The 57,671-nt window shown below is 40.3% G+C and carries 50 protein-coding genes and 1 riboswitch (2 of these 51 running past the window's edge); of the genes, 23 read left to right on the top strand and 27 right to left on the bottom strand.

Annotation, left to right across the window (positions count from 1 at the left end):
• Positions 1-1,458, bottom strand: the 5' portion of a protein-coding gene (locus tag ACFRAK_RS07510; protein ID WP_394571500.1) for a phospho-sugar mutase. 273 nt of this gene lie to the left of the window's left edge; only the first 1,458 of its 1,731 coding nucleotides appear in the window; its start codon is at positions 1,456-1,458; its stop codon lies off the left edge, out of view.
• Positions 1,459-1,611: 153 nt separating this feature from the next.
• On the bottom strand, positions 1,612-3,159 hold the full coding sequence (locus tag ACFRAK_RS07505; RefSeq protein ID WP_192203477.1) for a carbon-nitrogen hydrolase family protein: 1,548 nt from the start codon (positions 3,157-3,159) through the stop codon (positions 1,612-1,614).
• A 612-nt stretch (positions 3,160-3,771) separates the two neighbouring features.
• Here ACFRAK_RS07505 and ACFRAK_RS07500 point away from each other — a divergent pair.
• On the top strand, positions 3,772-4,242 hold the full coding sequence (locus ACFRAK_RS07500) for a thioredoxin family protein (protein WP_192203476.1): 471 nt from the start codon (positions 3,772-3,774) through the stop codon (positions 4,240-4,242).
• A 68-nt stretch (positions 4,243-4,310) separates the two neighbouring features.
• Here the strand turns inward: ACFRAK_RS07500 and ACFRAK_RS07495 are convergent, their stop codons facing one another.
• Complete coding sequence (locus ACFRAK_RS07495; RefSeq protein ID WP_260284401.1) at positions 4,311-4,730, bottom strand: YhcU family protein; 420 nt, start codon at positions 4,728-4,730, stop codon at positions 4,311-4,313.
• Positions 4,731-4,962: 232 nt separating this feature from the next.
• On the opposite strand from ACFRAK_RS07495, the gene ACFRAK_RS07490 reads away from it, so the two are divergent.
• A complete protein-coding gene (locus ACFRAK_RS07490) occupies positions 4,963-5,874 on the top strand; it encodes an RluA family pseudouridine synthase (protein ID WP_394571499.1) in 912 nt (303 codons plus the stop codon).
• A gap of 199 nt (positions 5,875-6,073) precedes the next feature.
• Here the strand turns inward: ACFRAK_RS07490 and ACFRAK_RS07485 are convergent, their stop codons facing one another.
• Positions 6,074-6,328: a GlsB/YeaQ/YmgE family stress response membrane protein gene (locus tag ACFRAK_RS07485; RefSeq protein ID WP_179086047.1), complete on the bottom strand. Its 255-nt coding sequence runs from the start codon at positions 6,326-6,328 to the stop codon at positions 6,074-6,076.
• 466 nt (positions 6,329-6,794) lie between these two features.
• Positions 6,795-7,625, bottom strand: a complete 831-nt coding sequence (locus ACFRAK_RS07480) for an aldo/keto reductase (protein WP_394571498.1) — start codon at positions 7,623-7,625, stop codon at positions 6,795-6,797.
• Positions 7,626-8,019: 394 nt separating this feature from the next.
• Between ACFRAK_RS07480 and ACFRAK_RS07475 the strand changes: the two genes are divergently transcribed.
• From ACFRAK_RS07475 to ald, 6 genes are all read left to right on the top strand, one after another.
• On the top strand, positions 8,020-9,018 hold the full coding sequence (locus ACFRAK_RS07475; protein WP_394571497.1) for an inorganic phosphate transporter: 999 nt from the start codon (positions 8,020-8,022) through the stop codon (positions 9,016-9,018).
• Between the two features lie 238 nt (positions 9,019-9,256).
• On the top strand, positions 9,257-9,877 hold the full coding sequence (locus tag ACFRAK_RS07470; protein ID WP_063235631.1) for a DUF47 domain-containing protein: 621 nt from the start codon (positions 9,257-9,259) through the stop codon (positions 9,875-9,877).
• 15 nt (positions 9,878-9,892) lie between these two features.
• Positions 9,893-10,891 (top strand): inorganic phosphate transporter, encoded by a 999-nt coding sequence (locus tag ACFRAK_RS07465; RefSeq protein ID WP_394571496.1) that lies wholly within the window; start codon positions 9,893-9,895, stop codon positions 10,889-10,891.
• 128 nt (positions 10,892-11,019) lie between these two features.
• Complete coding sequence (locus tag ACFRAK_RS07460; protein WP_260284396.1) at positions 11,020-12,276, top strand: PucR family transcriptional regulator; 1,257 nt, start codon at positions 11,020-11,022, stop codon at positions 12,274-12,276.
• Between the two features lie 49 nt (positions 12,277-12,325).
• Positions 12,326-13,147 (top strand): EcsC family protein, encoded by an 822-nt coding sequence (locus ACFRAK_RS07455; protein ID WP_394571495.1) that lies wholly within the window; start codon positions 12,326-12,328, stop codon positions 13,145-13,147.
• A gap of 172 nt (positions 13,148-13,319) precedes the next feature.
• Positions 13,320-14,453 carry an alanine dehydrogenase gene (ald, locus tag ACFRAK_RS07450; protein ID WP_260284394.1) on the top strand — a complete coding sequence of 378 codons (1,134 nt, stop codon included), beginning with the start codon at positions 13,320-13,322 and terminating at the stop codon, positions 14,451-14,453.
• 314 nt (positions 14,454-14,767) lie between these two features.
• Here the strand turns inward: ald and ACFRAK_RS07445 are convergent, their stop codons facing one another.
• Together ACFRAK_RS07445 and proC are read right to left on the bottom strand one after the other, a co-directional pair.
• Positions 14,768-16,135 (bottom strand): FAD-binding oxidoreductase, encoded by a 1,368-nt coding sequence (locus ACFRAK_RS07445; protein WP_394571494.1) that lies wholly within the window; start codon positions 16,133-16,135, stop codon positions 14,768-14,770.
• 86 nt (positions 16,136-16,221) lie between these two features.
• Positions 16,222-17,028: a pyrroline-5-carboxylate reductase gene (gene proC, locus ACFRAK_RS07440; RefSeq protein ID WP_394571492.1), complete on the bottom strand. Its 807-nt coding sequence runs from the start codon at positions 17,026-17,028 to the stop codon at positions 16,222-16,224.
• Positions 17,029-17,295: 267 nt separating this feature from the next.
• On the opposite strand from proC, the gene ACFRAK_RS07435 reads away from it, so the two are divergent.
• The 5 genes from ACFRAK_RS07435 to ACFRAK_RS07415 all read left to right on the top strand — a co-directional run bounded on the left by ACFRAK_RS07435 (position 17,296) and on the right by ACFRAK_RS07415 (position 23,134).
• The gene (locus ACFRAK_RS07435) at positions 17,296-18,861 is read left to right on the top strand and encodes an MDR family MFS transporter (RefSeq protein ID WP_394571491.1); all 1,566 of its coding nucleotides are present in this window, start codon (positions 17,296-17,298) and stop codon (positions 18,859-18,861) included.
• A gap of 110 nt (positions 18,862-18,971) precedes the next feature.
• Positions 18,972-19,598, top strand: a complete 627-nt coding sequence (locus ACFRAK_RS07430) for a DNA-3-methyladenine glycosylase (protein WP_394571490.1) — start codon at positions 18,972-18,974, stop codon at positions 19,596-19,598.
• A gap of 335 nt (positions 19,599-19,933) precedes the next feature.
• Positions 19,934-20,815 carry a permease gene (locus tag ACFRAK_RS07425; RefSeq protein ID WP_394571489.1) on the top strand — a complete coding sequence of 294 codons (882 nt, stop codon included), beginning with the start codon at positions 19,934-19,936 and terminating at the stop codon, positions 20,813-20,815.
• Between the two features lie 14 nt (positions 20,816-20,829).
• Entirely contained in the window at positions 20,830-21,666 is an 837-nt protein-coding gene (locus tag ACFRAK_RS07420) for a TIGR03943 family putative permease subunit (RefSeq protein WP_394571488.1), read from the top strand.
• Positions 21,667-21,952: 286 nt separating this feature from the next.
• A complete protein-coding gene (locus tag ACFRAK_RS07415) occupies positions 21,953-23,134 on the top strand; it encodes a C40 family peptidase (RefSeq protein ID WP_387596840.1) in 1,182 nt (393 codons plus the stop codon).
• Positions 23,135-23,777: 643 nt separating this feature from the next.
• Here ACFRAK_RS07415 and ACFRAK_RS07410 read toward each other — a convergent pair.
• Positions 23,778-25,445 carry an alpha-keto acid decarboxylase family protein gene (locus ACFRAK_RS07410; RefSeq protein WP_394571487.1) on the bottom strand — a complete coding sequence of 556 codons (1,668 nt, stop codon included), beginning with the start codon at positions 25,443-25,445 and terminating at the stop codon, positions 23,778-23,780.
• A gap of 268 nt (positions 25,446-25,713) precedes the next feature.
• Here ACFRAK_RS07410 and ACFRAK_RS07405 point away from each other — a divergent pair, with 268 nt between their 5' ends.
• The gene (locus ACFRAK_RS07405) at positions 25,714-27,117 is read left to right on the top strand and encodes a sigma-54 interaction domain-containing protein (RefSeq protein WP_394571486.1); all 1,404 of its coding nucleotides are present in this window, start codon (positions 25,714-25,716) and stop codon (positions 27,115-27,117) included.
• Positions 27,118-27,177: 60 nt separating this feature from the next.
• Here ACFRAK_RS07405 and cobT read toward each other — a convergent pair whose 3' ends face one another.
• The 4 genes from cobT to ACFRAK_RS07385 form a co-directional block, all read right to left on the bottom strand.
• Positions 27,178-28,224 (bottom strand): nicotinate-nucleotide--dimethylbenzimidazole phosphoribosyltransferase, encoded by a 1,047-nt coding sequence (gene cobT, locus ACFRAK_RS07400; protein WP_394571485.1) that lies wholly within the window; start codon positions 28,222-28,224, stop codon positions 27,178-27,180.
• 115 nt (positions 28,225-28,339) lie between these two features.
• Positions 28,340-28,885, bottom strand: coding sequence for a signal peptidase I (lepB, locus tag ACFRAK_RS07395; RefSeq protein ID WP_387596850.1), 546 nt, complete (start codon positions 28,883-28,885; stop codon positions 28,340-28,342).
• A gap of 288 nt (positions 28,886-29,173) precedes the next feature.
• Complete coding sequence (locus ACFRAK_RS07390) at positions 29,174-29,881, bottom strand: nitroreductase family protein (protein WP_192203458.1); 708 nt, start codon at positions 29,879-29,881, stop codon at positions 29,174-29,176.
• A 115-nt stretch (positions 29,882-29,996) separates the two neighbouring features.
• Entirely contained in the window at positions 29,997-30,413 is a 417-nt protein-coding gene (locus ACFRAK_RS07385; RefSeq protein ID WP_387596853.1) for an RrF2 family transcriptional regulator, read from the bottom strand.
• A gap of 243 nt (positions 30,414-30,656) precedes the next feature.
• On the opposite strand from ACFRAK_RS07385, the gene ACFRAK_RS07380 reads away from it, so the two are divergent.
• The gene (locus tag ACFRAK_RS07380; protein ID WP_394571484.1) at positions 30,657-31,625 is read left to right on the top strand and encodes a bile acid:sodium symporter family protein; all 969 of its coding nucleotides are present in this window, start codon (positions 30,657-30,659) and stop codon (positions 31,623-31,625) included.
• Positions 31,626-31,731: 106 nt separating this feature from the next.
• Positions 31,732-32,277: an NADPH-dependent FMN reductase gene (locus ACFRAK_RS07375; protein ID WP_192203455.1), complete on the top strand. Its 546-nt coding sequence runs from the start codon at positions 31,732-31,734 to the stop codon at positions 32,275-32,277.
• A gap of 70 nt (positions 32,278-32,347) precedes the next feature.
• Here the strand turns inward: ACFRAK_RS07375 and ACFRAK_RS07370 are convergent, their stop codons facing one another.
• From ACFRAK_RS07370 to ACFRAK_RS07320, 11 genes are all read right to left on the bottom strand, one after another.
• On the bottom strand, positions 32,348-33,133 hold the full coding sequence (locus tag ACFRAK_RS07370) for a glucose 1-dehydrogenase (RefSeq protein ID WP_387596858.1): 786 nt from the start codon (positions 33,131-33,133) through the stop codon (positions 32,348-32,350).
• 19 nt (positions 33,134-33,152) lie between these two features.
• Positions 33,153-34,007, bottom strand: a complete 855-nt coding sequence (locus ACFRAK_RS07365; RefSeq protein ID WP_387596861.1) for a RhaT/GlcU family sugar-proton symporter — start codon at positions 34,005-34,007, stop codon at positions 33,153-33,155.
• A gap of 170 nt (positions 34,008-34,177) precedes the next feature.
• Positions 34,178-34,759, bottom strand: coding sequence for a hypothetical protein (locus ACFRAK_RS07360; RefSeq protein WP_394571483.1), 582 nt, complete (start codon positions 34,757-34,759; stop codon positions 34,178-34,180).
• A 36-nt stretch (positions 34,760-34,795) separates the two neighbouring features.
• On the bottom strand, positions 34,796-36,748 hold the full coding sequence (locus tag ACFRAK_RS07355) for a primary-amine oxidase (RefSeq protein WP_387596866.1): 1,953 nt from the start codon (positions 36,746-36,748) through the stop codon (positions 34,796-34,798).
• 85 nt (positions 36,749-36,833) lie between these two features.
• Complete coding sequence (locus tag ACFRAK_RS07350; protein WP_387596869.1) at positions 36,834-37,784, bottom strand: DMT family transporter; 951 nt, start codon at positions 37,782-37,784, stop codon at positions 36,834-36,836.
• Positions 37,785-37,860: 76 nt separating this feature from the next.
• Entirely contained in the window at positions 37,861-39,333 is a 1,473-nt protein-coding gene (locus ACFRAK_RS07345; protein ID WP_260284373.1) for an aldehyde dehydrogenase family protein, read from the bottom strand.
• A gap of 170 nt (positions 39,334-39,503) precedes the next feature.
• Complete coding sequence (locus ACFRAK_RS07340; protein ID WP_387596874.1) at positions 39,504-40,349, bottom strand: helix-turn-helix domain-containing protein; 846 nt, start codon at positions 40,347-40,349, stop codon at positions 39,504-39,506.
• An 820-nt stretch (positions 40,350-41,169) separates the two neighbouring features.
• Positions 41,170-42,996: an APC family permease gene (locus ACFRAK_RS07335; protein ID WP_394571482.1), complete on the bottom strand. Its 1,827-nt coding sequence runs from the start codon at positions 42,994-42,996 to the stop codon at positions 41,170-41,172.
• A 130-nt stretch (positions 42,997-43,126) separates the two neighbouring features.
• Positions 43,127-43,271, bottom strand: a riboswitch (cyclic di-AMP (ydaO/yuaA leader).
• 366 nt (positions 43,272-43,637) lie between these two features.
• Entirely contained in the window at positions 43,638-44,093 is a 456-nt protein-coding gene (locus tag ACFRAK_RS07330; protein WP_387596880.1) for a GtrA family protein, read from the bottom strand.
• Entirely contained in the window at positions 44,053-45,075 is a 1,023-nt protein-coding gene (locus ACFRAK_RS07325) for a glycosyltransferase family 2 protein (RefSeq protein WP_387596882.1), read from the bottom strand. The genes ACFRAK_RS07330 and ACFRAK_RS07325 overlap by 41 nt, the downstream gene beginning before the upstream one ends.
• 15 nt (positions 45,076-45,090) lie before the next feature.
• On the bottom strand, positions 45,091-46,755 hold the full coding sequence (locus ACFRAK_RS07320; protein WP_394571592.1) for a DUF6044 family protein: 1,665 nt from the start codon (positions 46,753-46,755) through the stop codon (positions 45,091-45,093).
• 177 nt (positions 46,756-46,932) lie between these two features.
• Here ACFRAK_RS07320 and galU point away from each other — a divergent pair, with 177 nt between their 5' ends.
• The 3 genes from galU (at position 46,933) to ACFRAK_RS07305 (ending at position 48,962) form a co-directional block, all read left to right on the top strand.
• Entirely contained in the window at positions 46,933-47,793 is an 861-nt protein-coding gene (gene galU, locus ACFRAK_RS07315; protein WP_387596885.1) for a UTP--glucose-1-phosphate uridylyltransferase GalU, read from the top strand.
• A 278-nt stretch (positions 47,794-48,071) separates the two neighbouring features.
• Positions 48,072-48,212 carry a hypothetical protein gene (locus ACFRAK_RS07310; RefSeq protein WP_387596888.1) on the top strand — a complete coding sequence of 47 codons (141 nt, stop codon included), beginning with the start codon at positions 48,072-48,074 and terminating at the stop codon, positions 48,210-48,212.
• A 576-nt stretch (positions 48,213-48,788) separates the two neighbouring features.
• Complete coding sequence (locus ACFRAK_RS07305) at positions 48,789-48,962, top strand: hypothetical protein (protein ID WP_387596891.1); 174 nt, start codon at positions 48,789-48,791, stop codon at positions 48,960-48,962.
• A 198-nt stretch (positions 48,963-49,160) separates the two neighbouring features.
• On the opposite strand, the gene ACFRAK_RS07300 is transcribed toward ACFRAK_RS07305, so the two are convergent.
• Positions 49,161-49,382, bottom strand: coding sequence for a dihydrofolate reductase family protein (locus ACFRAK_RS07300; protein ID WP_387596894.1), 222 nt, complete (start codon positions 49,380-49,382; stop codon positions 49,161-49,163).
• Between the two features lie 608 nt (positions 49,383-49,990).
• Between ACFRAK_RS07300 and ACFRAK_RS07295 the strand changes: the two genes are divergently transcribed.
• The 3 genes from ACFRAK_RS07295 (at position 49,991) to ACFRAK_RS07285 (ending at position 53,853) form a co-directional block, all read left to right on the top strand.
• The gene (locus ACFRAK_RS07295) at positions 49,991-51,322 is read left to right on the top strand and encodes an amino acid permease (RefSeq protein WP_387596897.1); all 1,332 of its coding nucleotides are present in this window, start codon (positions 49,991-49,993) and stop codon (positions 51,320-51,322) included.
• A gap of 612 nt (positions 51,323-51,934) precedes the next feature.
• Positions 51,935-52,612 (top strand): FadR/GntR family transcriptional regulator, encoded by a 678-nt coding sequence (locus ACFRAK_RS07290; RefSeq protein WP_394571481.1) that lies wholly within the window; start codon positions 51,935-51,937, stop codon positions 52,610-52,612.
• Between the two features lie 14 nt (positions 52,613-52,626).
• A complete protein-coding gene (locus ACFRAK_RS07285; RefSeq protein ID WP_394571480.1) occupies positions 52,627-53,853 on the top strand; it encodes a CynX/NimT family MFS transporter in 1,227 nt (408 codons plus the stop codon).
• Between the two features lie 304 nt (positions 53,854-54,157).
• Here the strand turns inward: ACFRAK_RS07285 and yhbH are convergent, their stop codons facing one another.
• Together yhbH and ACFRAK_RS07275 are read right to left on the bottom strand one after the other, a co-directional pair.
• The gene (gene yhbH, locus ACFRAK_RS07280) at positions 54,158-55,327 is read right to left on the bottom strand and encodes a sporulation protein YhbH (protein WP_387596906.1); all 1,170 of its coding nucleotides are present in this window, start codon (positions 55,325-55,327) and stop codon (positions 54,158-54,160) included.
• Positions 55,328-55,836: 509 nt separating this feature from the next.
• Positions 55,837-56,016 (bottom strand): hypothetical protein, encoded by a 180-nt coding sequence (locus tag ACFRAK_RS07275; protein ID WP_063235975.1) that lies wholly within the window; start codon positions 56,014-56,016, stop codon positions 55,837-55,839.
• A 118-nt stretch (positions 56,017-56,134) separates the two neighbouring features.
• Here ACFRAK_RS07275 and ACFRAK_RS07270 point away from each other — a divergent pair, with 118 nt between their 5' ends.
• Entirely contained in the window at positions 56,135-56,344 is a 210-nt protein-coding gene (locus ACFRAK_RS07270) for a hypothetical protein (protein ID WP_063235974.1), read from the top strand.
• Positions 56,345-56,554: 210 nt separating this feature from the next.
• On the opposite strand, the gene ACFRAK_RS07265 is transcribed toward ACFRAK_RS07270, so the two are convergent.
• Positions 56,555-57,671, bottom strand: partial view of a PrkA family serine protein kinase gene (locus ACFRAK_RS07265; RefSeq protein ID WP_034315159.1) — the 3' portion only. The gene runs 779 nt beyond the window's last position; the window shows 1,117 of its 1,896 coding nt (coding positions 780-1,896); its start codon lies beyond the right edge, outside the window; it ends in the stop codon at positions 56,555-56,557.

The raw sequence follows: 57,671 nt of genomic DNA, 5'->3' as shown, positions 1-57,671 counted from the left end.
TCGGGAAGGGGGATTTTGACGGAATTGATTCAATATTCCAGAAATCTGTTTCGCTCCCTCTATGCCCTTTAAAGTCAATGAACGCAATCCTTCCAAGTAATAGCCGTATTTTTCAAACACATTCAGTAACCCTTCATATAGTGTCAATCCCTGCTTTTTATAATGAGCACAGACTTCAACAGCCAGCACTGCGGCTTGAATGGCATCCTTATCACGTGCAAAGTCTTTAATCAGGTAACCGTAGCTTTCTTCGTATCCGAACAAAAAGCTATTTTCCCCGCTTACATGATATTGATTTATTTTCTCGGCGATGAACTTAAACCCGGTAAGTACATCAACCGTCTTCAAGCCATATGACTCGGCAATCGCCCGACCGATTTCTGAAGTGACGATGGTTTTTAAGACGACTCCATTTTGAGGAATCTTCCCTTTTTCATTTTTCTGGGACAGTAAATAGTCCAGGAAAAGTGCACCTGTTTGATTTCCAGTCAGGACAACATATTGACCTACTTCGTTTTTCACGGCAATTCCAAGCCGGTCGGCATCTGGGTCCGTTGCGATCAATAAATCCGCTTCCACTTTGTTTCCAAGTTCGATGGCCATTTCAAATGCAGCTGGTTCCTCAGGATTTGGTGACTTAACTGTCGAAAAATCCGGATCTGGCAATTCCTGCTCCTTGACGATATGCAAATTTTGATACCCTAAGCTTTGCAGTGCGCGCCTGACGGATTTATTGGCCGTTCCATGAAGCGGTGTAAAGACGATTGACACATCTATTTCCTCGGCAAGCTGCGGATTCTCGGGAACTGTGAGCAACTCACGGTTATATGCCGCATCCAATTCCTCCCCGACCATTTCGATGAGGCCCTTCCTTTTAAGGATACCAGCTTCTTCAATCTGAATTTCAAGCTCATTTTCAATGGCATTCACGTAGCTGATCACTTGATCGGCTGCTTCCGGGGGTAATTGTGCCCCATCCTGCCCATAAACCTTGTAACCATTATATTCAGGCGGATTGTGGCTTGCCGTGATGACGATTCCAGCAAAAGCATTCAACTCGCGAACCGCAAATGACAATTCCGGAGTCGGACGCAATTCATCGAATAAATAAGCCTTCACACCAAATGTAGCCAAGGTCTTAGCTGCTTCGAGTGCAAATTCCGGGGACTTATGCCTCGAATCATAAGCGATCACAGCCCCTCTTCCTTTTGCTTCTTCCCCAAACGAAGAGATATATTGAGCCAACCCAACCGTAGCCTTCCTTACAGTGTAAAGATTCATCCGGTTCGTTCCCGCTCCGATTTCCCCACGCATCCCGCCTGTTCCAAATTCTAAATTTTTATAAAAGGCATCTTCGAGTTTTGCTTCATCCCGCTGCATTTCCTCAAGGAGGACACGTAATTCCCCATTTAAATTCTGGTACCCTGCCCATGTGGTATATAAAGATTTCCAATCCATCTCCAACATCTCCTCCCAACGCCTTATTAGTAATGATTATGTATCTTCCTTACATATACAAAATTATCATATTTATTCCAATAAATGAAGTAAAGGCTCGTAATGAAAAGAACCACCTCTAGCGTTCTTCACATCACGAGCTCTTTTACCTCTTTATTTTTCGCCATCTTTGTAATGCAGATTGTATATATCATGGCGGCGATCTTTCAATTGCCTTACAGTACCGGACTGTCGCTCCCGCCTTAAGATCTCCAAATCAACATCGCCAATCAGGACCATCTCAAGGTTCGGGCTGGTTTCCCCGACTATGCCATCACGCGCAAATTCGAAATCCGATGGAGCGAAGATTCCCGATTGGGCATACTGAATATCCATATTTTCCGTTTGCGGAAGATTCCCGACCGTTCCGGAAATGACGGTATAAATTTGGTTTTCCACGGCACGGGCCTGAGCACAATAACGAACTCGCAGGTAGCCTTGCCTGTCTTCCGTACAAAATGGAGTGAATATGATTTTGGCTCCCATGTCGGTAGCAATCCGGGCGAGTTCCGGAAACTCAATATCATAACAAATCTGTATGGCGATTTTTCCACAGTCCGTATCAAAGACTCGAACGCGGTCACCAGCGTTAATTCCCCACCATTTTCTTTCATTTGGTGTGATATGAATTTTATATTGCTTTTCAATCGTTCCATCGCGACGGAATAAATAAGCGATATTATAGATATTATCATCATCTTCTTTTACGAAATGGGAGCCGCCGATGATATTGACGTTATACCTTACAGCTAAAGTGGTAAACAATTCAATGTACTGCTCCGTGAAATCCGACAGTTTCCGTACAGCCAAGCTTGGTGATCTTTCATTCAAGAAAGACATCAGCTGGGTGGTGAATAATTCCGGGAACACGGCGAAATCCGCATTGGCATCCGAAGCAACGTCGGTAAAATACTCGACTTGGTTAGCGAAGTCTTCGAATGAATCGATTTTACGCAGCATGTACTGCACGACGCAAACCCTTACCGGTTCTGATGTTTTATAATAACGTTTTGTTTTCGGTTGATAATCGACGTTATTCCACTCCATGAGCGTAGCATACTTATTCGATTGCAGATCATCCGGTAAATAATTCGGATTGATCCTCATAAGCGTGAACCCATTTAAAAGCTGGAACGAAAGAACCGGATCATATATTTTATGCAATTGCACTTCTTTCACATATTCCCTTGGTAACAGTTCATCCGCATGTTTATGGTAATTGGGGATCCTGCCGCCGATAATGATGCTTTTTAAATTCAAATGGGCAACAAGTTCTTTTCGTGAATCATATAGTCTTTGACCTATTTTCATCCTGCGGAATTTAGGATGGACCATGACCTCGATCCCATATAAATTATAACCGTCCGGATTATGATTCGTGATGTATCCATTATCTGTTACATCATCCCATGTATGTCGGTCATCATATTCGTCAAAATTAATAATGAGACTGGAACATGAGCCAATCACTTTTCCATCATATTCAGCCACAAACTGTCCTTCCGGAAAAATTGCCAGATGACTCTCAAGCTGATCTCGCTTCCAGGGAACCATTCCAGGAAAGCAACTCGACTGCAAAGCAATTATTTCATCTATGTCTCCTAGCCTCATATTACGTATTTCCATTATTTTTTCATATTTATGCAGGTCCAAATTGGGCATTTTCCTCATACTCCTTTAATCTCTTCCATAAGAATTATACCCCTTATTCAAAAATTAAAACAACTGAACCTACCCATGTATTTCAAAATTGCATGGATAAAAACCATACTCAATCCCCGATAAAAAGAATATATATTTTACAGACCCCGTCCATACATACTATACTTTTCATGAGAGCAAAAAGAGATGGGGAAGAGGAACCATGAACAAGACTATTTGCAATGGGGAAAACCTATTAACTTTGGCCTTGGCTGCTCCATCATTGCTATGTTTGGAAGCTTTTATTTCTCTGAAATTAAGCAAATTGAACCGTTTGCGCTCTGTTGGTATCAGCGACGTATCCTTTTACGATCATTTTAGGAATTGCAATCATTCGATAAGATCATTGGATTTGCTTACCAGGATAGTAACAGCATCGGTGGATACATTTTCACGTATCATTATTTTGCAAAGGTTTCATTCTTTCCCGAACACACCCTTGCATGAGGAAGGGTTCCATGTACAGGACAATATATAAACGTATTGGTTTCATCACCATCACGTTCTAGCCTTGACTGCATTCGTCATTATTATTTACATCGTATGGACAAGATCCAAGGAGGTTGCAGGTTAATGAAGAAAATGGCTATATTTTTAGTGATAATCGTCGCCCTTTTTGTCCTGCTGGGCGTTTTTACAAACATGAAAAAAGAAGAAAAATCAAAAGGAAATCCATACGGCAAGGATAAGCTTAAACCTGCCACTGTCGATCAGCTGGATGACCCCAATTATCAAAATTTGATCCTTCCTGTAGAGTTGGAGAAGGACCTCCAAGATAGTAAAGACGTGACCGTTTATTTCTATAGTCCTACGAATTCAACCAGTCAAAAAACCACACCAGTCGTAGCACCTTTGGCCGAGAAGTTGGGTATTGATCTTGTTCAATTCAATCTTTTGGAGTTTGAACAAGGATGGAGCGATTATGGCATCAAAAAGACCCCGACCATCGTTCACTATAAAAATGGTGAGGAACAAGAGCGAATCGTCGGTTTTAATGATGAAGTAACGTTCGAGAAATGGTTCGAGGACCATGATATTAATTAAGAATGGAAAAAATGAGCCGGCCCTAACGGAAATGCTTCTCCCGTTATAGCCGGCTCGTTTTTTTTACCCTATACTAAATATTGATTCGCCACCTGGATGTCCATCATCTGCATATCATTATTCGCTTCTTGGTTTATACTTGAAAAATGGTCATAATAAAAGGGGAAGAATATTCCGCATTCATTCAATAGTGTGATGTTATGTTGGAACAATTCTTCAGATTTAGATTCCATCATTATAAAATCTTCTCTCTTTTGTTTGTCTAATATCGACATAAGAACTTGAAGGCATGTCATTACTTGAAATGCGTCTCTTAATGTTGCCAAGTAAGTAACAGAACTTTGATTGGGTTCTAAAACGCCAATCTCGCGAAAATGAAGAATTTCACTTTCCGTAAAGTATTTTGGAAATACAGATTCGTAGAAACGAGAAACGAGACTCGCTATTTCTTGCTCTTGTTCTTCAGTTGAAGAAAAGACCGTCTTCACTAAAAAAACCACCTTTTTTCAGATCCGTTAGACCTATCTATTATATGTATATTCTAGGACAAGCGATTTCTTTCCCCATAGAATAACATAAATTTTGTAAAAAATATGTGGTAATTTCCACCACGAAAATTTCAGCAATAGGTCCAAGGTTACTTTTTTCACGATTTATCTTTAATTATTATATATTTTTTTCATTTAAATAAAACCAAAGTAGTCGAAAGTAGGAGTCTAATTGGAAAATTTTAAATTAACTAACCAACATTTAAAAATAGATGTTCTTCAAAGTTGGAATGGATTAACATTGGAAAAGCTTTTTAGGGAGCGGTGGAAGGCCCCAAAGAAATTAGTCCATGAATGGAGGATGAGTAAAGAAGTGACAGTGAACGGAAATTCCGTCGCATGGTCAACTGTTCTTAATGAAGGGGATACGATTAGCATCCCTTTATTGGATCACGCTGAAAATGAAACAGTTCAAGCGACAGACTTAGGAATTTCCATCATATATGAAGATGATGTGTTGTTGATAGCCAATAAACCGGCTGGAATGGATACCCACCCTTCTCAACAGGGTGAGTCACACTCCCTCATCAATGGAGTGGCGCACCATCTTCAAAAAACTGGCCAGTCCTGTATGATCAAGCATATTCATAGGCTTGATCAGGATACCACCGGTGCGGTCCTTTTTGCCAAAAACCGCCTCACAGGGTCCATGCTGGATAGAATGTTGGAAGAAAGGGAGATCAAACGGACATATCTAGCTTTAGTCGAAGGAAACATTAAAAAGAACGAAGGCGAAATCAAAGAAAAAATTGGCCGCGACCGACACCATGCCACGAGACGAAGGGTTTCCCCTACAGGCCAGACTGCGGTCACCCATTTTCAGGTACTCAATCGCGATCCCAAGAAAAACTTGACGCTTGTCAGCTGTACACTGGAAAGCGGCCGAACCCATCAAATCAGGGTGCATTTCAGTCATTTGAATCACCCCTTGGCCGGAGATACCTTGTATGGCGGAAAAAAGACATTTCCGCGTCAAGCCCTGCATGCAAGGAAAATCGAATTCATCCACCCCATTTCAGAAAAAAAAATGAGCATTGAAGCTCCTTTCATGGATAGACCTGAAATATTCGATGTCACCATTTAAACTGAATAAACACCGTTCCATTGGGAACGGTGTTCTTATTACTTCCATTGGTATGAAATTGTTGCCCATATTTTTTTTGTGCACCACCTGCAGGACTTTCCACGATTGGGGCGAATTGGTTTAAAGGCATGCCAGGACGAAATCTGTCCATTTTTGCAAAAAAAATAGCTGGCCACTTGGGCCAGCTTAATCTTTGCATTTATGAAGCTTTTCTCATGCCTTTTAAGATAAGGCTTAAGACGAAAACAAACACGATAGCACCAATCAATGCTGGAATTATAGCGAAATCTGCTACTGAAGGGCCCCAGTTCCCAAGAATTAATGAACCTAACCATGCACCAACAAAACCAGCGATAATGTTACCGATAATTCCAAATGGTACGTCACGTCCAACGATCATACCTGCTAACCAACCAATGATACCTCCGATAATTAATGACCATAAAAATCCCATAATATATTTCCTCCTTAGTATTAGTTATTTTTCAATTTCTGCAGCAGACTCCAAGAAATCAAATCACTTCCATATTGTCATGCCTTTTTTCAGTAATTTTAACTTTTACATTCAAATGGTATGATGCCGATAATGCACAATATCTAATGAATGTGAATGTTTTAGTTATTGGGTAGATTTAGCTAGCTATAGCCCTTGAGTAACTGATTGGACAATCCTCATGTTAGTGAATTTTTTCTTTTTGTTTGCCGCTGTACTCATTATTTTCCCCGTTTAATTAATCTAAAACCTAATTTTTTTAAAAAATATTTGGCAACGAAAACAGGATTATTAGACATATTAAACGGGTATACCATAGGCTTAACTTTGTCACATAGTTAGTATAAGCAATAACTGTCTCAATTATGTTCATGAGGAAAAATAAAAAAAGGATGCCCCATTCGGGACACCCTTCTATCAGTATTTTTTAGAACAAAAGTTCATCGGGATTGCTGCCGAACCGTTCATTTTTGTTCAAGGCATCTATTTGATTCATTTCATTCAGGCTTAATGAAAAGTCAAATACCTCTGCATTTTCCTCGATACGGGACGGCGTAATCGATTTAGGTATTACAACTAGATCATGTTGCAAATGCCACCTAATCAACACTTGGGCTGAGCTTTTCCCGTGCTTCTTCGCTATATGATTAATTGTCGGCTCTTCCAATAGGTTCCCTCTGCCCAGCGGGCTCCAAGATTCTACCTTTATTTCATGTTCTGCACAGTAGTCACGAATTTCGACTTGAGTCAAAAGTGGATGCAATTCAATTTGATTGACGACCGGTTTCACTTCACTGTTTGCAAGTAACTTCTCCAAATGTTGAACATGGAAATTACTTACACCGATTGATTTCACCTTTCCATCCTTATAAAGCTTTTCCAATGCCCTCCAGGTTTCCAGATATTTATCTTTTCCCGGCCAGTGGATCAGGTATAAATCCAGGTATTCCAAACCAAGGCGATGTAAACTATCATCAAATGCCTGGAGCGTCGTTTCGTATCCTTGCTCTGTATTCCACACTTTAGACGTAATGAACAATTCTTCACGTGGCACTCCGCATTCCCGAATCGCCTGGCCAACACCTTCTTCATTTTCATAAATGGCCGCCGTATCTATCGCACGATAACCAACTTCGATCGCTTTCTTGACGGATTCAACCGTTTCATTGCCATTTTTCACTTTAAATACACCGAAACCCAACTGTGGCATTTTAACTCCATTATGTAAGGTGATCGTTTCCCCAATATTTGAAATCATTCCATCATTCCCCCTTACTTTTATTTACCAATTATACATCCCTCCACCCCCTATTTCTAACCATAAGCCTCGGAATTTATAGAGCCTTCTTAAGCGAAAACTCCCCCTTACATACCATTTATATATATTAAAGGGATCATTTTATCTTTTAAATCATTCACTAAGTTAAATATTTTGTAAAAAAATGACGAAACATCTATCCTTATAGGTATGAACTTCGTTACAATTGAATAGTTCGGCTTAAAACCAAGTAAAAAAGAAGGTGCCAAATTTTAAGAATAATCAAATGTAAAACTCCCATTCTAATATTGAGGAGTTGCAAACTGTCCTGCCCATTCATTGGCGACAATCCATATACACTTTACATACTTGAAATCAAGGGAGTCCTCCATGTATGAATAGCCTACTCATCTTAACCGCGCTAATTATTATTTTTGCTTTGGTCTTTGACTTTATCAATGGCTTCCATGATACGGCTAACGCCATCGCTACAGCAGTATCAACCAAGGCGCTTAAACCACGTCATGCAATCATCATGGCTGCGGTCATGAATTTATTAGGAGCACTGACCTTCACCGGTGTAGCGCATACCATTACGAAGGATATCGTTGATCCTTTCACATTGAACAATGGTTCTTATGTAATCCTTGCCGCCCTGCTTTCGGCAATAATATGGAATTTAATCACTTGGTATTTTGGCATTCCAAGCAGTTCCTCCCATGCAATCATTGGTTCAATAGCGGGAGCTGCCATCGTGGCTAGTGGATTCGATACGATTAAATGGAATGGATTCACTAAAATTGTACAAGCATTGATTCTATCCCCTATCCTTGCCTTCACGCTTGGATTCATTGTATACAGTATCTTCAAGGTAGTATTCAAAAATAATAATTTAGGAAAAACCAATAAGCGATTCAGGAGAATACAAATTCTCACGGCGGCCATCCAGTCTTATACACATGGAACGAATGATGCTCAAAAATCCATGGGGATCATCACGATGGCTTTAATCGCAAACGGTTATGCCTCTACCTCTGAAGTTCCTTTCTGGGTACAACTATCATGCGCAATAGCCATGGCGCTTGGTACATCAATCGGAGGCTGGAAGATCATCAAAACCGTTGGCGGTAAAATCATGAAAATCCGCCCGGTTAACGGTGTGGCTGCCGATATGACTGGAGCATCCATCATTTTCGGTGCAACCTTCCTGCATATGCCGGTCAGCACGACACATGTCATTTCTTCTTCAATACTTGGGGTCGGTTCTGCACACCGCATCAAAGGGGTAAAATGGGGAACCGCAAAAAACATGTTGATCACTTGGTTCATTACATTGCCAATTTCCGCTTCCTTAGCTGGAATCATTTACTATTTAATTGCTTTATTTTTATAGAAATTTTTGCCTTTCCATTTTGGAAAGGCTTTTTTTCTACAGATTACCCCTTATAATTGTAGGGTTTTTCCCAATTTTTAATTTTCATTGTGTTTTTATATAAAGTTTTATTAAGATTTTGTAAATTTTCGTCGAAAAACCTTCCCGGATACTACATGAATTCGTTACAATCAATTTGTTAATACTAAGCGTACGACTAAAGTGCGTAAATTTGCATGACTAATTGGGAGGATTTAAAATGGCTTTTAAATCAAAAAAAGACAAATTCGCAGTAATGCTTTTTAACATCGCTCAAAACCTTAAAGAAGGTGCTGACTATTTCGCGGATTATAAACTCAAAAACATCTCCGATCTCAAAGTATTTTCAGATACGATGAAAGACTATGAGCATAAAGGCGATTCAATGGTTCATAATGTGATTAAAGAGCTGAACAATGCCTTCATCACTCCTATCGAACGCGAAGATATACTTGAATTGACCATGAGAATGGATGATGTCATAGACGGTTTGGAACACTGTGCAGCATTATTCGAGATGTACTCAATTGTCAATGCAGATGAGTATATGCTTAAGTTTGTGGATGCAATCAAACAGTGTACGTATGAGATTGAAAATGCTGTCGATACACTATCCACTAAGAAATTACCAATGATTCGAGAAAATGCAATCAAGATTAAAGATCTTGAATCAGTTTGTGACGGAATCCAACGTCAATCAATCAAAAACTTGTTTACAGTTGAAAAAGATCCAATCAGGATCATTCAATATAAAGAAATTTACGAAAGCCTTGAAGAGATCGCCGATCACTGTCAAGCAGTGGCCAATACACTTGAAACAATCATAATGAAAAACGCCTAAGGAGTACCCCAATAAATGGATACTTTATTAATTTTAACAATATTAATCGTTTTCTTTGCTTTAGCATTTGACTTCATCAATGGTTTTCATGATACAGCCAATGCAATTGCGACTGCCGTTTCAACAAAGGCCATGAAGCCTAGGCATGCCATCATCATGGCAGCCATCATGAACTTCGTCGGAGCTATGACATTCACTGGAGTAGCGAAGACCATAACGAAGGATATCGTGGATCCGTTCACGCTTCCGAATGGTTCGTATGTAATCATGGCTGCTCTGCTTGCCGCTATCATATGGAACCTTCTTACCTGGTATTACGGAATACCAAGCAGTTCCTCCCATGCATTGATTGGTTCGATTGCAGGTGCCGCCATTGCTGCAGCAGGCTTCTCCGGCATTAAATGGGAAGGATTCATGAAAATTCTTCAAGCTTTGATCTTCTCCCCGCTAATTGCTTTTGCAATCGGGTTTATCGTATACAGCATCTTTAAAGTAGTATTTAAAAATAATAACCTGACAAAAACAAACCAAAAATTCCGTACTATACAGATTGCTACTGCGGCACTTCAATCGTATACCCACGGAACGAACGACGCACAAAAAGCGATGGGTATCATCACGATGGCCCTCATTGCGAATGGTTATGCATCAAGTACCGATATCCCCTTCTGGGTTCAATTCTCCTGTGCGCTAGCAATGGGGCTTGGAACTTCCGTCGGCGGATGGAAAATCATTAAAACCGTTGGCGGTAAAATCATGAAAATCCGTCCGGTCAATGGTGTTGCAGCGGATTTAACCGGGGCTTTCATCATTTTCGGCGCAACAGTCATACACATGCCAGTCAGTACAACCCATGTTATTTCGTCTTCAATCCTTGGTGTTGGATCTGCGCATCGTGTCAAGGGCGTTAAATGGGGAACGGCAAAAAGGATGATCATCACTTGGTTCATTACCATTCCCATCTCGGCAACATTAGCTGGTTTGCTTTATCTTTTAATTAACTTCTTATTCTAAAATAAAATCCCTTCCGGTTTCCACGGTAGGGATTTTCTGTTTTTAACAAAGGATTTATCTATGCTTATTAATAGGAAACGTTTAAAATTCAAGAAGAAGGAATTTTTTTTAGCGAGGGGCAAATAAAAATGAAGGAATTCGAAAAAAATAGAGATATTTTTAAAGACCTTTATGGAGATATGATGGAATTTGCCGATAGAATCAGTTCTGTTTTGGGTTGCCCCATTACGATCGAGGACGGTAACCACCGCTTACTTGCTTATAGCACACACGATGATACTACGGATCAGGCTCGTATCATGACTATAATCGGAAGACGTGTCCCTGAAAAGGTCATCAACAGTTTATGGAAAGATGGCTTCATCCCCGCATTATTGAAAGAAGATGCCCCCATTAAAATCGGGGCCATCAGTGATGTCGGTCTCGGTAACAGGGTTGCGGTTTCCATCCGGAAAAATAATGAAGTACTTGGATTCATTTGGGCTTTGGAAGTAAATGAACCTTTCTCCGGAGAAGATATGAAATTTCTGCAATTCGCTGCCAAGGAGGCGAAGAACCAGTTACAGCAATTGCAATTGAAAAAGAAAAGGAAAGAAGCAGGTCATCAAGAGTTCCTTTGGCGCATGTTGACCGGGCACTACCAAGAAGAATCGGAAATAATTGAACATTTCAAGAAATTTTCCATCCACGTTCCAGTGGTTTTTTCCATATTGGTATTCGAATTTCCTAAAGAGATCAATCGCGAAGTGGAGCGCTACATTTCATACATGTTAACGACCACTCAGAAGATAAACAGTTCCTTATTTGCCATTGACCATAACAAGCTCATTCTTTTCGCGGGAGGCAACCAGGAAAACAGCCCATCTTTCACTTCATCGATTTATGAGTTCATTCCTTTTTTCATTCTGGAGATGAAGCAGCGTTTCGGTGTTGAGCATATCCTTGGAACGGCTGGCAATATGTATAAAAATTTAATGGATGTTAAATCAAGTTACGAAGAAGCTCAATACACCCTTAAAATGAAGAGTATTTTCCCAGATGACATGAAACTCATTTTACATTATGAAGAACTTGGCATGTTTCAAATGATTGAATCACTCGCAAGCAACAAACAGCGTCGTGTTCATCCATCCATCCTTAAGCTAAAAGCATATGACATGAAAAACCAGACGGAATTGCTGCGAACGCTCACTGTCTATCTAGAGAAAGACTGCAATCCAAATGAATCTTCAAGTAATCTTCATATCCATGTGAATACATTGAATTACCGATTAAAAAGAATCTCTGAAGTGGGAAATATTCGACTAAAAGACCCGATTCAAAAAATGTCCCTCTTCCTTAACATTAAACTTAATCAATATGATGAATTTCACAAGAAAAATTAATGATATATTCCCTGATATGGAATACTAGAAGTGTGGAAAGGTTGATCATATGAAACTTGAAACAAAAGAAGAGCTTGAAAACGAATTAACAATCATTGAAAAATGGGAAAAAGATCAGAAAGGACTATGGTTTTGGGAACGGATCGGACGGATTCCCTTCAAGCTATTGGATAAGTTGACACCGGATTTCATTCAGAAAAAATTGGGTGTCATGCTTGATGAAATCGGCAGCTACATTCAGAATGGCGGAAAATATTTAACGAAAGAAACTCATATTTTAAGTCAGCTGCAAGCCAAGGTTCCAGAGTTGGAAATTAAAGCCCTGAAAGATGTTTCAGTCATCCCCCTCAAAATCATGGATAGCGTGAGTCAGGATATTAAAAATTCAGGCAGCAAATTGGCAACGGTTCAAGGTGCCACTACAGGGATTGGCGGAATTTTCACTTTGGCCATCGACATCCCCCTTCTTCTCGGCATGTCGATCAAAACGCTTCAGGATATCGCCATCACATATGGCTTCAATCCTAGAGATCGCCAAGAACGTATTTTCATCGTCAAATGTCTGCAATTCACAACATCGGATGTTGTCGGCAAAAAGGCTCTATTAAATGAATTGTCGAAAATGGACCAGACCGATTCCCAATCAAAAAGGGAAATAGCATCCGAACTGCAAGGTTGGCGGGAAGTCGTTTATACATACCGTGATCAGTTTGGCTGGAAAAAACTTATGCAAATGGTTCCTGTTGCCGGGATAATCTTTGGCGCCCTTACAAATCGTTCCATGATCGCCGATATAGCCGATACGGGAATCATGCTATATAAGAAAAGAAGAATTTTAGAGCGTATTCAAGAACCTATTGTAAAGAATTGAATTCAGCTTTTTAAAAGGTCTTGTTCCTGGCTAGCCCATATTTTTGACACTGCGTTTGTGGAATTCCACAAATACACCTTTTTCAATTTTCTGATTTCCACATACTAACTATTTCTTTTTCCAACTATACTTGTTATACAAATAGTAAAAACATATTATTGGAGGGATTAAGATGAGAATAGGAATTCCAAAAGAGATTAAAAACAATGAAAACCGTGTAGCTATCACTCCAGCCGGGGTTGTGGCATTGGTCAATGCAGGTCACGAAGTATTAATCGAAATGAACGCAGGTCTAGGAAGCAGCTTTACAAATGAATCATATCAAGAAGCTGGTGCTGTTATAGTCGAGGACGCTGCTAGCGTTTGGTCAAGCACAGAAATGATCATGAAAGTAAAAGAGCCTATCTCATCTGAATATAAATATTTCCGAAAAGATTTAATCCTTTTCACATATTTACATCTTGCGGCTGAACCTGCACTAACTCAGGCCCTAAAAGAAAGCGGTGTCTTGGCCATTGCTTATGAAACGGTTGCAGTAAACCGCACACTACCATTATTGACACCAATGAGTGAAGTTGCAGGACGCATGGCTGCACAAATCGGTGCTCAGTTCCTTGAAAAAAATAACGGCGGCAAAGGAATACTCTTAAGCGGAGTTCCTGGAGTTAAACGTGGTAAAGTCGCTGTTGTCGGCGGAGGTATGGTTGGAACGAATGCTGCTAAAATCGCTATTGGATTAGGAGCAGATGTTACCATTCTTGACTTAAGCCCTGACCGCCTTCGTCAGCTTGATGATATTTTCGGAAATGAACTGACTACACTTATCTCCAACCCTTATAATATTGCGGAAGCAGTCAAAGATGCCGATTTAGTGATCGGTGCTGTATTGATTCCAGGTGCAAAAGCTCCTAAGCTCGTTACTGAAGAAATGGTTAAATCGATGTCTCCTGGTTCAGTCATTGTCGATGTTGCAATCGACCAAGGCGGTATCTTTGAAACGGTCGACCACATAACAACACATGATAACCCTACTTATGTTAAACATGGAGTAGTGCATTATGCAGTGGCGAATATGCCAGGAGCAGTGCCTCAAACTTCTACAGTTGCATTAACTAACGTAACAGTACCATTTGCACTTCAAATTGCAAACAAAGGTGCCATCAAAGCCATCCTTGAAAATGATGCACTTGCAAAAGGCGTCAATGTAGCGAACGGTGAAATCACGTTCGAAGCAGTTGCTACAGACCTTGGCTACAACTATGTAAGTGTTGAAAATGCCTTAAATTCAAATAACATTAACGCTTAATAAAAAACAAGACTCCAGACACAACCTTGTCTGGAGTCTTGTTTTTTTGTACGAGAATCTCGTTGAAAGCTGTACTTCAGGCGATTTTGCTAGATATAGATATAGGTCGAATTATCAGATCGGACGGACCATTTTCCGATTATAGCCCGAATGAAAGACGAAAATCATTTTTATGCGAATATATGTTTAAATTCCGTGATATATAATTGGCATTTTCGCCTTGGCCCCATATAATAGACAAGATTTCCACTATATTTTATATGGGATCAAGTCTGTTTGTTGTTATTACTAATCTACAAAATAGTATATTCCTCTTAATCTATGAAGATCTTCCCAGGATTCATTATTCCTTTCGGATCCAATGCCTGTTTGATCGTTTTCATCACTACGTAAGCTCCTCCATGCTCCCTTCGCTGATATTTCGATTTTCCAAGTCCTACTCCATGTTCACCCGTACATGTACCGCCTTTTGTTAATGCATATTCGACGATTTCTTCATTTAACCTCTTCGCTTCTTTTACTTCTTCAGGATTTTTCAGATCGATCATGAACAATACGTGATAATTCCCGTCACCTACATGTCCTACAATCGCACCCTCCATTTTGGATTGTTCGACTTTCTTCCTTGTATCCAGTATGGCATTAGATAATTCATGAAGGGGCACACTTACGTCGGTCACCATCAGCTTCTTTCCAGGTGCGCTGTGAATGAATGCGTAAGCGAGGTTATGGCGTGCTTCCCATAAGGCATTCCGTGCTTTTGAATCAGTTTCAAACTGAATATCGCCACAGCCAAAATCACTTACGATTTCCTTGGCAAATTTGACGTCCTGTTCCAGTCCGGCAAAATTCCCATGAAACTCGAGGAATAAAGTTGGCTTGACATCATAGGATTTGTCCATGAATTGATTAACCTTTTTTATGGACTCGGCATCAACCAATTCAATTCGTGCAATCGGAATTCCAGCAAGCATGATCCCATTAACCGCCGATACTGCCTGTTCGACGGTTGGAAATGAGGCCCTTCCAGCCATTGTGACTTCAGGAATGCCATATACCTTTAATGTCAGTTCAGTAAATACACCTAGCGTACCTTCAGAGCCGACAAACAAGCCATTCAAATGAATGCCTGAAGATGACTTTGTCGCTAAACTTCCGGAATGAATGACTTCACCGTTTGCTAAAACCACTTCCAGATCCCTGACTTGATCCCGCATTATCCCATATTTGACCGAGGTCGTACCACTTGCATTCGTAGCTGCCATCCCTCCCAATGTAGCATCTGCACCAGGATCGACGGAAAAGAACAAACCGTATTTTTTCAATTCTTTATTGAGTTGCGTCCTTGTTACACCTGGTTGGACCTTTACAAGGAAATCATTTTCCCTGATTTCCAATATTTGATTCATCAAGGACAAATCCAGGGAAATTCCTCCCTTGACAGGAACGACATGCCCCTCCAAACTTGAACCCAATCCAAAAGGAATGACCGGTATTTCATGCTCATTCGCAAACCGCATGACTGCACTTACCTCCGCAGTATCCCTTGGGTATATGACCATATCCGGTAAATGCGGTGTATGGTAGGATTCATCATGGCTATGCTGTTCCAATAATGTTTCATTCACCGTTACTTGTTCTTCCGTCAATATCTTCCTTAATTCTTCTATATAACCATTCATTATGCTGCCCCCCTCTTTTTTTTACCAAATATTTTGAAAATATTATACAAAATGAGATTGCCCGCCAATAGGCAATCCATCTTTCTTCACTTACTGAAGCCTTTCGTTTTATCCGTGCAGGACTTCATTGCTTGCAGAATGCTGGATCTTAGCTGATTCTCTTCTAAAGACGCTACCGCAGCTATCGTTGACCCTCCCGGCGTGCAGACATCATCCTTTAAAGCAGCAGGATGCCTTTCCGTATCCAGTACCATTTTAGCAGCCCCCATTACAGCTTGTGCTGCCATTCGGTACGCTTGTTTCCGTGGAATGCCATCACGGACCCCTCCATCAGCCAGCGCCTCGATGAACATGTATACATAAGCAGGCGACGAACCGCTGATGGCTGGTACTGCGTCCATCAAATCTTCATGGAGGATTTCCGTTTTACCGAAACTATTCAGCAAAAAAGTCACATCCTCTATATCAGCATCGGTAATTTCAGCATTGATGCTCATGGCCGTCATGCCTTCACCGACAAGCGAAGGAGTGTTTGGCATCGTCCGGATAACCTTCACTTTTTTTCCGAAGCTGCCCTCCACTAAAGATATAGTTATCCCAGCTGCCATGGTAATGATTACAGCTTCTTCTTTCACATGATTCTTCACTTCTTCAAGCACTTGTTTATGCATGGCAGGTTGGATCCCTAGAAAGAGAATGTCTGCAAAACCAGCAACCTCTATATTATCCAAAGTGCCTTTAACGTTATATTTCGTGGTGATTTTAGTTTTGGTTTCCGCACTCGCAGTACTGACCATGATCCCTTCAGGTGAAATGACCTCTGCAAGCAACATGCCCTCAAGCATTGCCTCACCCATTTTGCCGCATCCAATAAACCCGATTTTTTTATTCATATCTTACACTTCCAATCATAAGTTCATCTATATTCCTTCTTATTATATCGGATATCATAAATGGAAACACGTTGGAAATATTAATCAGGAAGGATTTGGTGGTTTCTGGTCGAATTACTTAATTGTTATGGATGAATCTTGATATCCAACTTCAATTGAAATTTTCAGTGAAAAAACCGTTGACTAAATGGTCATTTCGGATTTATAATTTTGACCTATCAGTCACAAAATCAATAAGGAATAAAATTCCAGGAATGGAGAAATCATATGCAAACGGAAAAAAAAGCAGTTAATACCAAGCTAGTCTTAACAGGATTGATCATAGGAATGTTTTTCAGTTCATTGGAACAGACGATCGTCGGTACGGCCATGCCGACAATTATCGGGGAATTGAATGGCTTTACCATCTTTGCATGGGTGACGACTGCCTATTTAATAGCCTCAACGACTGTCGTACCCATTGTGGGAAAGCTATCTGATTTATATGGCAGGCGTTCCCTTTATCTGCTTGGTACGATCATTTTCACGATTGGTTCGTTTTTATGTGCCACAGCCACTTCGATGGAGCAATTGATCATTTATAGAGGGCTGCAGGGAATCGGCGGCGGGATGATCATGCCTTTATCCCAAACGATCATCGGCGATATATTCTCTGCCGAACAAAGAGCCAAATGGCAGGGTGTATTTGGAGCTCTTTTTGGTTTAAGTTCCGTCATCGGTCCTTTTCTGGGCGGCCTGATCGTTGACCATATCAGCTGGCATTGGATCTTTTTGATCAATGTACCGACGGGCTTACTATCTGCCATTTTGATTTATGTGGGATTGAAACATGAAGCCATAAGGAAAGCAGAGAAGGTGAATATCGATTACCTGGGGATTTTCACCTTGATTCCTGGTATTGTGCTGTTACTGCTGGGCTTGACTTTCGGTGGTGATAAATTTGAATGGTTATCACTGGAATCTTTCTTGATTTTCGGCAGCACCACTGTCTTCATTACTCTATTCATCATTTTTGAAAGAAGAGCAGTCGAACCGATCCTTGATTTATCCCTTTTTAAAAATAGAGTTTTTTCCACCACGAATATTTTGGGATTCCTGCTTGGCCTTGGCATGTTCGGGGCAATCATGTTCGTCCCGCTGTTCATGCAAGGTGTACTGGGAGTTTCACCAACAAAAGCGGGATCGACCATGACTCCGATGATGGTCGGCATGATTCTTTCCAGCATCATTGGCGGGCGGTTACTATTGAAATTCCGTTTTCGTACCGTGCTTACCTTTGGAATGGCCTTTGCAACGCTTGGCTTCTTCCTAATGAGCATGATGGACAGCAGTACGACTATATTCACTGCGTACTCATTCATGGCCATCCTTGGAATAGGTATGGGTCTTGTCATGCCGACATTGATGATTGCCGTTCAAAACGAGTTTCCAAAATCCCAGCTAGGGTCGGTTACAGCGGCTTCCACATTCTTCCGATCTATAGGGGGAACGATGGGCATCACGATCTTGAACGCTGTCATGAATCATAATCTCCAGCAAAATATGGATGATGCGGTCGTAAGCCAAAAGGACCCTATATTGCATGCGGCACTGAAAGCATTGGCCGATAAAACGGATGCGTTATTCAACATCATGCTTTATCCGGAAAACCTTAAAATGCCGGCAGAAGTCAGCAATGTCCTTGTAAAAACGATTGAAAATGCTTGGATCGATGCATTCTCCAGCGTTTTCATCACCGGTATCATTTTTGTTTCCGCGGGGATATTAGTGGCACTTTCCGTGGGTTCAGGCCGTATCAAAAAAGATCAAGAAACGGAAAAAGAATTAGGCTAAAAACATGCTCGGGACCGGCTGATATATTCAGCCGGTCTTTTTAATCCCTTGATGTTTTTTTTTCATTGATAAGGGAATTTTACCTGTATGAGACTAGATGGAGTGATACTATGATAAACCATTCAATTTTACCCGCAGATTTTTATCAGCAGCCCACGCTTGAACTGGCAAAATCCCTTCTTGGGTGCCTCATTGTAAAAGAAACAGCGGATGGAACCGCTTCTGGATTCATTGTTGAAACAGAGGCCTATATCGGACCTGGGGACAGGGCCGCACATAGTTTTGGAAATAGAAGGACAAAACGGACGGAAGTGATGTTCGGTAATTCCGGATTGATTTATACTTACGTCATGCATACACATACACTGGTCAATGTCGTAAGCGGCGGGCCTGGAAATCCGGAGGCCATTTTAATTCGAGCTGTTGAACCCTATTCAGGGCTTGAGTTAATGCAGGAAAGACGCGGAATTGCCGATATTCGAAAATGGACCGATGGACCTGGGAAGCTAACAAAGGCACTAGGCATCACCATGGATGATTATGGTCGACCTTTTACGGATCCCCCGCTATATCTTGCTGCCGGAAAAATGCCTGAACACATATCCAGCGGCCCCCGCGTCGGAATCGAGAACTCCGGGGCAGCAAAAGATTATCCTTGGCGTTTCTGGATTACCGACAATCCGTTCATATCCCGTAAAAACCTAATTAATAAGGCTGTGCCGAAAAATGAACCATGATTTTATCCCCTCAATTTTGTGTAAAATTCCGTGGATATTACACAACTTTGAGGGGATTTTACTTTGTCCGTAAGCATCCCTAGATCCATATCAACAAGTCGTGTATGAAAGCATTATGAATATCGCTAATGTAAGCTCTAGCCTCAAAAGGAACAAAGCTTATATTGAAGTACTACTTATTCCTGCCAAACTTATACATTAGATCATTCAAGTCCCTCAATATCCCATAAGTTCCTTACTCCTTCAACTTCCAGCCTATTACCCGAGTAATAATAAATTGACTTCCTTCTATTACGAAACTAATATAGTTAAGTCAGCAATATGGAAGGTGGTTTATGATGAACGTTCAGGCCCTTTTGCAAATGAATACAATATTTATTAGTATCCTAATTGAATCCCTTCCCTTCATTTTACTGGGAGTCCTTATATCTGGAATCATCCAAATGTTTGTGTCAGAAGAGATGATTGCAAAAATCATTCCGAAAAATCCGATCTTATCTGTTCTAACCGCAATAGGTGCAGGAGTCTTTTTTCTTGCCTGCGAGTGCGGGATTGTCCCGATCACCCGCCGTTTGATCGCTAAAGGGGTTCCTCTTTCTGCGGCCATTGCCTTTATGCTTTCTGCACCCATTCTCAATCCGATTGTCCTGTTTTCCACCTATATAGCGTTTGGTAATAGCTGGAGCATGGTTTTCTATCGTGGTGGAATTGCATTCGTGGTCGTACTGATCATTGCATGCATCCTGTCTTTTCAGTTTAAGACAAATCAGCTTAAACAGGAACATATCGAACATTTACATCAACAAAAACTTACATTTAAAGACAAAATAACGGGAATGTTCAAACACTCGATTGAAGAGTTCTTTTCTGTTGGAAAATACTTAATCATTGGTGCATTGCTGGCAGCTGCCATTCAAACTTTTTTGAAAACATCCCTATTGCTTGAAATCGGTCAAGGAAAACTATCCGGGAATGCAGTCATGATGGCTTTGTCCTATGTCATGTCCTTGTGTTCCCAAGCGGACGCCTTTGTTGCAAGTTCTTTTAGAAGTACCTTCTCGCCCTCTTCACTAGTTGCTTTTCTTGTATTCGGGGCCATGTTTGATATTAAAAATACAATCATGCTTTTAGGTACCTTCAAAACAAAATTCGTTTTATGTTTGATGGCCTATATATTTATTTCCGTCTTAGGCCTAACTTTATTGTTTATTTCTTAAAGAGGGTGTTTTATATGGGAAGATTATTCATATTACTTGGACTTACTTTTTTATTCATGCATTTACACGCCTCAGGGAATATATCGAAATACATTAATATGGAATATTCATATGTTTCACAGATTGCCATCTATATACTGGCAATATTCACGTTAATGGGATCTTACTTATATTTTAAAGAAGATAATCGAGAAGAAGGTGATGATTGTCAGTGCGGACATGATCACTCCCAGGAAAATAAGAAATGGAAAAGGAACCTTACTTACTTCCTCTTCTTCATTCCCATTTTAACCGGTCTCTTTTTGCCTGTTGCCACTATGGACTCGAATATTGTAGAAAAAAAGGGGTTTCATTTCCCAGTATATGAAGACTCAGATGAATATAGCCAGCATCAATTCCTGCAGCCGGATACGAGTCTTTATTATGGCAAGGATGACTATTTAACTTTAATGGATAACTCTCTCAAAGGCTTGGTTGATCGTGATAGTCTTCAATTAACAGATGAAAACTACCTAAACGATTTAGAAGCCATCTATTACTCTCCTGGAAAGTTCACTGGCAAGCAAATAACGTTAACCGGATTTTCGTACAATTCAAATGAGCTAGCCAAAAACCAGGTATTCTTGTTCCGGTTTGGGGTCATTCACTGTGTCGCGGACTCTGGGGTATTCGGTATGCTAATCGAATTTCCTGAAGGAATGCATCCCAAAAATGATGAGTGGTATTCCGTGACAGGTGAATTGGAATCCATTTATTATCAGCCATTCAAGAAAACCATTCCCCTGCTCAAAGTATCATCACATAGTAAAATCGCAGAACCGGATGATCCCTACGTTTATAGACAATATTAAAAAATGAATCATGGAAAGGTAAGGATATTCCATTCTTACCTTTCTTTTTAATTACTTCAAACTTCCATTTTATGAAATGCTCTTTTTATCCATTTATGCGAAATTACAGTATGGCCCTCTTAAACTCCATTTGAATCCCATAAATCCCCATTTACCTGAAGCAAGATTACCTGAAAAATGACGAAAAAGTTGAATTTTATTTATATGGGCCATGTTTTTTATATTCCATACCCTTATAATATAAATGCTACATATTTTTTTACCACATCAGGAGGAACTTTCCTAAATGAACAATTCTAAAAACTCTTTCATTCTTGCAGGTACTATTATAGGTACCCTAGTGGCAGGCACTTCCGCTTATGCTGGTTCTTATCAAGTTAAATCAGGGGACACCCTTGATGGAATCTCTAAAGCTAATCATACAACTGTCCAAGCATTAAAGTCTCAAAACCATTTGACTAGTAACCTTATTTTTCCCGGCCAAGTCTTGAAGGTTAATAACCTTAACAACCAAACAGATAAAAATATAGATAAAACCGAAAAATATGTGGTTAAACTGGGGGATACTTTATCAAAAATTGCTAAAAAGTATAACCTTTCCCTTAGTGCCCTGCTTAAATTAAACACTGATATTTCTAATTCGGATCGCATTTATATTGGCCAATCCATCCGGGTTTCCGGAAAAGCCCCTGCATCTAGCTCTGCGGCTAAAAACAGTTCTTCTAATGCTACATATAGGGTCAAATCCGGGGACACCCTGGATAAGATTGCTAGAGTCAATAATATGACTGTCAAACAATTAAAGTCTAAAAACAATTTGAATAGTAACCTTATTTTTCCCGGCCAGATCTTGAAGGTTAATACCCTTAACAACTATACGAATACGAATAATAGTAAAAATACAACAGAAGTTTATGTGGTTAAATTAGGGGATTCCTTATCAACAATCTCTAAAAGATATAACCTTTCCCTTAGTGCCTTACTTAAAATGAACCCTACTATTTCCAATTCAAATCGTATTCGTATCGGCCAATCCATCCGGGTTTCCGGACAAGCCTCAGCATCTGCAATTAAAAAACAGTCCAAATCGACCAAGGCGGATCAAGTTTTGGCTGCTGGCGCTAAATATATGGGAGCGAAGTATGTTTACGGTGCTAGCACTTCACGCACTGATGTATTTGATTGCTCTTCATTCACATTAAGGGCATTCCAAAGTGCAGGTGTTTCCTTGCCTCGAAATTCAGTGGCACAATCACACGTTGGTACAACGGTATCTTCAAAATCCCTCCAAAAAGGGGATTTAGTATTTTTCGATACCAACAATGATGGTGTAATCAATCATGTGGGAATTTATGCCGGTAATGGTCAAATGCTGAATGCTTCCACATCTAAAGGCGTCTCCTACGCTGACATCAACAGTTCTTACTGGGGACCTAGCTTTGTAAAGGCAGTTCGTGTACTTAACTAAACATTGATGTCAATAACCGATTGTTGGCTAAAAAACACTATATGCCTTGATAAAAGAACAAAAAAGCGTGTTTTGATAAACTATCATACACGCTTTTTTGCGTATTATAATGTCGAATAGCTGCCAACTGGTGCTATGGCTTATAACCATTCTCATTATCTTTTTGGAATCCATCCTATTACTTTTCCAACTTGCATTCTTGTCCTTGATCGAGCCGTATAGATATATCGTAAGTACAGTATCCATACCAAAAAAAAAGGCCTTCATATACAGAAGACCTTTCTTTAAAAATCTGTTCCAGCTGTTTTCAGAAATCCTCTCTCTTTTCGCTGGCTTCTCATCAAAGCAAGCAGCTGAAGGGTTTCGGCTAGCCAGTTATTCGGTAGTAGTGTCGCATATTTCTTCCATCCAATGAGTATTCATTAAAAAACCATAAAGTATATCAAAAATATTGTTTTAAAATCAGTGTTCGGGATGAGACAGTTCCGAATTCCTTGGTTTCTACCTGAATTTTTTAAACGAAGTTGATTGGAGCAGCTGTTCGAGACTCCTGCTTAGAAAAGCGTGTCCAAGGGAGACCCCGGCGCAAAGAGCGCCAAGGAGGCTCCCGGACCGCCCGCGTGAGAGCATTTCGAACATGGCATTACTTTAGTTGCTCTTGTTTTTCAAGATACTGCCTCATTTTTTGCAAATATTCCGGGGCATCCATTTGATCTTTCACGACCAATTCTATAAGGCAAAGCTTATCGGCGTTCTGAGCATTTGTAATGGCATCATCCAGTTCACCATTCGTCTCGACTTTTGCTGTAAATGCCTCTTGCCCAAACGCTTCAGCCAGTTTTGTATACTCCCACTCTGGTATTTCATTGTATTTCTGTTTTTCTATATCGACTTTTACGTTCAAGAATTTTTCTATCGTGTAACCGTTATTGTTGAGAATAAACACGATGGGCTTGCAGCCGTTCTCCAGCATCGAGCTTATTTCCTGTGCTGTCAGCTGTATCGATCCGTCCCCGGTGAACAAAAGAACACGCCGGTTTCTATCCGCCATGCAAGCACCGAAAGCTGCGGGCGTGGCATATCCGATGCTTTGCCAGCCTCCCTGTGCTATGTAGGTCGCCCCTTTCGGCAGCCTGACCTGTGACATGCCATAAGAGAATGTTCCTGTTTCCGAGACCACAATGTCATTTTCTTTTAACATTTGCTGAATTCGAGGATAATAAGAAGCCGCCTTCAATGGTGCTGATGGGTCTTCAACCATTGTGTCATAAGGAAATGAGATGTTTCCAACAGATTCGTTCTGCCGGTAACCAATGTCCTGGAGTGCATTTAGAATTTCCTCCGCCTTGACATTCATATAGCTGGCTTCCCCCACTTTTACTGTATCAGGTTGAATTTCCACCATTTTCAACGGGTTAAGCTTTGCTGTACCTTTGGAGGTATTGACGTCTGACCAAACAGCTCCAACGGCTATGATGAAATCCGCTTCTTCAACAGTCTGAGAGACATCCTTACTACCGAAAGCTCCGCCGTATACACCGATATACTGGGGATGGCTCTCATCAAACCCGCTTTTTCCCTGCATTAACGAAGCAACTGGAACATTTAACTTCTCAGCGAGCTGCAGTACAGGTTTCTGCAGGTTATAACGAAGTGTTTTCACGTCGACAAGCAGAACCGCTTTGTTTACATGTTCTAGCGTCCCTTTTATATGCTTCACTGCTGACTGCAGCGCATCGACATTCGTTTTGGCCACATTTTCAGAAGCCTCACCGTGAGAAACCAACGGTTTTTCAACAAGATCGATAGCCACTACCAAATAAACGGGCTTTTTCTTTTCTTTCGCGATTCTGATTGCAGCCGGTATCTCCCTTGCTGCATTTTCTGGTGTAAGAATTGCCGTATAACTGGTGATATGCTCATAAACCTTACGGAAAACATCAAAATCTCCATTCATAAACGTATGATGGGCAAGCTCCTTCTCCTGTTGCATCATGGACTTTGGCGCGCCGACAATATGTATGAGCGGCACATTCTCACTGTACGCGCCAGCGATTGCATTACATGCGCTCATTTCACCGACACCAAAGGTGGTGATGAGTGCCGAAATTCCCTTCACACGGGCATAAGCGTCCGCAGCGTATCCTGCATTGAGTTCATTTCGTCCATTTATGAACTCAATCCCATCGTAATCTTCCAAAGTATCTAGCAATGAGAAATTATAGTCTCCAGGCACACCAAAAATCTCTGTAATGCCTTCTGCTTTTAAGCAGTTGTATAAATATTGTCCCAAGGTTCTTTTTTCAGTCAAGTCAATCACTCCTTCAATCGGTCACTCTCTACTTTATTTATACCCAAACATAAGTAGGTTAACCGTAAATATCCATATACTTAAGGTGGATTCGCTACTCTATTACTCTAGTTTTAGCTTTGATCAATGAAGTGAGTGAGTGAGACTATCTCAGGCATGGCTCTTATAAAAAATGATTCAATTCCAAATCGAAATATCTGAAAATTCTTGATTTCACCTCTGTTTTTGATTTATATTTGAATCACCGGAACAGTGGATAAGGGGGAAAATGATGAGTGATAATAATGTCAAAAGAGTTTTGGAATGCATCATCAACACATCCAATAATAATATTACCGTGACCGATGAAAAAGGATTCATTTTATTCACGAATCCTAACCATTGGTGGATATATGGAATCGAACCGGAACATTATCTTGGAAAATCAGTTTACCAGCTCGAAACGGAAGGAATCCTTTCACCGTCGATTTCCGCCATGGTATTGAAAGAGAAAACACCTGTCCAGATCATGCAGCATACAAAGACGGGGAAAATCGTCATGTCGACTGCCTATCCCATCTTTGATGATGATGGTGAATTGATTCGTGTCGTCAGCTATGCCCAAGATCAAACTGAAATCAGGAACCTCCAGGATCAGTACGGTCAATTGGAGAGAAAGATTCAAGAATACCAATCGGAAGTCGAGGAACTTAGGGAACAGGAAGAGCTGATCTATCGCAGCAAGGAAATGCGGCAAATCGCCAAAACGATACATCGTGTTTCCAAAACGGATGCGACAGTCATGCTTCTTGGTGAATCCGGTGTAGGGAAGAGCGTATTCGCCCGCAGGCTGCACAATCAGAGTTACCGCAGCAAAGAGCCATTCATCGAAGTCAACTGCAGTACCATCCCTGAAAGTCTCTTTGAATCTGAAATGTTTGGATATGAAGCGGGATCCTTCACCGGAGCGCAGAAGCAGGGGAAGCAAGGGCTAGTTGAACAAGCAGATAATGGAACCCTATTTCTGGATGAAATCGGAGAGCTTCCGCTGGATATGCAAGTGAAATTATTAAATCTCCTGCAAGAGAAGACTTTTAAAAGGGTTGGCGGAAAAAAAGAGCATAAGATAGATTTTCGGCTTGTAACGGCAACCAATCAAAACCTTGAGGAAATGGTGGAAAAGGGAACATTCAGGCTCGATTTGTATTATCGCTTAAATGTGATTCCAATCCAAATACCTCCATTACGAGAAAGAAAAGAAGATATTGCCATCTTAATCAATCATAATCTCGAAATCATCAACAAGAAATACAAGTCAGATAAGAAATTGCACCCTTCCACTTACGAAATACTGATTCAGCATAAATGGTCAGGAAACGTGCGTGAATTGGAAAACCTGATTGAACGGCTCATTTTGACCTCGGAAGACTCCATCATTTTCCCAGGCTTTCTCCCCTCCCATTTCCATGGACAAGAATCTTTTGAAAAAATAGATGATACCCTATTGATTGACGATGTGATGGTTGATGATAGTGATCTCAATACCGCTCTCGAACAAGTGGAAAAATGGATGATGATGAAAGCGAGTAAACAATGTAAGTCCACATATGAAATGGCTAAATTCTTAGGGATCAGCCAGCCTTCCGTCGTCAGGAAAATGAAGAAATATAAAGGGCATCTGCCCATTAAGTAAAAGTGAACTGAAAGAAGACATAAAAAATAGGAGACCCTCACAATGAAGGTCTCCTACTTCTTACTTATTTGACACGCCTGCAGATTCAAATGTTGCCATTTCTTTAATGACCAATGTCGCTGCCTTAAGAATGGGGTATGACAGGGCAGCCCCTGTTCCTTCCCCGATTCTCATTCCCACATCGAGGATCGGCTCCTTGCCAAGCAGTTCTATGGCCGTTCTATGACCAGGTTCTGCAGATCGATGTCCAACAAACATATAATCGGCTGCACGTCCGGAAATCAGGTTGGCCAATACAGCAGCCGTGGTTGTAATGAAACCATCAACAAGAATGGGTATACGGTTATTAGCTGCAGCAAGCATGGCCCCTGACATACCTGCAATTTCGATCCCTCCGATTTTCATCAAAATATCGATTGGATCATCCGGATTAGGCTTTCTTGATGAAATCGCTTCTTCAATTATTCTCCGCTTATGTATAATGCCTTCTGACTTCAATCCTGTTCCCTGCCCCACTAGTGATTCAACGCTTTTCCCGCTTACAATGGAGATGATGGCAGTACTGGAAGTCGTATTTCCGATTCCCATTTCACCAAGGATCAGGCAGTTCGCACCACGGGCAATCATTTTCTGTGCACGGTCATATCCAATTTCAAGCGCTTGAATTACTTCTTCCTTTGTCATCGCCTCTTCTTTATAAAAGTTTCTAGTTCCATTGCGGACTTTTCTTGAAGTTAACCCCGGTGCTTCGATATCTGCATCGATCCCTATATCGACAATGTCCAAGTAAGCATCTATCGCGCGGCTCAATACATTGATGGCAGCACCGTCATTCAGGAAATTAAGTGCCATTTGTTCCGTCACTTCTTTAGGATAAGCCGAAATCCCTTCTTCCGTAATTCCATGGTCGGCCGCAAACACGATCACCCCCGGTTTCGAAATGTCCGGAAATGCCAATCCTGTCATCTTGGCCAGTTCGATTATCCATTCTTCAAGCCGGCCAAGGCTCCCCAGAGGAACAGTCAGTGAATCGACATGTCCTTTAACCTGCCTGCCCATTTCTTCATCCAGCATCGGGATGGAGATGGCAGCTAATCCATTGGTCATATTAATCCCCCTACAATCCAAAATGAAAAACCTTAACCACAGGAAAAGGTTCTTATCCATCATCTGCTATAAATACAACTTAGTCCATATAATAATAATCCTCTTGGCTTTCCATTTACTTCGGCACTCCCATTTCATTTAATGGGTAGATACGAAATTTCACTTTGCCCACAAGTGATTTTTCAGAAATAAAACCAAATCTTCTTCCATCCCAACTATTCCTTCGATTATCCCCCATGACAAATAAATGGCCGGCAGGCACCCTGGATTTTCCAAGTAAATCACTCAGGGTGAAATTCTCCGTCAGATTTTCTTCAGGTGGAATTTCCCCTTTTTTTGTTTTCAAATATGGTTCTGTATACTTTTTCCCATTGATAAATAAGACATCATCTTTCATTTCGACGCTGTCACCTGGTAAACCGATCACCCTTTTTATATAATTCTCTTCCGCATCCGGAGCATAAAATACGACCATATCGAAGCGCTCCGGCTTTCCGATTTTAGCCACCACTATCCGGTCATCATTTTCATAAGTCGGTTCCATTGATTCACCCTTTACTGTAACTGGTGTAAATAAAAACTGTTGGCAAATGAACACGATCATTACAGCGAATAAGATAGATTTCAACCACGAGAACAATTCACTTTTCTTATTCTTCATAAAGACTCCCTCCCATCCATTGTAAACGGCCAACGATAATTGCTGTATTTTTTGGCTTGCAGCTCCAATAATAATTCTTTAGCACTGTTTATCCCTTATGCTTTTAGTTTGCCGGTGATTTTCAGAAAAGATATCCCGAAAGAAATATATGGAAAAATTGTAACATATCCTTATATCGCTTGCGAGAATAATCATTTTTAGGAGTAATGAGCAAATCTCAAATCATGAAAAAAAGGATAGCGAGTTTTAGCTATCCTTTTAACATAGTACAAATATTGTTCCAAAACCTTAGTATTTATTCCAAGTCAATACAGTATCAAGTGGCAAACGGACTTTTTCAAATCCTGCTTTAGTTCCTTTTCCAATGGAAATTAACATGACAGGTTTGAAGTTTTCCGGTACATTGAATGCATCCACAAATTTGGCTTCATCGAAACCACCCATTGGGACTGTATCGTATCCTTTTGCTTTTGCAGCTAACATGATCTGCATGGAAACCAAGCCACCGTCAATCATGGCTACACTTAAAGCCTTTTCAGCGGAAAAGTTACCGTAATTATGCAGAATAGATGCTACATATGGCTCTTTGATTTCATTCTTCATGATTCCTTTATTGACTAATTCACCATAAATCCGCTCTGCATTTTTGTAGCCTTCTATATCCGCTAAAACGGCAATGACAGCAGATGCATCGACGATTTGTTGTTGGTTATTGGCGATGGGGAGCAATTCTTGTTGGGTTTGCTTATCTTGGATCACAAGGAATCTCCATGGCTGTAAGTTGGAAGAAGACGGTGCTTGGATCGCAATATCCAGGATTTCACGAATTTCCTCTTCAGTCATCACGTATTCAGCATCGTACTGGCGAACAGATCTCCGTTCTTTTGCTACCGTAATGAAGTCCGTATCATTAAGGACTTTGGGCTTTTCAAACGGTATATTCAATTCTTTCGATTTATTTAGGTACTCTTCTTTACTCATTATATTTTTTGTCATTTATTAATGACCTCCATTTAACTGTAATTAATACAGGAACAGTATATAACGCATACTGTTCTTTTGTCAAATACAGTTTATGAAAAACGAAACCATTTCAGTTTCGTTTTTCACATTATGATTTTGAAAGTAAATCAGCAATCGTTTTCTGCTCCAAGCCTTGTATAATCCAGCTCTCCATCTCATTTTTCAATCCGCATAAAGCTTCGCGTGAAGATGGTTGAAAGCATTCCTTATCATTCACATCAAGAAAGCCCTTTGAAAAAGGTTCGGATTTAATTGCAGCGTATATATCTGCAAGAATGATTTGGTCGGGATTTTTTGCAAGTGAATAACCTCCATCCCTGCCTTCCTTTGCTTTAATCAGCCCTGCCTTCACTAAATTACTTAATATTTTTCTAAGAAAACCTGACTCCGAATCAAGCTTATCAGCCAATTTATTACTATTGCATAATCCATCATGATCAGCAAGAACAAGCAAGGCTTGTACTGCAAGACTAAACCACATTATACTGGAAACCTTTTCTGACATTTCTTTCACCTCTCCCCTCTACTTTAAACTATTTTTCGATGAATATACAACGATGCATCGAATAAACCTGCCAAAATCTCTTGTTAATGAACATAATCGGGAAAATCCTTTTTGGAACGATGAATCCTTCCAATACATGCTTTTCACTATTCCAAAAATAAACAGACAAATTACTTGTCTTACAAATTATTTCTTTAGGAATATGGTAAACTTACTTAATAGAATAGCTTAGGAAGTGGATGAATGATTTTGAAAAAAATAAATGAACAAATGGATAAAATCATGCCCCTCATCACTCCGTTAAGCGTGGTGATTGGGGTATTATTGGCCGAACATCTAATCGATTACACCTTTCTTGTTCCATGGATATTCGCCTTCATTACATTTTCCGGAAGTTTAGGCTCCAACTTTAAATCTTTGCAACAGGCCGTCACCCACCCTTTACCAGTTTTCATCGTATTGCTCATCCTTCATATGCTCATGCCTATTTGGGCTTTTGGTCTCGGCCACTTAGTGTTTCATGGTGATGCTTTCACTATTACCGGACTAGTCCTGGCTGTAGTGATTCCAACCGGTGTCACCAGTATGATCTGGGTATCCATTTATAATGGGAATGCCATACTTGCCCTCACCATCATCTTGATCGACACCCTTCTCTCGCCATTCATCGTTCCTTACAGTGTTTCCCTTCTTGGAGGCGGTTCGATCGAAATGGATTTGGGGTCGATTGTGAAAGGATTAATCGGAATGGTCGTTCTTCCCTCCATGCTTGCCATGTTCTTGAATCAGGCTACAAAAGGGAGAATACAATATACACTATCTCCCCGCTTAGCTCCATTTTCCAAGATAAGCGTTGGAATCGTAGTCATATTGAACAGTTCAAAAATCGCTCCTTACTTAACCCATTTCGATAAGAAATTAATGATCATGGCCTTCCTGGTTTTGTTCATAGCAGCTTCAGGTTATGCCCTTTCTTGGATGGCCGGTGCATTTTTAAGATGGGAAAAGGCCGATATCATCACCTTGACATTTACAGGCGGTATGCGAAACATCAGTGCTGGAGCCGTTCTTGCAACAACCTATTTTCCTGCTGCCGTCGCTGTTCCCGTTGTACTTGGCATGCTGTTTCAACAAATGCTTGCCTCCTTTTTTGGCTATGTCATGGAGAAGCATTTCCATCGTGGTGTGAATGAAGGGCGATCCGCAGAATGATTATATCTCAAGCATCCTTTTTCCCTTTCATCTATATTACAATTATAATAGGTAAGTGAAACACATTTACATGATTATCCATTACAAATCCTTGGAGGTATTGAAGATGAAAGTTGTTGCAATAGTGGGAAGTATTCGTAAAGAGTCTTACAACCTTAAGCTAGCAAAATATATTCAAACTAGATATCAAGATCGATTTGATCTCGAAATCTTGACCATTCGGGATTTACCTTTTTATGATCAAGATATTGAAAATGACCCTCCATTAGTTGTAAAAGAATTTAAAAGCAAAGTGGCTGAAGCAGATGCAGTCTTGTGGGTAACACCTGAATACAATGGTACGATTCCAGGCGTATTGGGTAATGCAATCGATTGGTTATCACGTGTCGATAAAGTCTTGATCGGCAAACCTTCATGGATCATGGGTGCGTCAATGGGGCAATTAGGAACGGTTAAAGCTCAATTGCATTTACGTGAGATCCTATTCGCATTAGGCATCTCCTCCCCGCTCCTTCCCGGAAATGAAGTATATGTTGGTGCAGTTCATGACAAAATCGATAACGAAGGCAAGCTTACACATGAGTCGACTGTCCAGTTTATCGATACGGTCGTCGATAACTTCATTAGCTGGTATAATCATCATACTCGTTAATGCATGTTTAACAAGAATCCCAGCAGGAATGATCCTGCTGGGATTCTTATTGCATCAAATTAAACTACATTCATCCTCTTCCCGCTTGGAATGCAGGGTATTTTGTCATTCCCCCGTCAGCGAACAGAGTGATGCCCGTTACATAACTGGACTCTGAAGATGCCAGCCATGCAGCAACCGCAGCAATTTCTTCAGGCTTTCCGATATACCCCATCGGAATCATGCTTTCAAGATCTTTTTTCTTTTCGGAATCTTCAAGCTTGTCGGCATTTATTGGCGTGGCGATGGCTCCGGGACCAATGCTGTTCACACGGATTCCTTTTGGTGCATATTCAAGAGCCAAGGTTTCCGTAAGCAGCTTCACCCCGCCCTTGCTTGCCGCATAGTGAACGAATAAAGGCCAGGGAATCATTTCATGTACACTGGACATGTTTATAACATTCCCTTTAATATCGTTCTCGACAAAATACTTGATAGCTTCACGGCACCCAAGGAAATTTCCGGTTAAATTGGTATTAATAACTTTATTCCAGTCACTTAACGGCATCTCGTGAGATGGAACAGGATTTTCAATTCCTGCATTATTGATGAATATATCGAGTTTCCCGAAATTATTTACCGCTGATTGAACAAGGTTAATTACATCTTCTTCAATGGTGACATCGCCTTTAACTGCAATGGCTTCCCCACCACTTGTTTTGATTTCTTCCATTACACTATCTGCTTCCTCTAATTTAGTACGATAATTAACCACGACCTTTGCCTTTTCCTTAGCAAAGCGAATGGCCATCGCTTTTCCTAAACCAGTGGATGAACCCGTTATAACAACGACTTTACCTTCTAAATCTGTATACATTTTAATTACCCTCCAATTATTAACTTTTTGCCAGCCCGAGCATAATCCCAGCTATGATGATCAAGATAATTCCAATTACAATTCCAATTAGTTGGCGCTTCGTTTTCTTTTCACGTAAAATGATGATCCCGCCAATAGTTGAGATGACTATACCCATTTGTGAAAGGGAAAAACTAGTAGCCACGCCTACACGGGGCTGGGATATGAATAAAAACATGTTCCCTGCAGCCCATATCAATCCCGGAATGATATTGCGAATCGTATATTTGTTAAACGGTTTATGTTTAAAAGTCAATAACAGACCGCCTATCACCATCCCTATCGCTTGAGGGAACAACGCTGACCACCCGTCAACATCAAAAAGACGGGCCACGACCACATAAACCAAATAACCGAATGTCGAGATGAGGAGAATAACGATTCCTTTCTTCAAGTTTCCCGACTTGCCCTCTTTCGATTCTTTATCTTCCAAGGAGGTCAAGACGATTCCTATAATAATGAAGACTAAAGCCAAAACGCCTAAAATAATCGCTTTCTTTGTAGACCATTCGTTAAAAACGATGACCCCGAATAAAGTGGTTGCTATGAGCTGCAATCCTGTTGATATTGGCATGGTTTTGGAAACTCCCATTAGATCAATGCTCTTAAGCTGATTAGCTTGTCCAACGGCCCAAAACAATCCAGATACGACTCCGACTCCAAACACCAGGAGTGACAACTTAATATCTGCAAAAATATAAACACCAATTGAAAAAATCAAGGCGCCAATCGTTGTACCTAGTGTTTGGCTATAGGGTCCTCCCCCGAGTTTCACATTAAATAAAACGATGCTTCCCCAGAATAATGCCGGTAAGAGAGCTAATAATATATCCATTTACAACCCCCATATATGTATGTTCAAAACTAAGCAGGAAATTTCAATTTGTCTTCTTTTAATATGTTCGCATTATTTGAATTGACCCTTGGAAATTTTATGAAATGTTTCCGCCAACACAAAAAGGGCTGCAGATGCAGCCCTTTTTGATGATAGTGACATTATTGCAGCTACCCACCATATTGATGATGTTGCATGTCCATTTCCGAATCATCACCGACCTTGAAATAATCACTTTCCCAAACAGCCGTCGTTCCGATAATGATGATGGAGAACAAGAGGGTCAGATAGAAAGGAGCAAATCCCCTCCTTTTTAGTTCTTTTACATCCTCTCTTTTTATATAAAAAGTCACAAAGAATATACTGGCAAGGTAGATCAGATCCATCGAAACTAGCATGAAAGTTTGTGAATCAAGAGGCAGCATGACCCCAAGCATGGCTCCCATCATTGCCCCCATCAGAGTTGTTGATAAAGATTCCATAACCGCTGTTAAACCGAAAGGCCTTCCGATGATTGCTGCTGCCACTGCACATATTGCGATAGCCAGGACGGTTAAAACCGCCAGCCTGCCGGGCAACAGGAATGACAGAATTAAACTCAAGGTTAAACTTGTGGTCATGCTTAACATCATGACCATGCATTTTCCCAGGCTAACACCAATATGCTCTTTTTTCTGATGAGCTTTTTTAGAAAAGTAAACTGTATATGCCATGACTATCATAAAACTGGTCAGCAGCAGCATGCGATTCATTTCCCCCTTCACGAGCAATAGTGAAACGATTCATTTTTAATGACAGGAAGAATTACCGCCCATCTGGCAAGCTGAATTCTTTGGTTTTGAGGGAGGCACGTCAAGAGCTGGATTCCGATTGAAAAAGCCCGTCGGTTTCAAAATGAAGCTAATATAAGCGGTAGGCATGACTGGCCAATCTTCAGGTCGGGTTATATGATGGTGGCCCATGTTATACCAGACCACCACATCTTCATTTTCAATGGAGCGCTCGGCTTTAACCCACTCTTCCAACCCTTCCCCACCTGCATGTTGGTTTGGGTATCTCCCTGATGCAAACTGTTCTTCAGGGTCGAATGGAGTCACCCAAAAATGATGTTTTAAAAATCCAGCCCGTTTTAATAAGGGCGAATCATCATGGGCGAACGGGAAACAGTTCTCCCCGGCAAACAATTTATAACCAACCGGCTCTCCCAATATATTCGTTTTTGATGGATTGACGATTTTCCAGAAGCGCGCTGTACGCAAATCAAGGTCCCGAACCGCCTCGGATTCATTTTTAAGCAAAGTCGAAACTGGGTAGAAGCCATTTCCATATGGGTTGCCCGGTCCTTTTTCCATACTTTTTGTATTGACTTCATAAACCGAATTTTTAATTCCATCAACCATCATATCAAGCCTCATATTAAAGAAATGCTGATGGTGTGCAGCAAATAATTGAGGTGCAACCAAATTGCCATGAGGGTGCTTCCGGTCAGGTTCGATGGCTTGTGTATGCAATATGCCTGTCAATTTCACTTCAAACTGTATCGTCCCATCCTGAAAGAAATACCAATAAAATCCATATTCGTAATTTCCAACTGTCGAAATGCTCGATAGGACCAATCTTCTTGAACGGCGAACTTCAACATGACCTGTCCTCCAATCCGTATGTTTCCACCCGATTCCAAAATCCTCCTCATGTAAACAAATTGCATTTTTAATATGAATTACATTCCCTTTACTATCCACCAGATTCGCGTCAAAGTACTTTATCTCACCTAGGCAGTCACACCCGAGTTCAAGTGAATTCGCCAACATGCCAATGCCGTATTCACCTGCATCGAAAGCATTGTTCCTGTTCACCGGATCTGTTGGATCGCCATAAGGGACCACCATCTCGGATAAAGAAGCTCGATACAGGATTGGCCGCTGCACTCCATCATCATTGTAACTGACCGTATGAAGGACAAGACCTTCACGGGAGTTGAAACCAAAACGGATTTTCCATTTTTGCCAATCTATCACATGGCCTTCCGTCGTGAAACTTGGTCCTTTTGGTTGGACTATTTCCAAAGGTTTAACATCCTGCCTCATGTTACCTACTTGATCAGGTGTATAATTTCCATCAAGCGGCGGAAATGGTATGACACCTTTATCCACAATCTTGATGACTTCCATCTTATTTAAGTCTACAAGGACATATAATCCTGAAATGGGACGAGCATACCCATTATCATATAATGATGTACGGTAATAACATAAAGCCCTGACGATTCGTACATCCACTTCCTCTTCGATTCCAAAATTCCCTGCTGACCATGGATCGACCATGATATCATCCATATTCGTAAGCCCTCTTTTGGCAAAGGCTTTCATCATCTCAGGGTGGCTTTTCACGACTTCCTGACACTCCATGAATTCATCAGCCATTATAGAGGGCTGCACTCCCGGAATAAGTTTCCATGACCTTATGCTGCCTTCCGTTAAGGAAACTACAGCCTCATATGTTTTTCCCTCTTTATTATGAAGGATGATACAGAATGCTTCTCTATTGATTCGTTTTTCTTCCCGATAACCCAGAACAATGGATTTTGCAGGTTCCAGTAAGCTGATGTTAGCAAAGCGGTAATGGTCATCCAATCCTTTATCACGTTTTAAAATCTGGACCGTCACTTTAAGTTCTTCGGCCGTTAATGGATCAAGCGGGTGATTTTCCCTCTTCACTTTCATACTAGACATCTTTTCCATATTAACCTCTCCCTTATAGTTAAAATATCATTCTATCTATTAAGTGAACTTTCCCTCGAAGTGACTCGTGTATAAAATGCAAATTTTATTTGCCTACCGCATCATCTTTCCCGACAACTGGCATGGACTCTTTTCCTTCCTTTACACTTTCTTTTGATTCTGCAATGAATATCGATAGTATTAATAAAACAGTCGCAATGATATCGACGTTTCGTAATTTATCGCCCAGGAATAACACGGCATATAGCATTGCAGTAATCGGGATGATTGCCGTTGCCATCCCGATGGTGCTTGCTGGAACCTTTGAAATTCCTAAGTACGTGAAAATATAAGCAAATACCCACCCAAGCAAGGTATAGGCTATGACAGCTCCCCATAAACCAAGCGTCATTTTTCCCCAATCAAAAGATATCGCCTCATGAATGGCCATCGGCAGCGTAGTTAGAAACCCCATTAAGCACAGTCCTGCTGCCATTGTCACCGGTGGCACATCCACTGCGAATTTCTTGGCATATACAAAAAACAAGCCCAATGACACAACAGCCAATATCATGAAAGCAATCCCTAATGCACTGGATTCCCCCTCAGTACTCGCACCTGCGAGCTCCATTACCAGAACAGCTGAAACAGCTAGCATGATGGCTATGCCCTTACGGATGTTCAATCTCTCTCCCAATAATATGAAGGAAAGAACCAGCGTTACGGCTGGCACCATACTATTTATGATTCCAGCCGCTATCACACTAGAATATTTCAAACCATATAACAGGAAGACCGTATATAATGTAACGGTAAAAAGGGATTGCATGAATATCCCGAAGTACGTTTTATATCCTATCCCTTTCCACTTGATTCTTTCGTATATTTTCGCTGCTGGCAGTAAGATCATACAGGCGATGCCAAGCGTCATGGCCGTAAACAGCCATACGGGGATGGTTGCCATTGCTACACTGCCGGCCGGGATTGAAAGACCTAAAACAATCATATTCAATATGATGAAGAGATAGCCAATATTCAGTAAACCCACCCCAATCATACGGATTTATCAAGCGGATAGCAGGAAATCCAACTTAAGCCAGTACCCGTGAGAAGAGCTGATCAAATCCCTGCCCTTAAACTCCATACCAGTTCAAGCCTTGCTCATTCAAATCAATCCACACATTTTTTGTTTCCGTATACATATCCATCGCTTGGATGCCCAGTTCCCTTCCAAAACCGCTTTGCTTCCTGCCGCCAAAAGGGGCTGTGCTATCAAGCATGCTAAACGTGTTCACATACACCGTCCCCGCTTTTAACCCCCTTACCATACGGTGCGCCCGTTTTAAATCATTGGTCCATAAACCTGAAGCCAACCCATACAAGCTGTCATTTGCCTTGTTCAATGCATCCTCTTCATCTTTGAACTTGATGACCGACAAAACCGGTCCAAAAATTTCTTCCCGGGCAATTGTCATATCATTGGTGACATTCTCAAAAACGGTGGGCGTGAAAAAATAGCCTTTTCCTGCCATCGTGTTTCTTTCGCCGCCCATGACAAGATTAGCTCCCTGTTCAAGTCCGGCCGCTACGTACTGTTGAATTTTGTTCAGTTGCTGTAAAGAAACTTGCGGTCCCATTTGGGTCGTTTGATCTAAAGGATTCCCTACACGGATGGATTGTGCTTTCTTCACGAATGAATCCATGAATCGATCATATATGCTTTCCTGCACAAAAAGTCTTGTACCCGAGGCGCATACTTGGCCTTGGGCGAAGAAGATACCAAACATGGATCCATTCACTGCATTCTCGATGGAAGCATCATCAAAAACGATATTTGGTGATTTCCCCCCTAATTCAAGGCTGATTGGTTTTAAGTTCTTACTTGCTGCCTGCATGATTAGGCGGCCAGTATTCGTTGAACCCGTAAAAGCGATTTTATCGACGTCCGGATGTGATGAGAGGGCATCCCCCGCTATCTTCCCGTATCCCGGAATAACATTGATGACTCCATCTGGAATACCGACTTCTTGAAAGATTTTAACCATTTCCAGAATGCTTACAGGAGTTTGCTCAGCTGGTTTGATCACGATCGTATTGCCTGCCGCTAAAGCAGGGGCTAGCTTCCACATCGTCAGCATAAGAGGAAAGTTCCAAGGCACTATGGCTCCTATGACACCGATTGGCTCCTTCAAGGTATAATTGAACCGGTTATTAGGAGAAGCAAGGGTACTTCCCTGGACTTTATTTGCTAACCCCGCATAAAATTCGAGTACATCTATCATGGCTGGCATCGCAATGAATTTTGTTTCATTGATTGGCAGCCCGTTATCTTGTGATTCGACTTCGGCCAGCATATCAGCTTTCTCCCACAGTGCCTGTGCCACTTTATTCAGTAACCTTCCCCTATCCCCCGGCGCCATTTCGGCCCATGGGCCAGATTCAAACGCCCTTCGTGCAGCTTTTACCGCTAAATCGACATCTTCCGGACCAGCCTCGGCAACTACAGCATTCACTTCATCTGTTGCAGGATTAAGTGATTCAAATGTTCTTCCGGATAATGAATCAACCCATCGCCCCTCAATGAACAATTGATATTTTTTCCCCATCCATCGTTTCCCCTTTCTAGTGGAATCTCAACAATCGTATATCTATTAAAAGAATAAGGCTGCGCATTATTTTTTTATTGTAAAAAGCGGAACATTCAGAATATTTAAGCTATGGATTAAAACCAAACAAAAAAAGATCTCGTATGAACGGGATCTTTCCAATGTAATCACTATATATCAATAACTTTATATTGGGTTTGACAATTTCCTGAAACGGCATCGATGAATTCATTAGGAGTCATATAACCAAATTTTTTAAATTCATTAATTAAATGTGATTGATCAAAATATCCATTCTCATTAATCACATCCCAAACTGTAAAGGCCCGTTTGTTCAATAACATATGCAGGGAGTTTTGGAACCTCACTATTTGGCTGAATAATTTGGGCGGCATCCCTACATGGGCATCGAATTGCTTTCGCAAGTACCTTGTAGAGTATCCGGTCTCAGCGGCTAATTGATTCATATTTACATTTCCTTTAGAAGAGTATATTTTGTCCAAGGAATATTCTATAATGGCAGGCAACTCATTACACGCAAAAATATTAATCCCTATTTCTTCTTTGAACAGCTTTATTCTTCTACGAAAATCCCGTTCATTTATTAACCTTTCCATAATGGTAGGTCCAATTTTCACCATATCGGCTAAGGGGATTTGGCGATTGATTACCTCCTTCATGGAATATTTAAAATGCTGGGTTTCCTGCTTAGGCAAAAACCTCACACCGAAATATTCACAATTAGCCTTAAAGTTTATCGTTTTGTACTTGAGGACACTCCCGCATACATCTGCGGAGGGGCTATCGGGATCGCAATAAAATAATATGTCGATGCACCCATCGGGAATGACGGACATTGGATTCATTAAATCCCGATTGATTTTAAATTGATAGAATAATGTAGTTGAATGGTCAGAATTTCTTTGTTTATATTCTATATAGTAATCCGATAGAATCTCAAATTCCGGCTGGAATGGAAAATAGTCGAAGGTATTGAAATTCTGAATGATGTTCAACTACCATCACGCTCCTTTTATATTGCATTGTCACCCAGTCCCTTTACCCTTGAAACTTTTGCAAGCAGTGATAATTTCGCAACATTGATACAATGACTTTCATGCTTTCCCTTAGCTTGGCTTGCAATTAGGGATTTACTACATCCACATTTCTTCGCGTTTCCGGAGAGCCGTTCATCATTCTTCCCATGCCTGGCTATTATCAACATGAGCGTTGTTTTTATAATTTTCGACAAGTATTTCCAAAATCCTTTTGACTGAAAAAATTTAAATCATTATGCCTTATCCCCACATCTTACTGCAATCCTTTTTCTTGTATAGGTTTCATTAGCATTAATCGTTATTGTGAATTTAATGAGTTTTTAATTAATGTTCTCCTTCAAGAAAAGAGTCTGTAGGGACTGTCTTTTTATTTATAAGATTATAAAAAAAGAAAACCATATTTAGGCTTCCTATCAGTTTGTAGACATAAGGAGTTAGGAAAACGACTCTTTCATCAAATGAAGGAAACAACTGCCCCTAAGCAACACCTTCAAATCCCCAGGTTTGGTTTCTAAATTAAATGTATAACCAAGTTGATTGGAGTGGGTGTGCGAGACTCCTGCGGGAAAAGCGCATCCATAAGGGAGACCCACGAAGGCGCAAGCCGAGGACGCTTCAGGACCGCCTGCGGAAAGCGAGTGCCTGGAGCTGAAATAAACGCCCAATATGTACAAGCTATAAAAAAACACCCCATAAATGTTAGTTTGGTGTCTAACATTTACGAGGCAGTTCAAGTTTGCCTGCAGTCTGGGCTTCTATATTTCTTACATACTGTAACTTACTTCTTCAAATGATATGGCACAGTCGTAACAACCACATTCCTTCTATAAAGTAAGTAGGCACGGATCAGTAAACTTGATTGGTTATGAAGAATATTGTGCCAGCCCTTTTTCGGAATGAATTGGGGGATGATCACCGTAACTTTATAATTGGATTCACTCGCCTTATGTTCAACCGTATCCACGAATTTTGTTAATGGCTGAATGATACTTCTGTAATAAGAATTCAGTGTAACCAGTCGGACATCCTGCTGCCACTTTTTCCATTTTTCTTCGAATTTCTTTTCATCTTCTCTTTCAAAAGCAACATAAACGGCAATGACTTGATGCGCTGAAAGAGATTTTGCATAATTTAAAGAGTTCTCGACCACATGAGTTATCCCGGCAACAGGTACGATAATGATATTTCCTTCAATTGGCAAGATCGGCTCACATGTTGTAATCCTTAGTTGGTCACCAACTGCTTCATAATGCTTTCTGATTCGATGAAAAATTAACAGGATAATAGGTATAAAAATCAAAACAGGCCAAACCTGAGTAAACTTGGTCAAGAAGAATATCATCGTGACGATAAAGCTAATAATGGCACCAATTGAATTAATGGTTAATTTCAACATCCAGCCTTTTGGCTTTTCGCGGATCCATTTAACAATCATACCGCTCTGGGACAGAGTAAATGGAATGAATACCCCTACAGCATAAAGCGGAATGAGATTTTCTGTATGTCCTTCAAATGAGACTATTAAGATGATCGAGGCAAGTCCCAGTATGATTATTCCATTGGAATACCCTAATCGGTCCCCTCTGATCGTAAACGCCCTCGGTATGAATTTATCCTTCGCTAGATTTACTGCAAGCAGAGGGAAGGCCGAATAGCCAGTATTGGCCGCAAGTATCAAGATCAAGGCAGTCGTACCTTGAATGAAGAAATACATGAAATTCCGTCCAAAGATCTCTTCAGCAACCTGGGAGACGACCGTTACCTCTGCGCTCGGGACGATACTTAAATAATAGGCTAAGAATACGATTCCCGAAAATAATACAGCTAATAAGGAACCCATCGCTATTAAAGTTTTCGCCGCATTATTCGGAGCCGGATCTTTAAAGTTCGGGATTGCATTGGAAATAGCTTCGACTCCTGTCAATGCGGAGCTCCCTGACGCAAATGCTCTTAGCAGTATGAATAAACTGATGCCCGCTACCGGAGTCCCGACGGGCGTGTGCAATTCAGGTGAAACTTCACCTGTAAAAATCTTGTAAATCCCGACACCAATCAAGATGAACAATGCTAAAACGAATAGGTACACCGGATAAGCCAAAACAGAGGCCGACTCCGTAACCCCCCGCAAGTTCAGGATTGTAAGCAGAATGACGAAAATGATGGCTATGATGACATTATATGAATGCAGGCCGGGAAAAGCGGACGTGATTGCATCCGTACCTGCAGAAACACTAACAGCCACAGTTAATATATAATCCACCAATAAGGATCCTCCAGCTATCAGCCCTGGATTGACTCCCAAATTGTTTTTTGAAACCACATATGCCCCCCCGCCATGCGGATAAGCGAAAATGATCTGTCTATAGGACAAGATCAAGGCGGTTAACAGGATCAATACTCCGATTGCGATAGGGAGGGAATACCAAAATGCTGCAGCACCGACAGTGATCAGAACGATCAATATTTGCTCAGGTCCATAAGCAACAGAAGACAAAGCATCAGAAGATAATATCGCCAAAGCCTTTGTTTTGTTAAGCTTTTGTTCACCAAGTGCATTTGATTTTAAAGGTCTCCCAATCAAAAATCTCTTTATAGAAGATAACATCAAGTATTCACCACCATATTAAATTTAAGTTACCCAGCTGTATCAAAATACAAGAAGAAATGGAAAAATGCCTACAAGTCATAACTAAATAGACCTGTAGACATCAATTTTTTTGTCTAACAAGCTCCACCTTCCTTCTCATATAACGCTTACGAGGTTAGCTGTCGGATTCGGACCTAAGAGTAGCCCTACCTTGAAAGGATTCACCCCTTGGATTGTAGTAACAATCCCAATACCGGGTCCCCCGCACCATAAGGTTTAAGCGATTTAGAAATATGAAACTGTTGATTATCATACTCCCGTGAAATGGAAATGTAAATGAAAATTTTGCACAGAAATATAATTTTTTTTTGTATGCGAGGTTTTATTCTTGACGTATATTACATAAGTCATGCAAACACATGGTTCGAAGGGAGGAACGGAGGTAAATAAACGTCCAAAAAGAAAAAAACAAGGAGTGAATGAACAAAGGATGGTCATAAAAGGAATAAATGATTGCCACTTGAAGAGTATGAAGGATGAAGTGAAACAGTTCTGCCCCCAGCTTGAGTCGTTATACTTGCATTGATTTCCTCTTTCCGATTCCACTTTAATTCCCGTCCAATCGGGGGCATTATCCCACTGCTCCTGCTCCATCCTAATTAGTTCCTGCCTTCTTGAATTGGCCTCAAATTGCTTTTTTTAAAGACAAAGTATTTCTGGCCAATATAGTTGAGAACTGTGTAAAAAATGGCTCCTATCATCACAGCCACATTTTGTTGTATGGGTAAATGAACGGATCCTTCCATTGATTCCGCAATAGCTTGGCCTAAAGAATATGCGGCGGAATAACAGATCAGGATGACGCAAAAGAAACGTGCAACTCCTCTCCGCCATTCTATATCACTTTTAAAGGTAAAAGTCCTGTTCAAAAGAAAACTCGTTACAGCTCCCGTACCATTACCGATAAAGGTGGAGAGCCAGTAAGATAATTCAAGAACATTCATGAGAAAAAGCATAAGGGAAAGTCCAAGCGCAGTATTGACTATCCCAACCAATAAAAAGCGAATAAAGGAGTTAGTGTGTTTTAGATAGTTTTTCAATATTGTTCCGTTCATTGTCTAGTTGCTCCCGTTTTTTTAAATCGAGCGGATTAAATAGGTCCAGATCAACTATATATTTAGGCCGGCGTTTGGATTCATTATAGATTTTACCGATATATTCCCCAATCAAGCCGACAGCAATCAACTGCAGGCCACCGATCAACCATATGGAGGTGATTAATGAAGTCCATCCAGTCTCGGTCTGCCCATAAAACTTTAACCATAAAAAGTAAGACCCAAAGAGTAAGCTAATGAAAAATGAAAGACATCCTAGCCATAATACAAGCCGAATCGGTGTAACTGAAAAGGAAGTAATGCCATCAAGCGCAAAAGCAACCATTTTCTTAAATGGATATTTCGTTTCCCCAGCCAATCTTTCTTTTCGATCATAATAAACAGAGTCCGTCTTAAACCCAATAAGCGGTACGATTCCCCGTAAAAAAAGATTCGTTTCATCAAATCGTTCCAACTCCGCGATCGCCCTTTTACTCATTAGCCGGAAATCCGCATGATTATAGACAAGGTTAACCCCCATCTTGTTCATCATTTTATAAAAACCAGTTGCAGATGTTCGTTTGAAAAATGAATCAAGGTCCCTTTTTTGGCGGACACCGTATACAATTTCACATCCTTCATTGAATTTCCGGATGAATTCAGGGATGACTTGAATATCATCTTGTAAATCTGCATCAATGGAAATCACACAATCCGAGGCTTCTTTAGCTGTAAACAATCCTGCCAGGAGTGCATTTTGATGTCCTGCATTACGGGAAAGCTTTAGCCCACGAACAAATTCATTATTAATCGTTTCCTTATAAATGATCTTCCATGTTTGATCTTTACTTCCATCGTCAACCAATAGAATTTTACTTTGACCAGAAACAACGTTTTCTTCGACTAACCCCCTCACCAATCCACAAAGCTGGGAAATGGTATCCTGCAATACGCTTTCTTCGTTATAACAAGGTACAACAATCGTCAGTATCGGTGAATTCACTCTATTCCCCCCTTTTTACATGACTCTGTATAAATAAATTTTCCATACACTTCCTTTTTTTGTGAAAATCCTATCTAGTACCAATCCGTTTTCCTCCGCGTTGTTAATTGGTATGGCAGAAAATATATACTTGCCACCTAATCCTTTAAACGCATCCATATTAAGGTCTAAATTTTCCAGCTCTTTCTTCGAGCTTTTCTTGAACATATAATGCTTCCCAAGCTCATCGGCAAAGAGGTAACAACGTCCTCCCCATTCATCAAAGTAGATTCTGATGTCTTTATTCTTAGCCAATTCGTTTTCAATTATTTGACGAAATTGATGTTTGTAAGTAAGCGGATAGAAATTGTTATAGCTATCTAGCGTGTAAAATCCATTAAATTGTGCAATTGCAGGATGCAGCCCAATGCTGGCAACACGATATTCTTCCTGCGGAAGGCCAATATGATCTTTTATTTCCCGAAAAAGGCTTACTGAATAGAACTCTTTAAAAGAAGGTTTTTTATTATGAGTGATTTCCTCATTGAATCCCATTAAGATCATAATTTGAACGGCGATGAAAATAGAAAGGGTTTTCTTAGCATAATCACTGTGTTCCCAAATGATCTTTATCGCGAGGGCAAACCCCACGTAAATGACCATCGGCCTTAAGAAGTGAAATCTGGCAAAATTAAAGGTATCCAGGGTGTGAAACCTTTCCGTTAAAGGCAGCCAGCCTTTATAAAACCAAAATGCGTACCACGCTGAGAGGATAAAATTCAAGCAAAATAAAAAAACATATACCTTTTCCTGTCTCCACAGTTTTTTGGTCAGAATAATATAAAAGGCAAAAATGGTAATCGGCAGAATGATAAGCGCATGTACAGTCATGACATGCGTATGGCCAAGAACGAAATTTTTGAATGTAAGTTTAATGACCCACTCGAGGGGCAGCCTTGCGTGAAAATACTCATCTCTGCTGTTTGGCTCCGAATCAAAAATGAATGAAGCGACCAAACGATACTCCACCATTCCAAAAATGACCGTCATATACACGATTGAAAGTAGAAACGTTATATTCCATCCTTTTTTCCTGATCAAATCCGTTAGCCAAAGAAACCCCATTGCAACAAGGAAAAAGAAAAAGCCAAGCACGATGCTTGAATAAAGCGGTAAAAGTGTAAGGACCAAATAATTCTTCCAAGAATGGTCCTTGCTGCGAATATTCAAAAAAGCCCAAAGTGCAAGCGGCATTCCAAGTGTACTGAGCATTCCCGATGGCCAGAATGGGGTAAGGGCAAAGGCTAAGGATGTTCCAACCCTAATCCAGCCTGATCGGGATCCTGTAATCAAATGTTTCTTTAATAGGATATACATACCAAAGAATGCAATAAACCTTGTTAATGCCTGGCTCATTGCATATGCGACCATTGTCGGAAAAAGTGAATGAAGCCACACGATAATACTGAACTCACTGCCAAATGCATTTCGAGGAAGCCCATTCATAATCTGGGGAATTTTGGCGTCTATTGCACCGAATAACTCACCGCTCTCTGAAAGGACTTTATACCAGGCAAGGTTGGAATCCAAATTATCATGTACGCGAATATGCGCATTTTCCCCAAGGATGAATAAAGGAGAAAGATATAAAACAATGACGAGTAAGGCAAAAAGGATTTGAACTCTCTCTTGATTTTCAATTGGCAAAATATACACCTCTTGACTCAATTCATATATCCATAATATTTGCTTCAAAGGTAAATCTATTCTATTTCAGGGATTTATTTTAACCCATTTTGAAATAGGTCAACCAATGACCACATAAAATGAAGGGTAGAACAAAAAGCATATTAAAGAAACTTAAAGAGGGGCTGGGCTATGATAAAGAAAGCGGTGATTCCAGCAGCCGGTTTAGGAACACGATTTTTACCTGCGACGAAAGCTCAACCAAAGGAAATGCTTCCGATTGTCGATAAGCCGACCATTCAATATATTATCGAGGAAGCGGTACAATCAGGGATTACAGATATTATCATCGTTACAGGGAAAAACAAACGTGCAATCGAAGATCATTTCGATAAATCCATTGAACTTGAAATGCTTCTGCAAATGAAAGGTCAAAATGATCTGCTTAAAATCGTGGAGAACATTTCCAACATGGTGGATATCCACTATGTAAGACAAAAGGAACCTTTAGGCCTGGGGCATGCAGTTTTATGTGCCAAAACTTTTATCGGAGACGAACCTTTTGCCGTCTTGTTAGGGGATGATATCGTGGATAGCCCGGTTCCAGCTTTGAAGCAGTTAATGGAACGGTATAACAAGGTTCGTACGAGCATTATCGGATGTAAGGATGTATCACCTGCCGATGTATCCAAGTATGGAATCGTAAATTTCCAAGAACGATATGAGGATATATTTCTGGTAAGAAACTTGGTGGAGAAGCCAAAAGTGGAGGATGCACCATCAACACAGGCGATTATTGGACGATATATTTTATCACCTGCGATTTTTAAAATCCTTGAAACCGCACAGCCCGATCGGAATGGGGAGATCCAGCTTACCGAAGCTTTAGACCTTCTGTTAGAAAAGGAACCCATATACTCGTATATCATCAAAGGAAATCGATATGACGTCGGCGATAAATTCGGCTTCCTCCAAGCTTCATTAGATTTCGCCATGAAACGACCTGAACTTCGTGATCAGCTAATAACATATTTAAGGCAGTTGTTCCCTTAATGAAATGAATATACCCCCGCCCAATTACCAAGAGGTAATTGGGCCATTTCCACATCGGGTTCACCCCTCTGGTTGTAAAATGATCCACTAACATATCCCCATACCATAATCTCTAAGCGAAATATAACTGTTTATTATAAACACTTCCGTGAAATGTAAAAGCGAGTGAAAATGTTCGCCATAGAAAGAATAATTTATTATCAGTGAGGTTATGTTGATAACGTATCCTTCATTATTGATCCTAACAACGATTTCCAGAAAGGGTTGTTGAAAAACACATGCACAAAAAAACTAATAATCCAATACTATCCGATGATTTTTTAGATCAAGTGGTTAAGGAAATCAATGCACAATTTGGCGGGCCCATTAATGAAAAAAATGATCATTTCCTGCATGGGGACGATGAAGAAAGAACTTGAAACCCACATCATCAATCCACAGCTTTCATGAAAGACTCTGGATGGATCTATTCATCCAGAGTTTTTTTGCTAACTTATGAAAACTTTATTTTTTCCATAGAGTTATTTGCCCTTTCTTTAATGACTTGTCCAAACCGATTTAGCTTATCCTCATAGAATGATTATATGTAATTATTTTAAAGAAAGGGGAGTAACTACATTGAGCCACGCTGATGATGTCTTTCCGCACATCTCCAAAGGTTCCAAAAGGAAGGCTGATTTACGGACATACAAAAAAGTTCCAAACTGATACCATCGGCTTTCTGACCCGATTGGCCAAGGAATATGGGGAAGTCGCTAAATTCCGTTTAAGTTTAAGACCATTCCAAAATGTTTATCACATTTTTTAATCCAGATTTAATAAAACAAATACTCATAACAAAACAAAAATCCTTCGTCAAATCCAAGGACTTCGAACCTGGAGCATCCAATATTTGAAGCATTAAGAATGATTTCAAATAAAAATAACGTTCATAATGATTCGATTAACTCCTATAACTGGCTGGCCTATTTTTTATAGAAAGGAGGGATGAAAATATGTATATGTACCATTCACCACAGAAGGGAATCATCCACACTGAATTGCACTATTTAGGAATGGCCTCGCAGGTATATACCGGTTATTTGGAATTTATAAGCGAAATTGAACCGATACAAGAAACAGAAAACCTACCGCCGGCCCCTCTTCTCTTTTTAGATGAGAACGAATAGCCTCGTTAGCTTTTCCTATATTAAAGAAAACCGGCCTTGAAAGTAACCGGTTCTTTTACCTGTCACAAACTATTTAATCTAAAAAATGTAAGTTATGATGTACAACTATTTGCACCGAGTTTTCTTCGGTGATTTTAGTATATTTCAATAAAAAGAGCACAGTTATTTAAACTGTGCCCTTCCTTTTATTTATCTTTATTAACTTATTATACTAAAGCTTTTTATATCAAATCCACGAATGACATCATAAGTTCCTTTTCCCATAACGGCAGTATCAATTCTTTCCAGAAGTGCATTGTAGCCTGAATCTCCTTCTACCTCTGTTGATTCTAACCACTCCAAAGTACCATCATCATTCGCAATATAGCCATCAATTGAAGTACCAATGTAAAAAATAATGTTACGCTGTTTTTTCATCAATCAACTGATCCCCCTCGGAACATAAACTTGATATTCCTTGATAATTCCTCTAGGCAAGATACCATCAAGATTAAATCTCCACTAAATTTAATTCCTCCTTCTTTTACTAATAACCTGTATCGTAAGTTGAAGAAGAAAGAAGTATTCCATTGATAAAATTGAGCTTCTTTAAAAAAAAACCCATTTATAATATACTCCCAAGAATACACCTTATCCGCAATTCCTAAACGCTGAGCAGGTATTTCCTTTGTTTCACCTGACTTAAATGGTTTGCAGAAGTTATAATATGTTCTAAGGATTGTAATAGCCATTTTTGATAATTAAACAACTGTGCCATCGTCGTAAAGGTATGGTTAACGTCTGACCCACTTATCAGTTTGCTTTTCGTTTGATTCATTTCATAAAACCCAATATTTTCAGATAATAAAGACTACTCTTCTTACCTGATCGGGAATCTATTCCAATTCCCCTGCCTAAATTGACATTTTTCCGATTCATGTTATATTAATATAGTACTTTAGTACGGAAAAGCGTTCAATAATAGAAGAGATTTTTAGTTTTATTTATAGACTATTTTATTATAATAATGAATGAAAGGCATGAATAAAATGGAGAAGACTCATCAAGATTTAAAAAAGGGCCTATTGCCACGGCATGTCCAGTTCATTGCTTTAGCAGGAATGATAGGAACAGGGATTTTTAAGGGGAGCTCCGATACATTAAATATGGCAGGTCCAAGTGTTGTATTAGCCTATATAATAGGGGGGCTATTGTTATTTATTGTAATGGCCGCATTAGGAGAGATGGCAACCGCTTTTCCTAATTTGAACGTACAACATCTCATTAATAAAGCTTTTGGTTTTCAACTATCCTTCATAGTCGGATGGCTCTATTGGTTTAATTGGATTATCGTAATCATTGTAGAGATAGTCGCTGCCGGCAGTTTTCTACAATATTGGTTTCCTACGGTGCCATTATGGCTGTTAAGCATACTTTGCGCTTCAGTAATTATAGGAATTAATTTATTTCAAGTAAAATACTACGGAGAACTCGAATTTTGGTTCGCAGGAATTAAAATAATAACCTTAATTGCCTTTATTATTTTAGGAGCTTTGATCCTGCTGGGACTGTTTCCTAGTTCGGCTTCATTTTCTAATTACACGGAACATGGTGGTTTTTTCCCAAAAGGAATTGACGGAATGTTTAGTGCACTTTTAGTGGTAATGTTTTCATATGGGGGAGCAGAATTAATTGGTGTAGCCGTCACGGAAACAAAAGATAGTCAGCGGGTCATACCAAAAATAATTAAAGGGACAGTATGGCGGGTGATCCTTTTCTATGTCTTGCCGATACTTATTATTTGTGGGGTAATACCTTGGAACCAAATAAGCACTGAAATAAGTCCTTTCGTTCAGGTTTTCAGCTTATCGGGTCTTCCCGGAGCAGCCGATATTATGAATTTCGTTCTTTTAACTGCTGTGTTATCAGCTGCAAATTCAGGTATATACGCTACCTCAAGGACATTGTTCACTCTTTCCCAGAATGGGGAAGCGCCTAGAGCATTTTTAAAAACAACCAAAAAGGGTATCCCGCTTAATGGTATATTCCTAACTACATTATGTATATTGGCTGGTGTGTTTTTATCCTATTTGACTCCCGACCTGATTTTAAGCTACCTTATGGCCATTCCTGGATTCACAGTTTTATTATTATGGATCAGCATTTGTTCCGCGCAATTGAAGCTGCGTAATCAATACACTGGTAAACCAGGTTTCCGGGTAAAATGGTACCCATATACAACTATATTAGCCATCACTGCTTTAAGCATTATCTTTTTGGCATTTATCTTTAATAAGCAAAACATCATTGGGACCACAGTGTGTCTTGTGACGTTAGCAACATTCATCCTTCTCTCTTTTATTGTCAAACAAAAAAAATAGAACTATTATATAAAAATCCCTGAATTTAAATAGAGGATTTCAGACTGTGGACAAACTCGATGCAGGTCGAATTTGTTTACAGTCTTTTTAGTGCCAGAACAGTTTGAACGTCGATTGGAACGTAGGGCCATTCGCGCGGTCGGTCCGGAAACCTCCTCGGCGCCTTTGCACCTGCGGGGTCTCTCCTGCACTCGCTTTTCTAAGCAGGAGTCTCGAACACCTCCTCCAATCAACTTTGTTTAAAAAATTCAGATATAAACCCTTTTGTCTAAAAAGCGGATTCGGAACTGTCTCATCCTGAACACTGATTTTAAAACAATACTTATGATATACTTTATGGTTTTTTTACTGTAATCCTTATTGGATGGAAGAAATTTGCGACACTCCTGCCGAATTACTCCGCTAGCCGAGACACCACAGGCGCTTGCTTTGATGAAGCTTGGCAGACAGTCGGCGGAAATGGAGCTGATTTCTGAAATCAACTGCAACTTTTTTCTGAAGAATAAAAGGGAAACAAATTTGGATTTAAAATACTCCTTTTGCTCCATCTTCAATATACATATGTTAAAATAACCAATGAACCAATCATCCTACAAATTCGAGGTGTGAATATTGACCATATCTAAAACAAATCGCTTATCACTTGTAGAACAAGTCGTTTCCCAAATCGAATCGTTAATCGAATCAGGTGAATGGAAAATTGGAAATCAAATCCCCCCTGAAATGGATTTGATCCAACAGTTCGATGTAAGCAGAAATACATTAAGAGAAGCTGTACGATCACTTGTCTATGCGGGCTTTTTAGTAACGAAACAAGGAAAAGGAACATTCGTAAGGTCATCAAGTGCCTTGGGGGCTGCTTTTGAAAGAAGGATCCAGCAGTCAAGTATATTAGAAACGTTAGAGGTCCGTCATGCACTTGAAAGAGAGGGAGCTCAGTTAGCGGCATTAAGACGTAATCAAGAAGATATAGAACGATTGCAATATTATATATCAGCATGCAGTAAAGCTGCCAGGGCAAAGGATATCAAGGCTTACGAAGAAGCCGATATACAGTTACATAAATCGATTATGGCTTCATCACATAATGATTTATTGATTGATTTGTACGAACATATGGAACACTCCCTGCATGAATCCATCCACCGGATAGTGGAGATGAGTTCTGATGTGAACTTTCATTTGAACATTCATTGCAATCTTGTAGATGCCATCATCGAACAAGATGCGAACCGGGCAATCGAAACAGTGAATGAATACATTGCACAATTCAAAAAATCTATAGAGTAAGTAAGGAGGAGATTATGGGAATTAACCAAGCAGCAAATCAACTAGAACAAACAAAAATGGATATTAAACCCAAGGTTGGACTATTCATCATCGGGATCATTCTTCTTGGGGCAAACCTGAGGGCTCCCTTAACATCTGTTGGCCCCCTTGTCACTTCGATCCGTGATAACCTAGGGATATCCAATACATTATCAGGTTCATTAACGACATTGCCTTTGCTTTCTTTCGCTTTATTATCACCATTTGCACCTAGGATAGCACGGCGTTTTGGAATGGAACTTACCCTTTTCCTTTCCTTGATATTATTAACAATCGGGATTGGGGTACGCTCAGTTGGCGGAGTGCCGACATTGTTTATAGGGACCATTTTAATTGGGTTAGCCATTGCAATCGGCAATGTATTGTTACCCAGTCTGATCAAGCATAATTTTGCCAGGAATATCGGTTTGATGACAGGAACCTATGCTGTTTCCATGAATTTATGTGGCGCAATAGGTTCCGGGATCAGCATTCCCCTTGCTTCTTCATCGGGATTGGGATGGGCTGGTGCCCTTGGATGTTGGGGAATCTTATCACTTATTACAGTCTTCTTATGGATGCCGCAATTAAGACGGCCATTCAAGTCAGATAAGGATGTGCAAACGGCACAAAAGGATAAAAAGATTAACTTATGGCGTTCTGGGTTAGCCTGGCAGATAACATTCTTCATGGGGTTGCAATCGTTTATCTTCTATACAGTAATTACCTGGATGCCGGAAATCCTGGAGCAAAAAGGGCTGAACGCTGATGAGGCTGGCTGGATGCTATCCATCATGCAGCTTGCCGTCATTCCCATAACATTCCTTGTGCCAATTTTAGCTGGACGCCTACAAAGTCAGCGTCTGTTAGTGGTCCCGCCTGTCGTCTTCCTTATCGCAGGGATATTCGGCATATTATATGGAAGCACACTATTCATACCAGTATGCATGATATTGATTGGAATTGGGGTCGGAACCATATTCAGTTTATCCATGATGTTCTTTAGTCTTCGAACACAAAGCACCCATGAGGCGACGGAATTATCAGGAATGGCACAATCATTCGGGTACCTCTTAGCTGCCATTGGACCTGTATTATTCGGATTGCTGCATGACATTACACACAGCTGGACAGTTCCCTTATTGATGTTGGCCGCAATATCGGCACTTATTTTCATTGTTGGAATGCGTGCAGGAAATAATGAATATGTAACTACTCAATAAAACCAGTCATGAAATTTTTTAAAACAACCATACTTAATATAAGGGTATGGTTGTTTTTTGTCTTTCTTTGATTCTGTTCAACTTTATAAATATTGTGAATATAAAGCTTCAAACGAATGATATAAATATAGGAGATTTGAAAAGGCCGTTGCTTCTGTTGAGCAACGGCCTTTTCATCTGGTCTTATCTGTCACCCTGACATTGCCAAAAGAAAGATTAGAAAAAAGACGTACAATGTGAATCGCACGCCTTTTTAACCTACAATTATTTTGATCTGAAAATTTCACTTACCACGTTTCCCTTTTTATGCATACTTCTTACTTTCCTCATCTTTAAAAAAGCTCTTCATTGCGTGGAAAACGTCAGACTTTTGCTTAAGGATATAGTACCTGAATTTTTCATTATCGATATTTTTATAAGCTGTCATCAATGTCGAATGACGATTGTATTGATTGACTTCCCCATACCCGAACATATTGGAAACCTTCATGAGTTCTTCAACAAGCTTAACGCATCGGACGTTATCTGATGTTAGGTTATCACCATCGGAAAAGTGAAACGGATAGATATTAAACTTCATGGGGTCATATTTATGATCAATAAGTTCTAATGCTTTTCGGTATACGGACGAACAAATCGTTCCGCCGCTTTCCCCTTTTGAAAAGAAATCCTCTTCCGGAACCACTTTCGCTTCTGTATGATGGGCAATGAACTCGATTTCCACCGTTTCATATTTTGTCCGCAAGAAACGGTTCATCCAAAAGAAAAAGCTTCGAGCCATATATTTTTCCCATAACCCCATACTTCCAGAAGTATCCATCATCGCCAGTACAACTGCTTTGGAATCAGGTTTCTGTATCTCATTCCAGGTTTTGAATTTAAAGTCTTCCTTATAAATAGGATGAAAACCCGGGTTCCCCGTTAAGGCGTTCCGTTTGAAAGCCGATATCATCGTTTTCTTTTTATCGATGTTTCCCATTAGGCCTGTCTTGCGGATATCGTTGAATTCGATGTGTTCAAGCGTGTGCTCCGCATGTTCTTTCCTCTGAAGATTAGGGAGTTCCAATTGACTGAACAGGGCTTCCTCCAATTCCAGCATCGACACTTCGGCTTCATAATAATCCTCACCCGCCTTGTCACCCGCACCTTGGCCCTTACCGGCTCCTGCATCGGACGGTGAGCCATCCCTTGCGACCACATCCCCCACTTTACTGTCTCCATCGCCTTGCCCTACATGTTTGTTTTTATCATAGTTATAACGAATTTTGTATTCATCCAAGGAGCGAATGGGAATCTTGATAACATCCCGGCCATTGGACATTACGATACTTTCTTCTGAAATTAGATCAGGCAAATTATTCTTGATCGCTTCCTGCACCTTTTCCTGATGACGTTGTTGATCATCAAAACCTTTCCGATGGAGGGACCAATTTTCCTGTGAGATAACATACTGTTGATTACTCTCTTCCGACATTCTCTTCCCCCCTTAAAAATGTTTGCACGCTTTTCATCATTCCTTCATATAATAAGTTAGTGTGGGAATGCCCACATCATTCCGGTTTTCCAATGAAAAATACAGTGCGAAAAAACGGATTAAAAGAAAAGTATTACTCTATCTTATGCAGCGATGCAGGATAATTTACAACAAAATTCAATAATGGACGTTTGCCTACGAACTAGACAAGTCATGGCAAGGGCGTTATGGGCCCTATAAGGTTGTTTTCTAAATATTACTGTAAAATAAGTATTTCAAGAAAAAGAACAGACTTGATGATTATCAGGTCTGTTCTTTTTTAAAGCAGGTTTTATTTGTCGGATTATAGGATATTTTAAAATATCTTTTTGAACATAACCACGTAATTGATCTGCAAAACAGAGGCTTCCAAGGACATCAAAAGCAATGAAATACAACAAAAAAGGTGCTCCAGTAGTTTTTCTGGACACCTTTTTAAACAGATAGAATGATTCTGGTTGTGATATTCGTCAATCTTTATCTTCCTCAATTTCATGTTGAACTGTACCTGGGCGTTTATCCCACTCTTTCAATTCTTCATTCGTCCTTTGATTTTCCATCTGCTTCCCCAGTTCTTTCATCTCTTCATAATCCTTGGCCATGGAGCTGTTTTCCGGAACATGTTCTTTTTTCAATTCCTCTTTACTCATTTAACATCACCCCTACTTATTGATACCCAATATTTCCAAATCCAAAACGTAACATATCTTATGGAAATATCGGGTATAGATAAAACATCATGAGCAAATTTAAGGAGGTGCAGGAATTATGCAAACAACTACACTTTATGTAAAGGAAGCAACGTCAGAAGGTCCGATTTTAAATCTGGAGTCCATACTTTTGAAAACGGAAGGTGTGGAACGTGCAATCATCGATGTTGATGATGGGGAAATTAAAATCGATCATAGCGAAGACAAGCTATCACCGAATCAACTTATTACACTTATTGAGCAGTATGGCTTGAATGTAACTAAATAGAAATCAAAAGCACCGGGCTCCCCTTCATACCGTAGGGCCCGGTGATTTGTTTGGTTCATTATTTCTCATTCCTTGTCGAAGGACACTTTAACACTTTCAAAAGGTGTCAGATTTCAATGTAATTCAGAGGAATTGATTCGATTCCCTCTAGCCTTTCGCAAAAGGGGATAAACCCCTGCCCGATATGGGGCAGGGGCAAAAAATTATGGATTACCGATTTAACAAGCTGCCCACATAGCGCAGCAAATCATTGGCTGAAGTCGAATTATATCCGTGCTCATCGATAAGTCTCGTGATGACCTCGTTCACTTTCTTCAGTTGCCTTTCGTCTGGTGTCTTGGTTGAGGTAGTGATCTTAACGACATCCTTCAAATCCGCGAATAGTTTTTTCTGGATCGCTTCCCGTAAACGATCATGGGAATTATAATCGAATCTCTTCCCTTTACGCGCATATGCAGAAATGCGAATCAATATTTCTTCGCGGAATGCTTTTTTCGCATTCTCGGATATTCCAATTTGCTCTTCTATCGAGCGCATCAATTTTTCATCAGGGTTGATTTCCTCCCCAGTCAATGGGTCGCGCAGCCTTGATTTATTGCAGTATGCTTCGACATTATCAAGATAGTTATCCATGAGGATCTTCGCCGACTCTTCGTACGAATAAACAAATGCCTTTTGCACTTCATTTTTTGCAATGGCATCGTATTCTTTACGTGCCAGTGAAATGAAATTCAAATACCTCTCCCGAAGTTCGTTCGTAATGGACGGATGCTGGTCAAGACCTGCCTTTAATGACATTAGTACATCCAATGCATTAATGGACGGATTTTCCTTCCGAATGATCGTAGAGGAAATTCGGTTTATCACGTAACGCGGATCGATTCCGCTCATGCCTTCATCCTGGTATTCTTTTTTCAATTCATTGATGTCTGCGGAATTAAATCCTTCGACATTTTCCCCATCATAGAGCCTCATCTTTTTCACTAGATCGATATCGCCCTTTTTGGGATCCTTCAGGCGGGTCATGATGCTGAAGATTGCCGCCACCCTTAATGTATGCGGGGCTATATGAACATCCGAGACATCACTTTCACGGATCATTTTTTCATAAATCTTTTCTTCCTCGGTAACCTTAAGATTATATGGAATAGGCATGACAATGATACGGGAATGCAATGCTTCATTTTTCTTGTTGGAAATGAACGCTTTATACTCCGTTTCATTCGTATGAGCCACAATGAGCTCATCTGCACTGATCAATGCAAAACGGCCAGCTTTAAAATTCCCCTCTTGTGTCAATGATAGCAAATGCCATAAGAACTTCTCA

It is taken from the genome of Peribacillus sp. NPDC056705 (assembly GCF_043656335.1).
The sequence above is the reverse complement of the archived record's forward strand: the minus strand, read 5'-3'. Positions and strand labels throughout refer to the sequence as shown.

Bases quoted from the DNA above. Each gene is read 5' to 3' on its own strand.
- galU (WP_387596885.1), top strand. From the start codon at position 46,933: ATGATAAAGAAAGCGGTGATTCCAGCAGCCGGTTTAGGAACACGATTT.
- ACFRAK_RS07355 (WP_387596866.1), bottom strand. From the start codon at position 36,748: ATGGAAAAGATGTCTAGTATGAAAGTGAAGAGGGAAAATCACCCGCTT.
- ACFRAK_RS07270 (WP_063235974.1), top strand. From the start codon at position 56,135: ATGCAAACAACTACACTTTATGTAAAGGAAGCAACGTCAGAAGGTCCG.
- ACFRAK_RS07460 (WP_260284396.1), top strand. From the start codon at position 11,020: ATGAAGGAATTCGAAAAAAATAGAGATATTTTTAAAGACCTTTATGGA.
- lepB (WP_387596850.1), bottom strand. From the start codon at position 28,885: ATGAAGAATAAGAAAAGTGAATTGTTCTCGTGGTTGAAATCTATCTTA.
- ACFRAK_RS07425 (WP_394571489.1), top strand. From the start codon at position 19,934: ATGATGAACGTTCAGGCCCTTTTGCAAATGAATACAATATTTATTAGT.
- ACFRAK_RS07330 (WP_387596880.1), bottom strand. From the start codon at position 44,093: ATGAACGGAACAATATTGAAAAACTATCTAAAACACACTAACTCCTTT.
- ACFRAK_RS07365 (WP_387596861.1), bottom strand. From the start codon at position 34,007: ATGGATATATTATTAGCTCTCTTACCGGCATTATTCTGGGGAAGCATC.
- ACFRAK_RS07470 (WP_063235631.1), top strand. From the start codon at position 9,257: ATGGCTTTTAAATCAAAAAAAGACAAATTCGCAGTAATGCTTTTTAAC.
- ACFRAK_RS07420 (WP_394571488.1), top strand. From the start codon at position 20,830: ATGGGAAGATTATTCATATTACTTGGACTTACTTTTTTATTCATGCAT.
- ACFRAK_RS07430 (WP_394571490.1), top strand. From the start codon at position 18,972: ATGATAAACCATTCAATTTTACCCGCAGATTTTTATCAGCAGCCCACG.
- ACFRAK_RS07305 (WP_387596891.1), top strand. From the start codon at position 48,789: ATGTATATGTACCATTCACCACAGAAGGGAATCATCCACACTGAATTG.
- ACFRAK_RS07405 (WP_394571486.1), top strand. From the start codon at position 25,714: ATGATGAGTGATAATAATGTCAAAAGAGTTTTGGAATGCATCATCAAC.
- ACFRAK_RS07385 (WP_387596853.1), bottom strand. From the start codon at position 30,413: ATGTCAGAAAAGGTTTCCAGTATAATGTGGTTTAGTCTTGCAGTACAA.
- ACFRAK_RS07445 (WP_394571494.1), bottom strand. From the start codon at position 16,135: ATGAATGGTTATATAGAAGAATTAAGGAAGATATTGACGGAAGAACAA.
- cobT (WP_394571485.1), bottom strand. From the start codon at position 28,224: ATGACCAATGGATTAGCTGCCATCTCCATCCCGATGCTGGATGAAGAA.
- ACFRAK_RS07505 (WP_192203477.1), bottom strand. From the start codon at position 3,159: ATGCCCAATTTGGACCTGCATAAATATGAAAAAATAATGGAAATACGT.
- ACFRAK_RS07435 (WP_394571491.1), top strand. From the start codon at position 17,296: ATGCAAACGGAAAAAAAAGCAGTTAATACCAAGCTAGTCTTAACAGGA.
- ACFRAK_RS07500 (WP_192203476.1), top strand. From the start codon at position 3,772: ATGAAGAAAATGGCTATATTTTTAGTGATAATCGTCGCCCTTTTTGTC.
- ACFRAK_RS07455 (WP_394571495.1), top strand. From the start codon at position 12,326: ATGAAACTTGAAACAAAAGAAGAGCTTGAAAACGAATTAACAATCATT.
- ACFRAK_RS07345 (WP_260284373.1), bottom strand. From the start codon at position 39,333: ATGGGGAAAAAATATCAATTGTTCATTGAGGGGCGATGGGTTGATTCA.
- ACFRAK_RS07390 (WP_192203458.1), bottom strand. From the start codon at position 29,881: ATGACAAAAAATATAATGAGTAAAGAAGAGTACCTAAATAAATCGAAA.
- ACFRAK_RS07285 (WP_394571480.1), top strand. From the start codon at position 52,627: ATGGGAATTAACCAAGCAGCAAATCAACTAGAACAAACAAAAATGGAT.
- proC (WP_394571492.1), bottom strand. From the start codon at position 17,028: ATGAATAAAAAAATCGGGTTTATTGGATGCGGCAAAATGGGTGAGGCA.
- ACFRAK_RS07475 (WP_394571497.1), top strand. From the start codon at position 8,020: ATGAATAGCCTACTCATCTTAACCGCGCTAATTATTATTTTTGCTTTG.
- ACFRAK_RS07350 (WP_387596869.1), bottom strand. From the start codon at position 37,784: ATGATTGGGGTGGGTTTACTGAATATTGGCTATCTCTTCATCATATTG.
- ACFRAK_RS07360 (WP_394571483.1), bottom strand. From the start codon at position 34,759: ATGAATCGCATGCTGCTGCTGACCAGTTTTATGATAGTCATGGCATAT.
- ACFRAK_RS07465 (WP_394571496.1), top strand. From the start codon at position 9,893: ATGGATACTTTATTAATTTTAACAATATTAATCGTTTTCTTTGCTTTA.
- ACFRAK_RS07480 (WP_394571498.1), bottom strand. From the start codon at position 7,625: ATGATTTCAAATATTGGGGAAACGATCACCTTACATAATGGAGTTAAA.
- ACFRAK_RS07415 (WP_387596840.1), top strand. From the start codon at position 21,953: ATGAACAATTCTAAAAACTCTTTCATTCTTGCAGGTACTATTATAGGT.
- ACFRAK_RS07335 (WP_394571482.1), bottom strand. From the start codon at position 42,996: ATGTTATCTTCTATAAAGAGATTTTTGATTGGGAGACCTTTAAAATCA.
- ACFRAK_RS07310 (WP_387596888.1), top strand. From the start codon at position 48,072: ATGCACAAAAAAACTAATAATCCAATACTATCCGATGATTTTTTAGAT.
- ACFRAK_RS07275 (WP_063235975.1), bottom strand. From the start codon at position 56,016: ATGAGTAAAGAGGAATTGAAAAAAGAACATGTTCCGGAAAACAGCTCC.
- ald (WP_260284394.1), top strand. From the start codon at position 13,320: ATGAGAATAGGAATTCCAAAAGAGATTAAAAACAATGAAAACCGTGTA.
- ACFRAK_RS07380 (WP_394571484.1), top strand. From the start codon at position 30,657: ATGATTTTGAAAAAAATAAATGAACAAATGGATAAAATCATGCCCCTC.
- ACFRAK_RS07485 (WP_179086047.1), bottom strand. From the start codon at position 6,328: ATGGGATTTTTATGGTCATTAATTATCGGAGGTATCATTGGTTGGTTA.
- yhbH (WP_387596906.1), bottom strand. From the start codon at position 55,327: ATGTCGGAAGAGAGTAATCAACAGTATGTTATCTCACAGGAAAATTGG.
- ACFRAK_RS07375 (WP_192203455.1), top strand. From the start codon at position 31,732: ATGAAAGTTGTTGCAATAGTGGGAAGTATTCGTAAAGAGTCTTACAAC.
- ACFRAK_RS07370 (WP_387596858.1), bottom strand. From the start codon at position 33,133: ATGTATACAGATTTAGAAGGTAAAGTCGTTGTTATAACGGGTTCATCC.
- ACFRAK_RS07295 (WP_387596897.1), top strand. From the start codon at position 49,991: ATGGAGAAGACTCATCAAGATTTAAAAAAGGGCCTATTGCCACGGCAT.